We start from the raw sequence: 56,303 nt of genomic DNA, 5'->3' as shown, positions 1-56,303 counted from the left end.
GGGCAGCGGAGGAAGTGGGCCTATTGCGGACGAAACTTCATAGCCCGCTGGCCATTCACTCCATGACGCCCAAGAATACGGGGGAAGAGTGGATCGATCGATTCCATCGCGGGGTTTCGCTAGGATTGGCTGGGAGGGCTGATGATGCTGCGTTCGTCTTGGGCTCGGCACACGAGGAGTCAGCCCAATTGCTCCCGCTTCTTTCAGACGCTGCCGCGTTCGAAAAGAAAATCATTGAACAGATCGAGGTTCGACGCAATGCACTCAAGTTTCCTGCGTTAGGTATTGAGGATAGATGGGTTGGTGGATTGAAAAAACAATGACATCGTTGAAGACAGAAACATTTCCTATTAGGCTGCCTGGGCGTCTGCTCGAAGAGGGGCTGGTAGTTGAACGAGCGAGGATTTCCGGTTCGATATGCGCAAATTATTTGGAACACTAAGGCATCACAGTACGAGTCCTGCTCGTGGCTACGGCGAAACGGAACTGGCCCAGATTTCACGTCTCTATGACGTCGAGATCACCGGAGATTTCCGGCTATTTCTAATGGAAGCCGGGCGGACATCGGGGTGTGCACTGGGCGAAGGTGCATTTGGGCTGGAACTGCTCTTTTTCCCCTACTGCTCATCCGACGTGCGGTTCCAGGTTCTTGGACAATACCATTTACGGGAAGACTTATTGAACCTCGCTTTCGCTGAGATGAAGGCTCAAGAGCAGTACGATATCAGCAAGACGAAAATGAACGAGTTCGTTGAAAGTAAGCCGTTCTTTCTCTCGTGTGAAAATCAGACGCAGTACTTCTTTGTGCCGACCGCCGATGGCGGCGATGTAGTTCATCGTTTCGACGAGAACAGCGGGAACGTGATCCGCTCTGAGTTCAGGCTCCAAGACTACCTGGAGAGGATTCTGGTGCCGACCGAACCTTTGGGGCGAATCTGGTGCGGCGAATTACTTGTCCCATAGGACGGCAAGAACGCTAACTTCAGGCTAGCCGCATCAGGACTGCGCCGGCGGCGATTGCCGCGATGGCGAGGGCGCGCTTGCTGCCTATGCGTTCGGACAGGAAGAACTTGGCGATCAGCGCCGCGAATAGGATCGACGTCTCGCGCAGGGCTGCGACGGCGGCCAGCGGGGCGACGGTCATGGCCCACAAGGCGAGGCCATATGCGCCGAGAGTCCCGGCACCGCCGAGGATGGCGACTTTCCAGAATTGTTTGACGTAGGCGTGCAGCTCGCGTGGGCAGCGCAGGAGGCACCAGGCCAGCAGGCCGATGGCGCTGAGAATGTGCAGCCACATGACGTAAGCGGCTGGAGCGGTGGAGGCGCGCGCCCCCAGGCCGTCGATCAGCGTGTAGGTGGCGATTACCAAGGCGTTCAGCAAGGCATAGACCGTGGCACGACGGCGGGAATGGGCGCTCGCATCGTCGGGCGCGGCGGGCCGGGTCGCGAACCAGAGGCCGAAGATGCCGCCACTGATGCAGGCGACTGCGGCGTATTGCGTGACGCTGAGGTGCTCGCCCAGCATGGGTACGCTGGAGAGGGCGACCAGCAGCGGGGCGCTGCCGCGCATCAGCGGATAGGCGTGGCTCATATCGCCGTGGCGGTAGGCTGCCGCCAGCAGTCCGTAATAAGCGTAATGGATGACGGTGGACGCCAACGCATATGGCCAGCTTGCCGCTGCCGGTTGCGCGAGGAAAGGAAGCAGAGGTAGCGAGATCAGGCCGGCGCCGCTAGCCACCAGTACGCTGCTCAGGAACGGATCGCGGCCCTTCTTGACCAGCGCATTCCAGCCGGCGTGAAACAGCGCGCCGCATAGTACGATGGCGACGACCGAGGGCGCCATCAGCGGCCGCGCACGCTTTCAGCCAGTATTTCCGGACGATGGTAGCGCTGGAAACCTTCCATTACGACATTCGACTTGGCGGCGCGTTCCAGCATTTCGAGCAGTACGGCGCGATCATCCGGGTTCAATGAAGCACGCGAGACGTAGACGCCGGTTTGCTGCCAGGGCAGCTCGGGAATCGGCTCCATGCGCAGCCGGTCCAGCATGCCATTCACGCGAGTGTCGCGGTTGATGGAGCCGGCCAGGATGGTCGGTCCCATGATCGTGATGTCCACCGCGCCAGCGTACAGCAGGCGCGCGATTGCGCTCGGCTCCACCTCCGTGAACAGGCGCCCCTGGCGAGCCAGTTCACGTACGATGGCCTGGTAGGCATCGCCATAATCGTAGCCGCGGACAATCGCTACGCGCAGGTCGCGCCGGTCCAGCAAATCCTGGGCATTGGCGATCTGCGGACGTGGGCTTTGCAGCGAAATCAGCACGGCGCGGTGGCCCACCATCGGCACGAAGATGCCGTTGACATCGCGCGCCGCGGTGCGGGTGGCTGGCACCAGCAGGTCGGCCTTGCCGGATTCGAACAGCAATTCCTGGCGGGCGCGCGGGACCGAGGTGAAGGTGAAATGGCAGCCGGCGCGCGGACCGAGGCTGCGGAATATCTCCGGATAGATGCCGCTGAAAGTCCCATTGCCGACGATGACGCTGACGCCGGTGGTCGACACCGGCACCACGATGTCGCGCGAGCAGCCGGCATGCGACGGCAGCGCCGCTACCGCCAGGGGCAGGGCGGCGAGCAACTGGCGGAAGAAGCTGTGCACGCGTGCGGACATAGCTCGATTATGCGCCTGTTTCCGTGGTTGCCGTGGCGGCCATATGGTGTTGGCGGAAGTAGCGGCGGGCGACGTAAATGCCGACCGCCTGCATTGCTGCGCAGAGGAAGAATGTGCTGCCGATGCGCCAGTCGCTTGGAGGCAGGTGGCTGACCGTGCCCAGGATGGCGCCGCCCAGCAAGGGCATGATCACCGTGCCAAGGCTGCTGATTGACTGCAGGGACCCCATCAACTCGCCCTGCTCGTTCGCCGGCGTGGCTTTGGATACGATGCCTTGCAATGCAGGGCCTGCGGCGAAGGCCAGCAGGTTACACAGGATGAAGACGTACATCATCCAGCCTTGCGTAGCCAGGCCATACAGCATATAGGTGATGGCACCCGAGGTCAGTCCAAGCAGCGACAGGCGTACTTCGCCGAACTTCCGGATCAGGACACCGAGCAGGCCGGCCTGCACCACGGCGGCGGTGAGGCCGACGCAGAACAGGGCTGCGCCGTTTTCCGCAGGACTCCAGCCGAAGCGGAAGTGGGTGTACAGCACCCAGGTCGATTGCAGCATCATCTGCGCGCCGGTCACCAGGGCGAAGGTGATGACCAGGCCGCGGATATCCTGGCGCTTGGCCAGCTTGGCCAGCGAGTTGAACGGGTTGACCGACACCAGCTTGAATTTGCTGCGCTGCGCTTCCGGCAGCGATTCCGGTACGAAGAAGTAGCCGTAAATGAAGTTGGCGAAGGACAGCGCCGCCGCAACGTAGAACGGGAGGTGCAGGTTGATGTCGCCCAGCAGGCCGCCCAGCATCGGGCCGCAGATGAAGCCCAGGCCGAAGGTGGCGCCGATCTTGCCGAAGCTCTTGGCGCGGTCTTCGTGGGTGGAGATATCGGAGGCGTAGGCCGAGGCCACCGACATGCTGGCCGACGACATGCCGCCGATTACGCGGCCGATGAACAGGCAGGCCAGGTTGGGCGCCCAGGCCGTAGTCAGGAAGTTGATGCCCATGCCGGCCATGGAGTACAGCAGTACGGGGCGGCGGCCGACACGGTCGCTGATTGCGCCCAGCATCGGCATGAAGATGAACTGCAGCAGGCCGAAGGTGGCGCCGAGGATGCCGTACCACAGGGCATGCAGCTCGCGGTCCTGCACGTACTGGCCGACCAGGATCGGCAGCACCGGCACGATTATGCCGATGCCAAGCATGTCGATGAAGATGCTGACCAAAACGAAATTCAGGTTGCCCTTGGATTTGATGTCTGGCGCGATTTCGCTCATGCCGCCACCGCCCATTCTGCGACAAAGCTGTCGCGGAAGGCCAGCAGTTCCTGCAGGCGTTGTTCGCCTAGCGCCCGGCCGGCGTCGGTCTGCATGGTGCCGGGCAGGGTGGCCAGCTTTACTTCAATGTGATCCAGCGAATAGATCTTGTCGTTGCGTTCGCGGTTCGCAGCCAGTGGATCATCCGGGTGTGCCAATGCGGTGCCCATGCGGCCGGCAATATAGAACATGCGCGCCAGACCGACGGCGCCGAGTGCGTCGAGACGGTCGGCGTCCTGCACGATGCGCGCTTCCAGCGTGGCCGGTTGCAGCGCGGCGGAAAAACTATGGGTTTCAATAGCATGGGCCACGGCTTCCAGGCGGTCGGCCGGGAAGCCGACTTCGGTCAGTTGGGAGCGCGCCAGGACAGCGGCCTGGCGCGATGCCAGGTGGCGCTCCGGGTGGTTTTTCGGCAGGTTGACCAGGTCGTGCAGGTAGCAGGCGGCCATCACGACCAGTCGGTCGGCGTCGGGATGCTGTTCCAGCAACAGCTTGGCGTTGCGCCATACCCGGTGCAGGTGATTGGTGTCATGGGCGCCATCGTCGCCCGCTGCTGCGCTGGCCAGCGCGACCAGGCGCGGCTGCCAACTGCTCAGATTGATTTCCATAAAGCCTTGATTCCTTTTTTTAGCTGCGCAATTGTGCCATGTATTTATCGCAAGCTTGTATGTTTCTCTAGAGCAAAATTGTTGGTGATTATTTTATTGGTCTACGGTAACATTACGGTGTCATCGTTCATAAGTGAAAAATTATCATGACTACAACGTCCAACCAAGCTGCCGAGTTCCTGGCCTTTACCCTGGGGCAGGAAGAATACGGCATCGATATCCAGAAGGTCAGCGAGATTCGCAGCTACGAAAGCCCGACTCGCATTGCCAGCGCGCCGGACTACGTCAAAGGCGTGATCAACCTGCGCGGCCTGATCGTGCCGATCATCGACATGCGCGTACGCTTCCAGCTTGGCGAGCCGACCTACGGCCCGTTCACTGTGGTCATCATCCTGCATATCGGTACCCGCACCGTAGGTGTCGTGGTGGATGCCGTGTCCGATGTAACGACCCTGCAACCGGAACAGATCAAGGCTGCGCCGGATATCGGCGGTTCGATGGATACTGAATACATCACCGGCCTGGGTACCATCGATGACCGCATGTTGATCCTGGTCGATATTGAACGCTTGATGTCTTCTGCTGACATGGGCCTGATCGAGAAGATGGCGGCATGAAATTCCTGAACAACCTGAGTATCGGCAAACGCCTGGCCTTCGGCTTTGCCGTTACGCTTGCACTGTCCATCGTAATTGCTGCCATCGGCGTCTGGCGCCTGCAGCAAGTTGCCGGCGCTACGCGCCATATGATGGAGACGCCGCTGGCGAAAGAACGCATGATCTCCGACTGGTATTCGAAGATCGACAGCGCGATCCGTCGTACTACCGCGATTGCCCGCAGCAGCGATGCGACGCTGGGCGCCTTCTTCTCCGAGGAATCGAAAGCTTCCACCGCCGCCTCGGCAGAGTTGCAGAAGAATATTGAACCGCTGATCAGCGACGCCGACGAGAAAGCCATGTGGGATCGCGTGATGGAGCAGCGCAAGGCCTATATCGCATCGCGCGACAAAGTCGCCAAGTTGAAGACCGACGGTGAGCTGGAACAGGCGAACGAAACCTTTGAAAAGACTTACCGCCCGGCCGCCGCGCAATACCAGGCACTGGTGCAGGATCTGCTGTCGATGCAGCGCGGGAAGATCGATGCCATCGGTAAGGAGATTGACAGTATTTCGGCCAACAGCCGCAGCCTGCTGACGGTACTGGCGGTGCTGGCCGTAGCTTTCGGCGCGGTATGCGCGTATGTGCTCACCAAAGGTATCACCATGCCGCTGTCGCGCGCGGTCGATGCGGCGCGCCGTGTGGCCGCCGGCGACCTGACCGCCGATATCCGCGTGCACGGCAGCGACGAAACCGGCCAATTGCTGGGTGCATTGCGTGACATGAACCTGTCCTTGCTGAATATCGTCAGCGAAGTGCGCAACGGCACCCATTCGATCACGATCGCTTCCAGCGAGATCGCAGCAGGTAACCAGGACCTGTCGGCGCGTACCGAGCAGCAGGCCGCGTCGCTGGAGGAAACTGCATCGTCAATGGAAGAACTCACTTCGACCGTCAAGCAGAATGCCGATAACGCACGCCAGGCCAACCAGCTGGCTGGCGCAGCCGCTTCGGTGGCGCGCAAGGGCGGCAGCGTGGTGTCGGAGGTGGTGGGCACCATGGAGTCGATCGATGCTTCTTCGCGCAAAATCGTGGACATCATTACCGTGATCGACGGGATTGCGTTCCAGACCAATATCCTGGCACTGAATGCCGCGGTGGAAGCGGCACGTGCCGGCGAGCAGGGTCGCGGCTTTGCGGTGGTGGCGTCGGAAGTGCGCAACCTGGCGCAGCGTTCGGCTGCGGCGGCGAAGGAGATCAAGGAATTGATCGGCGACTCGGTCGAGAAGGTCAATGCCGGTACGCGGCTGGTGTCGGATGCGGGCAATACGATGGAAGAAATCGTCTCCAGCGTGCAGCGCGTGTCGGACATCATCAGCGAAATCACGGCTGCCAGCGCCGAGCAGAGCTCCGGCATCGATGAAGTCTATAAGGCTGTTGGCCAGATGGACCAGGTCACGCAGCAGAATGCCGCATTGGTGGAAGAGGCGGCGGCCGCCGCCGAATCCATGCAGAACCAGGCCAGCAACCTGGCCGACGTGGTCAGCGTGTTCAAGGTTCGCTAAGCAGCACTTTCGCGGATCGCCTGTTGCGACAGGCGGTCCGCGTCCCCATTCCTGTGACGCGGCACCCAGCGCACATTCACTTGCGCTAGTGCCGCCATCAACTGCCCGACACGGGCGCGATGTTCTTCCAGCGCTTTGGCCCCTGCCTGGGGCGATACCAGCACATCCTGCACTACCACCTGGCTGTCGCCGTACACCAGCAGCTCCGCCACGCCCAATTCCACAGCTTTTTCCAGCGCCGCGATCAGGGCCAGGTATTCGGCATCGCCGCTGCTGCCTTGGCCCGCTCGGCGGCTGATTTCCACACGTTCTCCGCCAGGCCCGGACAACAGTACGCCGATGCCGATGCGGCCGGGGTTGGGATGGGCAGAACCGTCAAACCATGCGTGCCATGCGGCGGGAGAGGCGGGGACGGGCTGGCGCGCGAGTTTTTCGGCGCGCGCACGTTCTTGTTTCGTTGACATAGCTGATTATATTTGCAACACTTGCGGCTCGTTTTTCCCTCCACTTTAACAGGTGATTGTGAGCCTCACTGCCGAACAAATCCTGGCGCTTGCGCCGGACCCCGCATCCGCCAAAGCTGGCACTGGGCAGGCCAGCCTTTCCAAATGGTCTGGCCTTGGTGGGCATGCACAAGCTCTATGGGGCCTGTGCCAGGGCAGTGGCAAAGAGCCCTACCGTGCCCAGATCGACCTGGCCGGCCCGGCGTTCAAATGCAATTGCCCAAGCCGCAAATTCCCCTGCAAGCATGGCATCGGCCTTTACCTGCTGTATGCGCGCGATAGTGCCGCCTTCAAGGAGATTGAGGCACCGCAGTGGGTGAACGACTGGCTGCAAAGCCGCGAAGAGCGCAGCGAGAAGAAGGCTGTGAAAGAAGCGGAAGCGGCGACGCCGGAGGCGATTGCAGCGCGCGAAGCCAGCCAGCAAAAGCGCCAGGAAAAACGGCAGGGTAACGTGGAGGCCGGCCTGGCCGTGCTTGACGCATGGCTGGAAGACCTGGCGCGTGAAGGCTTGGCTACCCTGCGCAGCAAACCTTCCAAGGACTGGGAGGCCATGGCTTCCCGCCTGGTCGATACGCAGGCGCCGGGACTGGCGTCGCGCGTGCGCCGGCTCGGGCTTTCGATATATGGCGGCGGCAACGATGGCTGGGAACTGGCCGCCGCGCGCGAACTGGCGCAACTGGCGCTGTTGCGGCAGGCCTATGCGCGCCTGGCGTCGTTGCCGGAGGGCCTGCAGCATGAGGTGCGCTCCGCCATTGGCTGGGCGGCCAGCCAGGACGACGTGCTGGCGCAGCCGGGCGTCCATGATCGCTGGCTGGTGATGGGTGCACGCACGCTGGAGGACGGGCGCGTGGGTAGTTGCGCGACCTTCCTGCGCAGTGAAAGCAGTGGGCGCTGGGCGATGCTGCTGCAGTTTTCCGCCGGCAGCATGGCGCTGCCACCTGCGCCGCCGACCGGTGCGATTTACCAGGGCACAGTGCATTACTATCCGGCAGCCGTGCCGATGCGCGTCGTGTTTGCCGATGATATGAAGCTGCTCGATGCTGCGCCTGGTGCGCAGCCGGTGGCTGCAGCAACGGAGCTGGCGGCGGAGTTTGAGCGCTACGCGCAGGCCTTGGCGACCAATCCTTTCCTCGAGTCCTGGCCGATGGCGTTGGAGCAGGTCACCCCCGTCCATGCAGCGGGGCAGGCGATGCCGTGGTCGCTGCGCGCTGCCAATGGCGAAGCGCTGGCGGTTGACGCGGCGTTCCGCCAGGGCTGGCAGCTTCACGCGCTCGCGGGCGGCTATCCACTGCGGGTATTCGGGCTGTGGCAGGGGTATTCCTTCCTGCCGCTGTCGGCCCATGTCGCCGGCCGTACTTTCAATCTTGACGGGGGGAAGGGCTAATGCAACTGCCTGTTAATTTGCATAAAGCCGTGTTGGCGGGCACCAGCCGCGTGCCATTCGATCCCGCAAGCGGCGTGGCGCCCGCGTTGCAGCCCGTGGCCGGGCAAGGCTTGTGGCATGCATTGGCCGCGCAGGACCTGTGGCAACGCGCCGGATTCCAGCCCGCCACTGGAATCGATGCACCGACGGCTGCAGGAGCCGACGGAGCCGCCTGTCCGCGCACCGCCGAGGATATCTTGCTGCTGCTGATGCGCGGCATGCATGCGAACCTGCTGCCGACCTGGCTGACACTGGCGCAGGCAAAAGGCGTGAGCGTGCCGCACGCCTGCCTGGTGCCTTTGCTGGAACAGGGCATGGGCAAACCTGGATTGCGCGAAACCTTGATGCCGGTACTCGGGGAGCGTGGCCGCTGGCTGGTGGCGCAGAACCCGCAGTGGAGCGCGAAATACGTTGCCGGCACCGACGATGCGGCCGCCGTGGACCAGGCGTGGAATACCGGTGCTCCGGCGCAGCGAGCCGCGGCATTGCGCGCGATGCGTGCTGCCGATCCTGCGGCGGCCCTGGCCAGCCTGCAAGGCGGCTGGGCACAGGAGCCTGCCGATTTGCGCGCGGCACTGCTGCCGTGCCTGGAAGTGGGGCTGTCGCCGGCCGACGAGCCTTTCCTGGAAGCTGCGCTGGACGACAAGCGCAAGGAAGTGCGAGGCGCCGCGCGGGAGCTGCTGGCCATTCTGCCCGGCAGCCAGCTTGGTGCACGCTGCGCGGCGCGCATGGAGGCGCTGTTCACGCTGCAGCCCCAGGGCGCGGGCCAATTGCCGGTGCTCGAAGTGGCGCTGCCGGAGGCTTGCGACAAGGCCATGAAACGCGACGGCGTCGGCGTCGAGAACCCTTACCGCATGGGCGAAAAGCAATCCTGGATCTTCAATATGATGCAGTGTGTGCCGCCGGACCATTGGGCGGAGCGCTGGCGTGTGACTCCGGCCGGCGTCCTGCAAGTGATGCAGGCCAATGAATTCGGGCGTGTGCTGCAGGAAGGCCTGGTACACGCCATCGGCCTGTCCGCCCGCGCCGGATTGGAGCAAGCGGCCGACTGGTTCATCGCAATCCATGCATCGAAAGTGCCCAATGCCCGCGCGCTGTCCGCCAGGTTTTCCGATATGGCGATGGCCTTGCCGCCATCCGCACGCGAACGCGTACTGCACGCCTGGCTGGAATGTGGCAACGGCAGCGGTGTGCCGGATGCATTGTCGCTGGCACGGCAGATGGCGGGCGAAGGCGGTGCCCAGGTATCGCAGGCGGTCTCACGCCTGTTACTGGACCGGCTGCAGCAGATGATGCGCGAGAAGGATGCGCCTGGCTACGGCATGAAGTACGAGTTCGAAACGATGGCCAGCCTGCTGGACGTCAGCGACATGGAATACCTGGAACAGGGATGGCCAGGGCCGGAATGGGCGCATTGGGACAACTGGCGCCAACTGGTCGACGAATTGAAGGAAGCCTTGCGCTTCAAGAACACGCTGCATCGCAGCTTTACGGATAATAAGGAGTAAGCATGGCTAACGAGATCAAAGTACTGCGCCAAAGCGCCGAACAGCAGTTTGCACATGAACTGGCGGCGTTGAAGGAGGCCGACCAGCGTCAGCGCCCGCCGAACTGGGAATTGTCGCCATGGGCGGTCGCCACCTACCTGCTGGGCGGCACGCTGGACAACGGTTTCGAGATCACGCCGAAATACATCGGCAAGCGCCGCATCATCGAGATCGCCGTAGCCACGCTGGCAACCGACCGCGCCTTGCTGCTGCTGGGCGTGCCTGGAACGGCGAAGTCCTGGGTCTCCGAGCACCTGGCGGCTGCGATCAGCGGCAATTCGAACCTGGTGGTGCAGGGTACGGCCGGTACCGCCGAAGAAACCATCCGCTACGGCTGGAATTACGCGCAGTTGCTGGCCAAGGGCCCGAGCCAGGACGCCGTCGTGCCAAGCCCGGTGATGCGCGCCATGCGCACCGGCAAGCTGGCACGTATCGAGGAGTTGACCCGCATTCCATCCGAAGTGCAGGACAGCTTCATCAGCCTGTTGTCCGAGAAGATCCTGCCGATTCCCGAACTGGACGAATACGTGCAGGCGGCCAAGGGCTTCAATGTGATCGCCACCGCGAATGACCGCGACCGCGGCGTGAACGACTTGTCCAGCGCCTTGAAGCGCCGCTTCAACACCGTGGTGCTGCCGCTGCCGGACAGCGCCGACGAGGAAGTGAGCATCGTCGAGAGCCGCGTCGCCAGCCTGGGGCGCGCGCTTGAACTGCCGATCGAGAAGCCGGCGCTGGAAGAAATCCGCCGCGTCGTCACGATTTTCCGCGAACTGCGCTCCGGCCAGACCGACGACGGCAAGATCAAGCTCAAATCGCCGAGTGCCAGCATGAGCACCGCCGAAGCGATTTCGGTCGTCACCAACGGCATGTCGCTGGCGGCGCACTTCGGCGACGGCATGCTGCGTGGGGCCGATATGGCCTCGTCGATGGTGGGCGCCATCGTCAAGGACCCGGTGCAGGACCGTGTGGTCATGCTTGAATACCTGGAAACCGTGGTCAAGGAACGCGAAGGCTGGAAAGACCTGTACCGTGCCTGCCACGCAGTGCTCTGATGGCCCTGCATTTTTTCGGCATCCGCCACCACGGCCCGGGCTGCGCGCGCAGCCTGGCGCAGGCTTTGCAGCAACTGCAGCCGGACGCAATCCTGATCGAAGGCCCGCCGGAGGCGGACGAACTGCTGCCGCTGGCCGCACATGCCGATATGCGCCCGCCGGTGGCACTGCTGGTGTACGCGCCGGCCATGCCGCAGCATGCCTCGCATTTCCCGTTTGCGGAGTTTTCGCCGGAATGGCAGGCCATCCAGCATGGCCAGGCGCATGGCGTGCCGACCCGCTTCATCGACCTGCCGATGGCGCACACGCTGGCCGCGAATATGTCGGTGGCTGCAGAAGAGGAGGGCGAAGAGACGCCCCAGCCCGTCATGCGCAGCGGCGACGCAATGGCCCAACTCGCGCAAGCTGCGGGATTCTCCGACTTTGAAACCTGGTGGGACCACCTGGTAGAACAGCGCCACGACAGCCTGGAGCTGTTCGCCGCCATCGAAGAAATGATGTCGGTGGCCCGCAAGTCGCTGGGCGAGCCGCTGTCGCCGCGCGAAGCCCAGCGCGAAGCGCATATGCGCCAGATGATCCGCGCCGCGCAGAAGCAGGGCTACCAGCGCATCGCCGTGGTGTGCGGCGCCTGGCACGTGCCGGCCCTGCGCGACATGCCGGCCGCGAAGCATGACAAGGACTTGCTGAGCGACCTGCCGAAAGCGAAAGTTGCCGCCACCTGGACGCCATGGAGCTACGGCCGGCTGAGTTTCAACAGCGGCTATGGCGCCGGCGTGCAAGCCCCCGGCTGGTATCACCACCTGTGGCATACACCGCAGCGCGCGCCGACTTACTGGCTGACCGATGCCGTGCGCCTGTTGCGCAGGAACGGCCTGGATGCCTCTTCTGCGCACGTGATCGAAGCGCTCCGCCTGGCCGAAAGCCTGGCCGCCTTGCGCGACAGTTCCCGGGCCGGCCTCGGCGAGCTGCTCGATGCGCTGCAAAGCGTGCTGTTTGGCGAAAGCGATGCGCCGCTGCGCCTGATCGAGCGCGAGCTGCTGGTCAACGACCGTCTTGGCGCCGTGCCGGCCGAGACCCCGACCTTGCCCTTGCCGGCGGACGTGCGCCAGCTTCAAAAGAGCTACCGCATGGCACTGCGCGCGGACCAGCAAGATCTCGAACTTGACCTGCGCCAGCCCAAGCACATGGAAAAGAGCGTGTTCCTGCACCGCTTGTCGCTGCTCGGCATTGACTGGGGCCGTACCCGGGCGGTCAGCGGCAAGAGCGGCAGCTTCCATGAAAAATGGGTGCTGGCATGGGAGCCCGATTTCGAAGTTCGCCTGATTGAAGCCAACGTCTGGGGCGCGACGGTGGAAACGGCCTGCAATGCACGCCTGGTCCACCTGGCCCGCAGCGCCACCCGCCTGGCGGACGTGACCGGACTGGCCGAACAGATGTTGCTGGCCGACGCGCGTCACGCTGTGCCGGAAGTCATGGCGCGCATGCAGGCGCTGGCCGCCACCACCCACGAGGCGGGCGCCTTGCTGGAAGCGCTGGCGCCGCTGGCCAATGTGCTGCGCTACGGCAGCACGCGCAATACCGATACCGCCAGCGTCGCGCAGGTCATGGATGGCCTGGTGCAGCGCGCCTGCATCGCCTTGCCGCTGGCGGCGCGCGGTATCAATGAAGAGGCGGCGCAGCTGCTGCTGCGGCAACTGCTGCAGGCCAACGATGCAATCAGCTTGCTGCAGAAGCCTGAGCATCGGGCAGCCTGGCTGGAAGCGCTCGGGCAATGCACGCGCGGCCAGGCGCATCCGCTGATCGCCGGACGTGCCGTGCGCATCCTGCTGGAACAGCAGCATTGGCAGGTGGAGCAGGTGGCGCAGGCGCTGTCGCTGGCTTGCACCAATCCGATCCAGCCTTTGTCCAGCGCCGAATGGCTGGAAGGCTTCCTGCAGGGCAGCGGCTTGCTGCTGGTGATGAACGAGCAGCTGTGGCAGATCCTGCAATCCTGGGTGGCCAGCCTGCCCGGAGAAACGTTCATGGAGCTGCTGCCGCTGCTGCGCCGCACTTTCGCCACGTTCGAGGCGGCGGAACGGCGCCAGTTGGGGCAGCGCGTGGCCACCGGCACGGTGGCATTGGCGCAGCCAGCGAGCAGCTCCGGTACCGATCAAGCGCGGGCCAGCCTGGTGCTGCCGGTCCTGGCGGCCTTGCTCGGTCCTATCGAAACAAGCGAGGTGACAGCATGAGCGTGAAGCAGTGCTCACAAGAAGAACTGGAACGGCGCTGGCGCCTGATGCTGGGCAGCGAGGCGGATAACCTGCCGCTGCAACAGCAGGACGCTGCGCTGGACCGCACCCTGGCCGCGCTGTACGACCCCGGCGAGCGGCGCGGCGGCCTGCAAGGCTCGGCGCCGAACGTGGCGCGCTGGCTGGGCGATATCCGCGAATACTTCCCGAGCAGCGTGGTGCAGTTGATGCAGAAAGACGCCATGGACCGCCTCGGCCTGCACCAGATGCTGCTGGAGCCGGAAATGCTGCGCAGCGTGCAGCCGGACGTGCACCTGGTCGCCACCATGCTGTCGCTGAACCGCCTGATGCCGAGCAAGACCAAGGAAACCGCGCGCCAGGTGGTGCGGCAAGTGGTGCAGGAACTTGAGCGCAAGCTCGCCAACCCGATGCGCCAGGCGGTCAGCGGCAGCCTGAATCGCGCCGCCCGCAATAACCGGCCGCGCCACAACGAAATCGACTGGCTGCGCACCATCAAGGCCAACCTGCGCCATTACCAGGCCGATTACCAGACCATCGTGCCCGAGCAGCGGGTCGGTTTCGCCCGCAAGACGCAGGCCTTGCGCGACATCGTGCTATGCGTCGACCAGAGCGGGTCGATGGCGCCGTCGGTGGTCTACGCAAGCATCTTTGCGGCAGTGCTGGCGACCATCAAGGCGGTCAGTACTCAGGTAGTGGTATTCGATACCGCGATCGTGGACTTGACCGACCTGCTCAGCGATCCGGTCGAAGTGCTGTTCGGTACCCAGCTGGGCGGCGGTACGGACATCAACCGCGCATTGGCGTACTGCGAGACCCTGGTGCACCGCCCGCAGGAGACGATTTTCGTCCTGATCAGCGATTTGTACGAAGGCGGGAATGCGGCGCAGATGCTGGCCCGTGCGCGCGCCATGGCAGCCAGCGGCATGCAGATGATCTGCCTGTTGGCACTGGACGACAATGGTGCGCCAAGCTTCGACCGCCATCATGCGGCGCAATTTGCTGCGATGGGGGTTCCTTGCTTTGCCTGCACGCCGGACAAGTTTCCAGACCTGATGGCTGCTGCCATCCGCAAGCAGGATATGGCCGCCTGGGCCGCGCAACAGGATATTGCTGTTGCGGGCTAGGCGGCCGTCGTGCCGTTAGCGGCGGCGCGGGTTGTCGGGGCGGTTGTCGTAGCGGTTAGGCACGCCGTCGCCGTCACGGTCGCGGTCATAACGGTTCGGCACACCGTCGTTGTCGCGATCGCGGTCGTAGCGGTCAGGAATGCCGTCGTGATCGCGGTCGCGCCGGCGGTCGCGATGTTGATCGCGGTAGTAGTAATTGTCGCGGTGGTATTCGCGATACCCGTAGCCTGGACCCTGGACGTAGCTCGGGCGGCTGTCGTAGACGGCCCAGCCGCCTTCACGCCAGCCCCAGCCGTTATCGACCCGCACCCATTGCGAGGGGGCGTAGCGGTAGCCCGGGCGTTCCTGCAGCCAGTGGCCTGCCATCCAGACGTGGCGCTGACCGTCCCAGCGCCATACGCCAGGCGCCCAGACGTAGCCGTAACGCGCCGGCGGCACGCTTTCAAAACGCAGTGGTGGAGGAGCGTTGCCGATTACAACGCTGAAATCAACCTGCGCCAGCGCGGCGGTCGGTGCTAATGCAACCGTGCCAAGTGCCAGGGCGGCTGCAGCGATGAGTTTGGATTTGAACATGGCTTTTCTCCTGTTTGGTGATGCGCTGAGTTCAATATACCAAGCGCACCGCCAAGGGGAAAAGCCTGATTCAGTTTATTACAAATCCAGCAGGCAAGTAACAATTGCTCAGATTTTGCTGCCCTGGACCGCTTTGCGTTCTTCCGCCAGCGAGGCCTGTTTTTCCGCTTCGCTCATGCGCTTGGCGGCCACCACCACCACCGGCACCGCAGGCGCTGCCTGGGCTGCGCTGGCGTAGCTGGCCGGCGCCTTGGCATCGACCGCACGGTTTTCGTACATGAAGTTGGCGGCGCAGGTCAGGCCGATAATGGCGATGAACAGGGCTTCGAAATTACGCAGGGCTTTCATGATGTTCTCCGGTTGAGGACTATCCATGTGCACACTGTATCCGCGCTGCCTGGCGGCGGCCATCGTCGTGCGACAAGCTGTAAAAAACGTGGTGCGAAATGCAAAAAAACGGGGCCTTTTAGCCTGAAGCGCAAACAGAAGGGAAATCCTCCTTCATACGGAACGAATGGATGGGCTGCCCCTGTGCCAAGATAAGGAGGTGTGTATTGGGCGCATGATGCCCCTGTTACAATCGACAGGCGCGGGGTCAGACAAGGAGTGGTAAATGTTCAAGATGTTTGGTTTTGGCGGCGTGAAGTGCCCGCGATGCGAGCACCGTAACGGCGACACCTCCGACTATTGCAGCCATTGCGGCCTATCGCTGGGCGCGCCGCGCAATGCGCCGGTGTTGCGCGATAACCGCTGGATCCCGGATAACGATGAGCTGGCGGTGTTCTTTGGCGTGCGCCAGCTCTCCGGCATCTTTAGCAAGACCCTGCACGTGCCTGCGGCGACCCGCGCTTTCATCCTGCAGGGCGAACAGGTTTCCGAGGTGCCGCAGGGCGAGTATGAACTGGACGGCTTTTTCGCCCGCATGGGCAAGCTGCTGCGCGACGAGCAGGGTGAAATCCTGATCACCCGCACTGCGCCGCTTCCGGTCGAATTCAATTTCAGCGACTTGCACAGCGCAGAATTCCTGAAGCTGGCGGCCCACTTCACGGTCGGCCTGCTGGTGAATAATGTGCCGGCCTTTGCGCGGCATTTCATGACCGCGCCGGGCACGGTTACCAAGCTCCAGTTGCATGATTTGCTGGCGCCGTCCATGCGCCAGCTGGCGGCGGAGTTCCTGGGCAGCCGCTCGGTGCGCGACATGGCCGGCGCCAACGTGCTGCGCGAACAGCTCAACGAACGCTTGCATAGTGCACTGGGCCAGCGCCTGGCCGAATTCGGCCTGGCCGCGGTGCAAGTGGAAACCTTGTCACTTCGTCACGATAAGTACGACGACAACCGCGAGCGCGAGGGCAGCCTGTTCCTGGTGGCCGATGAACGCCAGCGCCAACTGGAGCACGTGAAGCAGCTCGACCAGCTTTACAACGAGGAAGAGTGGCAGGCGATCAGCCGCCAGGAGCAGAAGATGCGCAGCGATTTCCGCCGGGCCGAGTTGAAAGCCGACGCCGAACAGCAGCTGCAAGCCATCCGCGCTCGCGAGATCGACCTGTACGGCCGCATTGTCGAAGCCAAGACCCGTAAGCAAGCCTTCGAACACGGCGCCGGCGTGGCGTTGGCTGACCTGGAACATGAACTGGCGCGCCACAAATCCCTGCATGCCGGCGAGGCGGCCCAGTGGGACCAGGTGCGCCGCCTGGCGCAAATCAAGATGCGCACCGAGATGGAATTGGCGCAGCAGGCCGGCCTGGAGGAAAGGGCGTTGGCCAAGCAGCGCTTCTCGCACCAGTTGTACCAGCAACAGCTCCAGCACCGCATCCAGCAGGCGCTCGCCATCGAGGACGAGGAACACCGCCGCAACCAGCTCCAGCTCCTGCGCAAGGCAGAAATCGACGCCCAGCAGCGCGAGCAGGAAATCGAGGCCGAACATCACCGGGCGAAGTTCCAGGGCCTGGCACTGGCCAATGCGGCCCGCCATCGCGAGACGGAGCGCATCGCCGAGTGGGAAGAAGGACTGCACCTGGCACGCAAGCGGGAGCTGGCGCGCGGTGAGGAAGCCAAGGACGCCGGCTCGCAAGTGCAGGTGGCCGAAATCAGCGCCAAGCTGGAGGAATTGAAACGCAGCGGCGCCGCCGCCGAATCGGTCGCCCAGTACGAGAAGCTGCTGCGCACAATCGAGGCCGACGGCGTTCAGCAGCGCCAGGGGCAAAACCTGGCGCGCCAGACGTTGCTCGACCAGGTGGCCGTGGAAGAACAGCGCCTGGAACTGAAACTGCGCGACCAGGAAGCGCAGTGGCAGCAGTCGCTGAAAAAGATGGAAGTGGAGCGTGAAGAGCGCTTCAACCGCTGGAAGGTGGAGTACGACAGCATGGTGGCGCAGCAGCAGCACGCCGCCGACCTGGCCCGCATCGACATCGACCGGCTGGAAGCCATCGGCCGCATGAGCGATACTGCCAAGATTGCGCTGGCGGCGACGCCGAATGCCGACGCGTTGTCGCGCCTGATGCGCCAGCAGGCGCAGGCCGCGATGTCGCCCGAGCAGCTGCAGGCGCTGGCCGGCGTGGTGGCGGCCGAGAACAGCATTACCCCGGCCGAAGCGCTGCGGCTGGCGCGCGAGGAAATCCGGGATGAGCGTTCGTATCGCGACACGGCCGGCGACAAGGAACGCCAGCACCAGCTGGACCTGCTGCGCGCGCAAGCCAGCGTGGGTGCGACGGCCGCGCGCCGTTGCCGCAATGGCCATATGGTGCCGACCGATTGCGGAGAGGCGAAATTCTGTCCAGAATGCGGGGCGCCGCTAGCGAGGTAAAGCACGAGAGAGATGCAGACAGCCCGAGACAAGATTCGCGAACTGCGTGCCCTGCACGAAGATGGCCTGTTAAGCCTGCAAGAGTTCGACCGCCGCAAGAATGCCATCCTGGACGCTGAATACGCGCCGCCGGGAGGGGCAGCAGCGCCCATCACCATCCTGCGCCAGGGCACCGAGCTTGGCCTGATGGTGGGCCAGGAGATCGGCCCGCACAACCGGCGCTACCGGCTGGAGCGACTGATCGGCATGGGCGGCATGGGCCAGGTGTGGCAAGCCACCGACCTGGCGACCCACGCGGAGCTGGGCCACAGCGCCGTGGTCGCGCTGAAGATCCTGCCGCCGCAGCTGACGCAAAGCCCGGTTCACGCCAAGCTGCTGATCGAGGAAGCCACCCAGGCGCGCCGCCTGGCGCATGACAATATCGTGCGGGTCTACGAATGGGCGCAGGACCCGGCCACCTCCAGCTATTTCATCATCATGGAATGCCTGGAAGGCCAGGACCTGGAGGCCTGGCTGGCGCAGCATGGCAAGGCCACGCCGGCCCAGGTCGAGCAGATGCTGCGGCCGGTGGCCGATGCGCTGCAATATGCCTGGGACAAGCATCGCCTGGTGCACCGCGACCTCAAGCCGGGCAATGTGTTCCTGACCAAGGCCGGCGAAATCAAGCTGCTCGACTTCGGCATCGCTTCGCGCGCGCGTTCGACCGGCACCGACCTTGGCCTGGCGACTCCGAATGCCGGTACTGCCGGCTACCGCGCACCGGAGGCCGGCACCAGCCAGGGCGCGCCGCGTCCGCAGCTGGATGTCTATGCGGTAGCGGTGATGATCTACCAGCTGCTGGAGGGGCGCCTGCCGTTCGACCAGCATACCGCTTTGCTCGAACCGGCCAAACCCGCCGCGCTCAACGCGCAGCAATGGGAGGTGCTGAAGCGCGGCTTCGCCAACCGTGCCGGTGAGCGGCCGCAATCGGTGGCCGAATTGCTGGACGCCCTGAAGCAGGCCGCCGAGCCGAGTGCCGAAGAAGCCGCCCAGCGTGAAGCGGCACGCAAGGCCGAACGGGCCGAGGCGGAGCAGCAGGAACGCGAGGCGCGTGCCGCGCGCGAACAACGGGCCCGTGCCGACGCCATCGCCCGCGCCGAGGAGGAAGAAGTCCGGCGCCAGAAGGAAGTGGAACTGGCCACGCGGCGCAAGGCCGAAGCCCTGGCCGCGTCGCAGGAAAAGGCCCGCCAGGAGCAACTGCGCCGCGATCAGGAAAAGCAGCGCAAGGCGCAGGCCGAGCAGGAAGCGAAGGAGCGCAAGGAAAGCCTGCGCCAGCAACTGTTGGCCCGCCGCGATGCTGATGCGTTGAAAGCGCGCCAGGCCGAGGAAGAATACCAGCGCAAGATGGCGCAACTGAAGGCGGAAGCGGCCTATCGCGCCGAGCAGGAGCGCCACCGTAAGGAGCAGGCCGCACGCAAGGCGGCCGAGCTGGCGGCGCTACTGCCTACCGCCAGCAGCCCGGTGGCCGATGCGGAAGGAGTGCTGCGCGACCGCTTCACCGACGGCAGCGGCGTGGGGCCGGACCTGGTGCTGATCCCGACCGGCCGTTTCCAGATGGGCTCTTCCGAGCATGAGCACAAGATCGCGGTCAAGGCAGGCGCCCAGAAAACCTGGCTGGACAAGGAACTGCCGGCGCACTGGGTCGGCATCGAGCAGTCCTTCGCGCTGGGCCGCTACCCGGTGACCGTGGGTGAGTGGCGTGCTTTCGTGAGCGCGACAGGCTGGCAATCGAAGCTGGATGTGGACTGGCAGCAGCCGGGCTTTGCGCAGGACGACCGGCATCCCGCGGTGTGCGTCAGCTGGCATGACGCCCACCTTTACCTGCAATGGCTTAGCGAGAAAACCGGCCAGGATTACTGCTTGCCGAGCGAAGCGGAATGGGAATATGCCTGCCGCGCCGGCAGCCACACGGCATTCAGCTTCGGCGACGAAATCACACCGGAGCATGCTAACTACGACGGCCATTTCACCTACAACGATGGTCCCAAAGGCATCTGCCATGGCGGCACCACGCGTGTCGGCAGCTACCAGCCCAACCCTTGGGGCCTGTTCGACATGCATGGCAATGTCTGGGAATGGACGCAGGATACGGTGCACGACAATTACCTCGGCGCGCCGATCGATGGCAGTGCGTGGGAGCAGGGCGGCGACAAGGCCCGCCGCATCCTGCGTGGCGGCGCCTGGCTGTACCAGCCGCGCTATCTCCGTTCGGCGCTGCGCAATGGCTATTCGGCACTGCTGGCGAATGACGTCGTGGGCTTCCGCGTAGCACGCAAGTTGGTGTAAATTGCCGGATAAGCCAACAAGCCAACCAGCAGGAAATCAATATGACCGTTAAAGTAGCCCGCGACCAGTCGCTTCCAATGCGCAGCATCCTGCACGTGCGCAACCACATCGTCTCCGTCGACGGCACGCTCGAAGAAGGCGGCAACGACGCCGGCCCTTCGCCGCACGACCTGTACGACGCCGCCGTCAGCGCCTGCAAGGCCCTGACCGTGATCTGGTACGCCCGCCGCAAAGGCATTCCAGTCGAAGATGTGCAGGTCACCACCGAACGCGATGCGAGCGAAGAGCGCAAGGGCGTGTACCGTCTCGCAGCGACGCTGCACCTGAGCGGCGAGCTGACCGAAGAACAGCGGGAGGAGTTGCTGGCCATCTCGCAGAAGTGCCCGGTGCACAAGCTGATGACGGCCGTGACCACTGAAATCTCCACCAGACTGGGATAAAGCCATGAGCATCGCGCAACTTCTGAAGGGCCACGAGAAGGACCTGGGCGGCGGCTTCGTCGTACGCCGTTATTTGCCGGCGGCAGTCAAGCAGGCGGTAGGCCCATTCATTTTCTTCGACCATTTCGGTCCGGTCGATGTACCGGCCGATGCCGACCATGACGTGCGGCCGCACCCGCATATCGGCCTGGCTACAGTCACCTACCTGTTCGAAGGGGCAATGGAGCACCGCGACAGCCTGGGCACGCTGCAGCGCATCGAACCGGGCGCCATCAACTGGATGACGGCCGGCCGCGGTATCGTGCATTCCGAGCGCACCCCGAAAGACCTGGTGGGCGTACCGCACCGCACCCACGGCCTGCAGCTGTGGGCTGCGCTGCCCAAGGCGCATGAGGAGGACGAGCCTTCGTTCGCCCACACGCCGGCGGCGGCGATTCCGGAGGTGGTCGTCGACGGCGCCAAAATACGCGTACTGATTGGTTCCGCTTTTGGCCACAGTTCGCCGGTCAAGACCTTCAGCCAGACGCTGTACCTGGACGTGAGCCTGAAAGCGGGACAGCAACTGGCCCTGGACGGTTTGCCGCCGGAAGCCGCCATCTATCCGGTCAGCGGTTCGGTCGAGGTAGACGGCGCTGCCGTGCCACACAACACCATGGCCTTGCTCAGTAGCTCGGCTTCGCAGCGCGTAACGGCAAGCACCGATGCGCAGTTCATCATCATCGGCGGCGAGCCGCTGGATGGCCAGCGCTTCCTGTTCTGGAATTTTGTTTCGTCGAGCAAGGAGCGCCTGATCAAGGCGGCCGACGATTGGGAAGCGCAGCGCTTCGACAAGGTTCCCGGCGAGACGGAATTCATTCCGCTGCCGAAAAGGCCTTCCGCCGCGACTTAAGCGGTGGCTTCGGCCGGCGGCAAGTGCGCGGCGCCGCTGCGCACGATCCAGTGTTCCGGGTAAGGATCGCTGGCGAATCGGGTATGGGCCGGCACGCGGCTCAGTTTTTCCTGCTTCGGCGTTGGCGCTAGCGCGGTTTCCTTGCCGCTGAGCTGGTCGATGTGCCAGAAACCGCCCTGGTGGTGCATCAGCAGCGGCAGGCTGGATGCTTTCGGCAGCGCGTGGTGGCGCGGCAGCGGGTAGCCGGGATGGGTATCCGACGCCAGCAGCACGAAGCACTCGGCGCGCGCACCTTCGTCGATTCGATGCAGGATCACGCCGTGCGGCATGACGGCGCTGACTTCCAGCAGCGCGATACCCTTGATGCTGGCGCTCATTTCAATCTTCATTCCGGTGCGCAGCGGCACAGGTTTATTCTTGCCCGGCCAGACGCCGTCCAGCAGTACGCCGTAACGCGATACGTCCTCGATTTCGAAACCGTTGCGGGTGCGGCGGATCACCGCGTGGCGGCCGGACAGGCGGCGCGTCAGGCCGGCAGAATCGGGACCTTCGGCGCTGAAGTGATGCAGCAGCACGTCCGCTTCAGGATCGGCCAGTTCGAAGCGGCCGAACGATACTTCTTCCATCGCGAACAGGCGGATGTGGCGGCAGGCGCCGTTTTCCGGGGCGGCGTTGATGAAGCTTGCAGCCAGGGTAGGGTGGGGGTGCGAAGGTCCGCTGCGCGGCTGCTCGATCTCGATCAGGTCTTCATCCCAGGCGATGGTCGAATAGCCAACATCCACCTTGCCCGCCGGCGCGCCAAGGTCGAGCTGGGCGATGCCGGCGTTGCGGGCGGTGACGTCGATGTCCATGGTATTGCCGCCCTGGGCCGACACGCGGGCAATCGCGGCATCGTCGGCCATCACGCGCACGTTCTTGTGGGTGCTGAGGAAGGTACGGTGGATTTCACTCAGGCTGGCATCGACGCGCGGCACAAGGATGACAAAAGTGCATTCCCACTGGCGTTGCGCGGTGTCGTCCTTGCTGACGATCTCGGCGTGGATCTGGTACTGGCCATGCTCCTTGCCGCGCGAGGAGAATTCCACGAACACCGGGCGCCAGTCGCCGTGCACGGAGCGGATGAATTGCTGCTGCAAGGAGCCGTGCGGGATCAGTTCCGAGCGCAGGCGGATCGACAAATGCGGTGCGCAATCCTGCGGCATGCCGCGCAATTCCATCTTGAGTGACTGGCGACCGCCTGCCGCGCGCGGATCAAAGCCGCTGATATGCAGTTGCGGGTAGACGCGTGCCGGCGCCGAATAGCCAGCCAGCGGGATGGTCTGCGGGCCGCTGCGGGCGTTGCGCATCGAGTGCAGCAGCTCGAAGCTGCCGCCTTCCGCCTCTGCTGCCGGCTGGGCATGGCCGCCGGCGCAAGTGCTTTCCCCTGGCATGACCCAGTAGGTGCAATGCGGATGGTCTGGGTTACAGCACTTGTTCATGGAAAGACGTTTTGAGGGATACCGCAACTTTACGCGTTTACCCCGTTGCTTGGCAACACGCCTTTCCTTGGATAAAGGGCCTTTTTACCCCTGTATTCGCCGTGCGCCAAAAGCGCAACATTTTGTTGCCTTAATGTTATGCCTCTGGGCGAAAAAAATGGGGACGTGCCCCATTTTTTTAGTGTTTGATTACCAACGGCCGTGACCGTGGCCATGTCCGTGGCCGCGGTAGTGGCGGTCACCGTAGTAGTACACCGGGCGCGGTTCGACGTAGACCGGTGCTGGCTGGTAGTACACACGTGGCGCTGGTTCGTAGTACACGCGTGGCGGCGGGTTGTAGTAGACCGGGGCCGGCTCGTAGTAGACCGGCGCCGGCTGCGAGTACACGCGGGTCTCGACGTAGCCGCGGTTGTGGCGGCCGCCGCCGGACAGGGAATTACCAACCGCAGCGCCTACCAGGCCGCCGACCACCGCACCGCCGGTACCACCGTTGTGGTTGCCGATCGCGGCGCCAATCACGGCACCCGCAGCGGTGTTGAAGTCACGGTCGCCCGCAGCAAAAGCGGCGGAGGAGACGGTCAGGGCTGCGCCCATCAGCATCAGCCCGGCAAATCGTTTGTTGAACATGGTAATTCCCCTTTCAATCTTTATTGGAGTGTAGATTAGCGACCGGCGAAAAATTGCGCCAGTGCATATACACATTCTTACAAACTCCACGGTGGAGAGAGATTTGTATCCTTAAGTTGAACTCCCTGCACAATCTTGGCAAATACGCTATTGTGTCAAGTTCCGAGCGAAACTTAACCTTCTCACAGGAAACGCATGAACCTCCGCAAGCCCGCACTTTCCGCCCTGTTTGTCTGCCTGCTGGGCGCAGGTTTCTCCGGCATCGCGAGTGCCGCCAACCCGAACGACGCAGCCACCCTCGGCAAGATCCGCGATGCCGCGATGCAGAGCGATTACTCCTATCAGCGCCTGGAAGACCTGACCGACCTGGTGGGCCCGCGACTGTCCGGTTCCGTGGGCGGTGCAGCTGCGGTAGAGCAGGTGGCAGCGGCGATGCGCGCCCTGGGTGCCAAAGTTACCTTGCAACCGGTCAAGGTGCCGCATTGGGTGCGCGGTGAAGAGAAGGCCGAACTGGTGGATTACAAGGGCCGCCCGGCCAACATCACCCAGCGCGTGGTGCTGACGGCGCTCGGCGGCTCCGGCGCCACGCCGGCCGCTGGCCTGACCGCGCCGATCGTACTGGTGCGCGATTTCGATGAACTGAAAGCCCGCGCGGCGGAAGTGAAGGGTGCCATCGTGCTGTTCGACGTGGCGTTCGACCAGGGCATGGCGGACCGCGGCCTGGCTGGCAACGCTTACGGCCAGGGTTCTCGCTATCGCAGCAACGGTCCGCGCATGGCGGCCGAACTGGGTGCTGTGGCTGCGCTGGTGCGCTCGGTCGGCGGCGCCGATTACCGCCTGCCGCATACCGGCGCCACGATTCTGAAAGACGACCAGCGCATTCCCGCCGCCGCCGTGACGGCGGAAGATGCGATGCTGATCGGCCGCCTGATGAAGCGCGGTGCAGTCAGGATGAAGCTGACCTTGACCCCGCAAATCCTGCCGGATGCCGACACCTTCAACGTGATTGCCGACCTGCCGGGCACGGACAAATCCGACGAGGTCGTCATCGTATCCGGTCACCTGGATTCGTGGGACCTGGCAACTGGGGCGCATGACGACGGCACCGGCGTCACCACTTCGATGGGCGTGATCGAGACCATCAAGAAGCTGGGCCTGCAACCGCGCCGCACCATCCGTATGGTGGCCTGGGCGAACGAAGAGAATGGCCTGAAGGGCGGCAATACCTACTACGAAGCGCACAAGGACAAGCTGGAAAAGCAGTTCGCTGCAATCGAGACCGATGGCGGCGTGGGCCGCACCTTTGGCATCATGGGCAGCGTGCGGCGCGAAGCGGAGAAGTATTTCGCACCGGTGAGCAATGCGCTGCTGCCGATCGGCGCCGGCGTGTTCAACCGCCGCGACTCGGCATCGGGTTCGGACGTGCACCAGCTGGAGGCGGGCGGTGTGCCATCCTTCATGCCGTACGTCGACACCAGTGCCTACTTCGACTACCACCACACGCCGGCCGATACCTTCGACAAGGTGGATCCGGTGAATATGAAGAAGCACGTGGCCGTGATGTCGGCGCTGGCCTGGTACCTGGCCAACACCGACGATCCGATCGGCCGCTCGCCTGAGCCGTTGAAGTAATTACAGTGCGTTGAGGGGGATCTTGAGGTAACGCACGCCGTTATCCTCGGCCTCCGGCAGGTGGCCGGCGCTGAGATTGACCTGGATCGCAGGCAGGATCAGCACCGGCATCTGCAGCGTGGCATCGCGCTTGGTGCGCATGGCCACGAATTCTTCTTCGCTGACACCGTCGCGGATGTGGATGTTCGCGGCGCGCTGCTCGGCCACCGTGACTTCCCAGCGCGGCTCGCGGCCGGCAGGCGGGTAGTCGTGGCACATGAACAGGCGGGTTTCCGGCGGCAGCGACAGCAGGCGGTGCACCGATTTGTACAGGTCGCCTGCGCAGCCACCCGGGAAGTCGCAGCGCGCGCTGCCCACGTCCGGCATGAACATCGTATCGCCGACAAACACCGCATCGCCTACCTGGTAAGCCATGTCGGCCGGCGTATGGCCCGGCACGTGCATTGCGCGCGCCTTCAGGTTTCCGATCATGAATTCTTCATCGGCCTCGAACAGATGGCCGAACTGCGAACCGTCTTCCTTCTCGCCCTTGCGGTTGAAGATCGCCGAGAAGGCATGCTGCACCTTGCAGATGCCGGCACCAATGCCGATGCGTCCCCCCAGCTTCTCTTGCAGGTAGGGCGCGGCCGACAGGTGGTCGGCGTGGGCGTGGGTTTCCAGCAGCCAGCTCACGTTCAGGCCATGTTCGCGCACGAAGGCGATGACCTTGTCGGCGGCGGTAGTCGCGGTGCGGCCGGCCTTCGGATCGTAATCAAGGACTGAATCGACGATGGCGCACTGGCCGCCGTCCGCCTCGTAAATGACATAGCTGACAGTGGATGTAACGGGGTCGAAGAACCCCTGAATCTCAGGCTTCATTTCGCAGACTTCGTATCAGGATAGTAGGATGATTCAAGCCCAACTATTATAAAGAATCCTGATATAGCGGGCGAGGCTTATTCGTTTTACGATGCAAGCCATTGGTGTGGCGGGGAAAACTGTCGCCGTGATAAGATTTTCGACAGTGCTTCCTGAAAGAGAGGCCGCCATGCCCAAAGCAGGCTATTCACTGAAGTGGGGACTGGTCACTGGCTGTATCTGCAGCCAGTCGCTAGCGGCAGTTGCGGCTGCCGGCGGCGCAGCCACGCCGGAAAACTTTGCCAACCTGTCGCTCGAAGAATTGAGCGACGTGCGCGTGGTGTCCGTTTCAAAACGCGAAGAGCGGCTGGGCGATGCCCCGGCTTCGATATTCGTGATCTCCGCCGACGACATCCGGCGCAGCGGCGCGCGCAGCCTGGCCGAAGCGCTGCGCATGGCGCCCAACCTGCATGTGGCACAGACACCAGCCGGCAATTACACCATCACCGCGCGCGGCTTCGCAGGCAACAGCGCCAACAAGCAGTTGGTGATGATCGACGGCCGCTCGGTATATACCCCGCTACTTTCAGGGGTGTCGTGGGACGTGCAGCAGGTCCCGATGGACGCCATCGAGCGCATCGAAGTGGTCAGCGGGCCGGGCGGCACACTGTGGGGCACCAATGCCGTCAATGGCGTGATCAACGTGATTACCAAACCTGCGGCCTCCACGCTTGGCGCGATGGCCGACCTGCGCTGGGGGCAGGAGCAGTCCGGCGCTGCCTTCCGCTATGGCGCAGCAATGGAGGACGGCGCGTGGCGGGCTTATGGCATGGACTACGCCTTGCCGCATGGCGAAACGCTGGCCGGCAAGGCACTGGGCGACGCCTGGCACAATGCACAGGCGGGATTCCGTGCCGATTGGCTGCGCGGCAGCGACGCGCTCACAGTGCAGGGCGATGCCTACCGCATCGGCGCCGGGCAGGTCGTGACAGCGCCTGCCGTCCCTTTGCCCGCGGCATCCATGCGCGGCGCCAACCTGATGGGGCATTGGACCCGCCAGCTCTATGGCGGCGCCAGTGTGTCCCTGCTGGCTTATTACGACCGAACGGAGCGCGACCAGACAGGCTCCTATAAAGAGAACCTGGACGTCGCCGACCTGCAAGCGCTCTACAACTTCGCAGCGCTCGGCCGGCACACGCTGGCGGCGGGCGCCGAGTACCGCTTCGCACGCGATCGGGTACGGGTCACCAGCGGCACCGCATTCCGTCCTGAGCGCGCCACCATGCATTGGACCAGCCTGTTCGGGCAGGATACCATCGCCCTCGGCGAGCAGTTGAACCTGACGGCCGGCCTGCGTATCGAGCGCAATATGTACACCGGTACGGAATTCCTCCCCAACCTGCGGCTGGCGTGGAAAGCGACGCCTTCGACTTCGTGGTGGGCCGCTTTGTCGCGCACGGTGCGCGCGCCCTCGCGCGTCGACCGCGAAATATATCTCGATGCCGGTCCGCGCGGCAGGCTGACCGGGGGCCCGACTTTCCAGTCCGAGACGGCCCGGGTGCTGGAAATCGGATTGCGCCAGCAATTCGGTAACCGCGCCAGCTATTCGCTCACCGCTTATCGTGCCCTGTACGACAAACTGCGCACCATCAAGCCGGTTGCCCCGCTGGTTTTTGAGATCGGCAATGGCATGGAGGGCGAAACGCGCGGCTTGGAAGCATGGGGCAGCTACCAGGCCACGCCGGACTGGCGGCTCAGCGCGGGCCTGACGCTGACGCATGAAGAGTTTTCGCTCAAACCGGGAGAAGCCGATTTCGGCAACCTCTCGGTAAGGGGGAATTGGGATCCGCGCCGTGTGGCGAAATTGCGTTCCTCGTACACGCTGGGCGAAGGGCGAGACCTGGACCTGACCTTGCGCTACGTCGGCCCGCTGCGCTTCACCGCGGTGGCCGGCTACACGGCGCTGGATATCAACTTCAACTGGCAGCTGAAGCCGGGCCTGGAACTGGCGCTGGGCGCCAGCAACGCGTTGGACCGGGATCACGAGGAATTCAGTGGCGCCACCCGGCTGGCGTTGGGGCGCGGCGCCTACGTCAGGGTGATAAGCCGCTTCTAAGGCGGTCATGGTAATATCGCTGCCCATGAAATCCATGATCCGTGTCATTGCGCTTTGGCTGATGCTGGTGGCTTTGCCCTTCCAGGGCTTCGCCTCGGCCAGCATGCTGCTGTGCGCTACGGGCAGTCCTGCCAAGCCGGCCGCCCAGGCGGTGCCGGGCGGCGAGCACGATCATGCGGCGATGCTGGCCTCTGCCCAGCAGGCCGGTGACAGCGGCACCCATTGCGCCGGCAGTGCGCATGGCAGCGCAATGGGCGATTGCTGCGTCGGCGCGGCACTGGCCTACAGCTTGCTGCAACCCGTCTCTCATCCCCAGCTTGCCGAGCGCCTGCTGTTGCCCGAACCGGTGCCACCGCTGCCGGTCCACCTTGCTCTTCCCAAACGCCCGCCGCGGGCGATCCTCGCCTGATCCATGCCAGCCGTGGCGGCTGGCCCTATCCTGCGCCCCCGCTCAGGACGACCAAGCATTGGAAAGACAAACATGAACCAAGCATTCAAGCTGGCGGCGATGGCCGCCGCGGCAGCGCTGCTCTCCGGTTGCGCCACGTTCTCGGATGATGGCGGCTTCGGCGCAGTGGCACAAGCCACCAAGAGCCGCAGCGGCGCCGAGACCCGCCTGCTGCGCAACGAGGACGACCGGCGCGCGCTGGAAGAACAATTGAAAAAGCTGCTGGCCGAGCCGCTTAGCGCCGACGCGGCAGTCCAGATCGCACTATTGAATAACCGCGGCCTGCAAGCGCGCTACTGGGACCTCGGCATCGCCGAAGCGGAACTGGTGCAGGCCGGCCGCCTGGCCAACCCCGGCTTCAGCTTCAAGCGCACGCATGGCGCTGGCGAAGTTGGCATCGAGCGCACCTTGAGCATGAACTTCATCCAGTTGCTCACGCTGCCGCTGGCCAGCCGCATCGAGTCCCAGCGTTTCGAGCAGGTGAAGCTGGAACTGGCCGGCCAAGCTGTCGCGCTGGTGCACCAGGCGCGCCTGGCCTGGATCGAAGCTGTGGCCGCGCAGCAGGGCGTCGAGTATGCCCAGCAGATCAGCGATGCGGCAGATGCCAGCGGTGAGCTGGCGCGCCGCATGCAGGCCGCCGGCAACTGGAGCAAATACGATGCCGCCAAGGAGCAAGCCTTTCACGCCGATGCCATGGCCGACGTGGCGCGTGCCCGCAAGGCTGCCACCGCCAGCCGCGAAAAACTCACCCGCATCCTCGGCCTGTCCGGTGCCGAAGCCATGGCTTACCGCTTACCGGGGCGCTTGCCCGAGCTCCCGGCAAGTCCGCGCAAGGTGGACGATGCCGAAGCTGTCGCCATGCGCGACCGCCTGGACCTGCAGGCGGCCCGCCTGTCCTCGGAACGCACGGCCAAGTCCCTGGGCCTGACCAGGACCACGCGCTTCATCAACGTGCTGGAATTGAGCGGTATCAGCGAGCGCGATGGCGAGCGCCGTTCGCACGGTTATGAGATTTCAGTGGAGGTGCCGCTGTTCGACTGGGGCGGCGCCCGCGTGGCCCATGCCGAGGCGACCTATATGCAGTCGCTTAACCTGTTGGCCGCGGCGGCAGCCAATGCCCGCAGCGAGGCGCGCGAAAGCTATCAGGACTACCAGGCTTCCTACGAGCTGGCCAGGCATTACCGCGACGTGGTGATCCCGCTGCGGCAGAAGATCTCCGAAGAGACCCTGTTGCGCTACAACGGCATGCTGCTGTCGGTGTTCGAGCTGCTGGCCGATGCCCGCGAACAGGCAGCCGCCGTCAATAACACCATCACCGCGCTGAAGGAATACTGGATCGCGGACGCCAATCTGGATGCCGCGATTGGCGGTAAAGGAGTACAGCAATGAATAGTCCTGTCAACAAGCGCCGATCTTTCCTGGCCAATGGCGCCGCCGCCCTGATTGGAGCGGGCCTGGTGAGCCGTGCCGGTGCTGCCGGCTTGCCGGAGGCGCCGCTTCAATCGAACGCTTCGACCGCCCCGCCCCTGATGCCGCCTAACGGCCGTCCCTACAATCCGGTGGTGACCCTGAATGGCTGGAGCCTGCCGTGGCGCATGAAGGACGGCGTCAAGGAATTCCACCTGGTTGCCGAGCCGGTGGTGCGCGAAATTGCGCCCGGCATGTACGCCAAGATGTGGGGCTATAACGGCCAGAGCCCTGGGCCGACCATCGAGGTGGTGGAGGGCGACCGTGTGCGCATCTTCGTCACCAACAAGCTGCCGGAGCATACCAGCGTGCACTGGCATGGCCAGATCCTGCCGAGCGGGATGGATGGCGTGTCCGGCGTGAGCCAGCCTGCAATCCAGCCGGGCAAGACCTTCGTCTACGAGTTTGTCGCAAGACATGCCGGTACTTTCATGTACCATCCCCATGCTGACGAGATGGTGCAGATGGCGATGGGCATGATGGGTTTCTGGGTGACCCACCCGAAAGATCCGCGCCAGCATGCGGTGGACCGCGATTTCGTGTTCCTCCTCAGCGCTTATGATATCGAACCGGGGAGCATGGTCCCCAAGGTCAACACGATGACTGACTTTAATATCTGGACATTCAATAGCCGCGTCTTCCCCGCTATCGACCCGCTGGTGGTGCGGCAGGGCGACCGCGTGCGCATCCGCGCCGGCAACCTGACCATGACCAACCACCCGGTCCACATCCACGGCCACCGCTTCGAAGTGACCGGCACCGACGGCGGCTGGGTGCCGCCGGCCGCGCGCTGGCCCGAGGTCACTACCGATGTCGCGGTAGGCCAGATGCGCGCCATCGAATTCATTGCCGACAATCCGGGCGACTGGGCCTTCCACTGCCACAAATCGCACCACACCATGAACGCCATGGGCCACAACGTGCCAACGCTGATCGGAGTGGACCACAAAGGCGTGGCCGAGAAGATCAACAAGCTGGTGCCGGGCTATATGGTAATGGGCGACAAGGGCGGTTCGATGGGCGGCATGGAGATGGAAATCCCCGAGAATACGCTGCCGATGATGACCGGAACCGGACCGCATGGCGAGATCGAGATGGGCGGCATGTTTACGCTGATGAAGGTCCGTGCGGACCAGAAGAAGGGCGATTACACCGATCCGGGCTGGTACAAGGCGCCGCCAGGCACCACGGCTTACGAGTGGACCGGCGAATTGCCGCCGCCCGTTTCCGCGCCCAACGCGGCGCCGCCTGCCGGTGTCAAACCGGTGGAAGTAACCCGCGACAAGAAGGGGCACGACCATCATTAAGCAATTGCGCTACCTGGGGAAGTGGAGCCTGCTGGCCGGCATCGTCGCGGTGCTGGCGGGAAGCGCTTCCGCTTTCTTCCTGGTGGCGCTGGACGTAGCCACCGCGTGGCGTGAAGCCTATCGTTGGGTGGTGTGGCTGCTGCCGCTGGCCGGTTTTGCCGTCGGCTGGATCTACCTTCAGGTGGGCAGCCGCGTCGAGGCGGGCAATAACCTGCTGATCGACGAGATCCACGATCCCAAGAACGTAGTGCCGCTGCGGCTTGCGCCGCTGATCCTGTGCAGCACCGTGGTGTCGCATCTGTTCGGCGCCTCGGTCGGACGCGAAGGCACGGCGGTGCAGATGGGCGGCGCGCTGGCCGACCAGTTGACCCACGTATTCCGCCTGCCGCGCGAGGACCGCAGCACGCTGCTGATGGCTGGCATCAGCGCCGGTTTCGCTTCCGTGTTCGGTACGCCGCTGGCGGGCGCGATCTTCGGGCTGGAAGTATTGGTGGTAGGGCGCATGCGCTTTACCGCGATTTATCCCTGCATGCTGGCGGCGGTGCTGGCCGACCAGGTCACACGTGCCTGGGGCGTGGGGCATACGCATTACCCTGCCGGTACGCTCGGTGCGCCCGACGGCCCGCTGCTGTTGGCGCTGGCCGGCATCGTCGCCGCGGGCGTCGTGTTCGGCCTGGTGGGGCGTGCATTTGCCCTCGCTGCACATGGCTTGTCGGCATGGTTCAAGGCCCGCTTTGCCTATGCGCCGCTGCGGCCCCTGGTCGGCGGCGCGATCATCGCGCTGGTGGTGGGAGCCGGCGGCGCGGCCGGCATCGACTTCCACCGTTATCTTGGCCTGGGCATCGGACCCATGGTGGAAGCTTTCCGCGTGCCGCTCGACTGGTGGGACTGGATTGGGAAACTCGTGTTCACCGTCGGTTCGCTGGGCTCGGGGTTCAAAGGCGGAGAAGTGACGCCGCTGTTCAATATCGGCGCCACACTGGGCAACGTTCTTGCCCCGATCCTGCACCTGCCATTCCCGCTGCTGGCGGCAGTCGGGTTCGTTGCAGTGTTTGCCGGTGCGGCCAAGACGCCGCTGGCCTGCACCGTAATGGCGATGGAATTGTTCGGGCCCGCCATCGGCCCTTACGCTGCGCTGGCGTGCGCGGTTGCCTTCATGTTCTCAGGCCAGGCGGGAATTTACCGCGCGCAGCGACGAGAATTGCCAGACCGGCCATCAGCATAGCGTATTGCCCAGGCTCCGGAACGGGCAAGGGCTCGCCGCCAACCGTGATGGCATCGAAGGCCAGGCCGGAATCGAAGTCCTGGTCGTCCCAGTTGGTCACGCCGAATTCGAGCCGGTATTTGCCTGCCTTGGCAATGGCGTATTGCGCCCTGACCCAGCCCGTGGCGCCGCATCCGATGTCATAGCATTCATCCGAATCCGGCCCCAGCGGTGCCCACTTGGTCTGGCCGGGAGCGACGGCGACTGGGAAGGGGGTAAGCGTTGCTGCGGGCGCCGGCATCTCGAAGCCGGGGATGGCATTGCCATTGTCGTTGGTGCGGGCGGTGAACAATAGCGCCACCTGCTTGTCGTCGGCATCGAGCAGGCGCGCCCACGCGTAGTCGGCATAACCCGCGCCGTCGGTTGTCACGTAGTCGAAGCGGAAATCGAGCGCTGCGTTGGCGTCGGCCATGAAAGAGACCGAACGCAGGATCGAGCCGTTCGTTGCATTGCCCAGGCCACCGACGCCAGGCAGTGCCACCTCGCTGGTGGAGTTGTAGCTGGAGATCCAGCCATAGGCGCTGCCGCCGCCTGGCGCGAGGCCGACGACGCCGTCGGCACCCAAGGTGCCGCATTTGCCGGTGCAGCGCCATGGTGCTGGGAGGCCATTGTCAAAGGTGCCGGAAAAAGCAGGCGCGGCCAGTGCCGAGAATGCCGCGCAAGTGGCGAGCATCAGAAAGTTTCTTATCTTCATTTCGCAGCCCCGTCGAAGAGAACGCCATCATTCTCCACGCACAGGGCGCATCTGCCGAAAGACTGTCGCTATCGTGCGGATCAAGCCAATAGCCAGTTTCGCTCAGGCACGTCCAAGCTGGCCTACCTGAATGGAGCGGCTGGGCCTGGCCAGACAGTGTCGGCCAATGGGCGGCCCTGGCATTGCGATGGATCGACCAGGGTGCCGGTCTGGACGCCGCGGCAGACCCAGATCTGGCTGCCGTTTTCGCCCGTGTAGCGGTCCCATGCCCATTCACGGTCGGTATGCGGGGCGTAGCTCGGTTCGGAATACCAGTCGTCGCCGTACAGGCCGATCGTGCCGCCGACCCCGATGCTGACATCGTTATGCTTGCTGGCCGCTACGGCTAACGCGACCACGCCGGCCGCGACGCCAACCGATACCCAGGTTTCGCGCTCTTTGATGACTTCTGGGCAAGATGCTTCCGCCACGCCGCGACGGCCCAGTTCCATGCGCAGGGCATTGGAAAAGTTCATGTCGGGCGAGCCGGTGGCAAGCGTCTTGCACATTTCGAACGCGCTGGCTGCCGATGGATTGGCGTAAAAGCTCTGCGCGCCGATGCCGGCGCAGCCAGTGAGGAGCGCAGCCAGTGCTGCGGCGGGAAGCAGGGTTTTCATCCTCTTAGTATAGCAAGCCCGGTAGCGCCCAAGTCAGGCCAATAGCCAGTTGCTGCGGGGCGCCGGACGTTTTTGCAACGCTGGCATCAAGGTCCAGGCGTCCTTCGATCAGGGCATAACGCAAGCCTGCTTGCCTGGCTGGCGGGAGGTGATGGCTGCCGTAGCTTTCCAGGGAGGCGCTCCAGCGCGGGGCGAATGCATATTCGCCACCGGTGCTCCAGGTAACGCGGCCTGGCATGCCATGCTGGTGCACCCACCCCGCGTTCAAGTGCAGCAGCAGGGCGTCTCCTGCGAGCGATATTGTCAGCGGCACGTTGACGGTGTGCTGGCGGAGCATGCCATGCTGGGTGGCGAAGGCCAAGCCCAGTCCCCAACCATCCGTTTCCAGCTTGCGCAGCACGGTCTTGGCCTGCAAGGCGGCATTGCGCGCCTGGCCCTTGCCGGCAGCAAGTTCCCAGCTGCCGACCCGGCACGCCGGCATGGCCCACCATTCGCGCACGCTTCCGGTATGCTGGTGCCAGGCCTCCACCTGGCAATCGTTTGGTTCAAGGATGGCCGCGTCATCGGTGGCCAACGGGCGACCGGCCCAAGCGGTCGTCGACAGCAGGGCCCCGGCTAGCAGGATGACGCAGCGCTCATCAGGCCAGGCGCAGGCGGCGCGTGTGGAAATCGAATTCATAGATCTCTCCGTAACGTCCCCATTCAATGGCGGTACGCATGATGCGGCGCGCCTCTTCGGGGTCGTTGGACTTCAGTAGCTGCGACAGCACTTGTTCTTCCGGCAGCGCGCCGTCTGTCGAGGCACGCAGCCTACTGTAAATGTGTTGCGGCAGCGTGACGTGGGCCAGCAACTGCCGTCCAAAGATGGCCTGGCGGCCCGCGTGGTCGGCTGCTTCATAGCGCCGTCCGAGCGCAGTCATGGTGATGTCGCCGCCATCGACCGTCGCCAGGCCCAGCTGCGACAGTGCTTCGCAGGCGGGGAACAAGGTTTCGTCCGGCAGTTCGCTTTCGTCGGACAGGCGCGGCAGGTCGGCGCGGCCGTCGAAGGGTTCGGATGCCAGCAGGGACAGCACTGCTTCGATCAGCTCAATGTCGGCATCGGGCAGGCGGTAATCGGGGCCGGCTTCGCGTGCCGGTCCGGCGGCCGGTGCGCGCATCGTCATCAGGCCATACACTTCGTCCACCAGCTGGCGCACGGCCGGGCTGTCCGGATTGCGCGGGCGCGGCAGGTCGATGCGGATTTCCGTGCGAATGCGGCCCGGATCGCTGGACAGCATGATGATCCGGTCCGACATCATCACCGCTTCCTCGATATTGTGCGAAACGATCAGGATGCCGCGCGTTGGGATGCGGCCGTGGTCCCACAGCTCGAGGATGTCGTTACGCAGGGTTTCGCCGGTCAGCACGTCGAGCGCGGAAAACGCCTCGTCCATCAGCAGCACGTCCGGATTCGTCACCAGGGCGCGCGCGATGCCCACGCGCTGGCGCATGCCACCGGACAGCTCGCGCGGCAGGGCGCCCTCAAAGCCGGAAAGACCCATCAAGTCCAGCATGGCTTCGCTGCGGGCTGCCCGCTCGGCAGGCGCAACACCTTGCGCCTCCAGGCCCAGTTCCACATTCTGCTGTACGGTCAGCCAGGGGAAAAGGGCGAACGATTGGAACACCATCGCGATGCCCGGCACCGGCTCGGCCAGCGGCGCGCCGCGATACCTGGCAGCGCCGGCATCGGCCGGCACCAGGCCGGCGATAATACGCAGCAGGGTCGATTTGCCGGAGCCCGATTTGCCTAGCAGCGCGACGATCTCGCCCGACTCCAGTGCGAAGTCGACGCCATCGAGCACGGTGCGGCTGGCGCCATCGCCAGTGCGGAAGGATTTGCCGACACCTTGCAGGTCGACCAGGATTTCTTTGTTCATCAGCTTTGCTCCCGATACAAACGGCTCCAGACGAAGCGGTTGATTGCCATTACAAATACACACATCACGCCGATGCCGAGAGCGATGCGGGGAAAGTCGCCGGCATCGGTCATCTGCTTCACATAGCTGCCCAGGCCGTGGGCCACCAGCGTGGTTTTGCCCCAGGTGACATATTCGGCCACAATGCTGGCGTTCCATGAGCCGCCACAAGCGGTGACAGCGCCGGTCACATAGCTTGGGAATACAGCCGGCAAGTAGACGCGCCGCCATTTGAGCCAGCCTTTCAGGCCCAGGTTCGCTGTCGCCAGCCGCAGGTCGGTGGACAGGGTGGACGCGCCCGCCACCACATTGAATAGGATGTACCACTGGGTGCCGAACACCATCAGTGGGCTGAGCCAGATGTCCGGATTGAGGCCCAGGTGCAGCACCGAGTAGACCACCACAGGGAACAGCAGGTTGACCGGGAACGCTGCCAGGAACTGCGCCACCGCCTGGATCTTCTGCGCATAACGCGGACGCAAGCCGATCCACACCGCCACAGGCACCCAGAGCAGGGATGCCAGCGTGATCAGCACAGCCACGCGGGCCAGTGTCGTCAGGCCGAGTGCGAACACACTGGCCGCTTCGCGCCATCCAACTTCGGTATGAATGAAGGCAGCCACGCGGTAGCTGGCCCACACTGCGAGCACCAGCAACAGCGTATCGGCAACGCGTGCCGGCAGGCGCCAGCGGCGTGCGGCTTTGCCGGCGCCGCCGGTGTCGACCGGACGCGCAGGAAACCAGCCCAGGGCGGCGCGCATCAGCTTCCAGGTCTTGTCGGTCAGGCGGCTGGCGATGCGGCTGCGGCGCACCCAGTCCAGCAGCCAGGAACGGCGGCCCACTTCGCCATCCAGCTCTTCGAAGCGGAACTTGTCCGCCCATACCAGCAAGGGACGGAAGAAAAGCTGGTCGTACATGACGATGCCGACAAACATGGCGCCGATGGCCCAGGCGATGGCGCGGCCGTTCTCAGCCTCGATCGCCACCGCGATGTAGGCGCCGATGCCCGGCAGCTTGACGTCTTGCCCGGCGACGGAAATGGCCTCCGCCGCCACCAGGAAGAACCAGCCGCCCGACATCGACATCATCATGTTCCACAACAGGCCCGGCATGGCGAACGGCAGCTCGAGGCGCCAGAAGCGCTGCCATGCCGAGAGACGGAACATGCGGCTCGCCTCGTGCAGTTCGGCCGGCACGGCGCGCATCGACTGGTACAGGCTGAACGCCATATTCCAGGCTTGCGAGGTAAAGATCGCAAAAATGGCCGCGCATTCGACGCCCAACTGGCTACCCGGGAACAGGGCGATGAACGGTGCAATGGCAATCGCCTGGAACCCCAGCACCGGCACCGACTGCAGCACGTCCAGCAGCGGCACCAGGACTTTTTCAGCCAGGCGGTACTTAGCCGCCACTGCCGCGAACACGAAGGCGAATACCAGCGAGACTCCCAGCGCGGCGAACATGCGCAGGATGGTGCGCAACAGGTAATAGGGCAGCGCGGGCCGGATCGAGGCTGACCGGCATCGGCTGGCCAAGCACGAAGGGGCGTGCCATCTGCATGGCGCCATAGGCGACGGCGATCAATACCGCCAGCACGAGCGGCAGCAATGCCCAGTCCCAGCGATTGGGACGCGTTGTGATAGTTGCGAACATCAGGCTCTCCGCGAGGATGCGGGCCCACGATCGTGCGCGCTTGAATCATCATCCGCTCATGGCAGATGACGGTAGGACAGGAGCCCCGGACGTGATCGTGCCGTTATGCGATGCCGAAGTGAATTCGGTGCCAACTATGACTCGAACAAGTGCCCATGAAAGGGGGGCTCCAAAATATGATAACGGGGCGGAGTGTAGGCGGATGAGATACCCAGAGTCAACTTAGGGAATCACCTAATTTAAGCGGACGTTAAGCATGTTGCCTGTTAAAATTTCAATATTTCCCAGGCGAAAGGCGCCAGGGTCTTTTTCAGGAAGCGCACTGTGACCATCTCCGAAAGCACTGAAACCTTCTTCAATAAAACCGTCACCGCTTATGACCCGGCTTTGCCGGTCGACCTGTCCGGCGACAAAGTCTACCGGCTGGCGCTCGAATACGACGATGAACGCAAGATGCCGGACCTGTTCGACCAATTCCTGCAAAGCGCCGACAAGTCGAAGCTTGACGCACTGGTGATCGGCATGTGGGGCGAACCGTACGAAGAAAGCGCCGATGACATCATCGCGGCCTTGGTTGCCCGCGCGCCGGAACTGCCGGCACTGCGCGCCTTGTTCATCGGCGACATGACGTTTGAAGAATGCGAGATTTCGTGGATCGTGCAGGGCGACTACACGCCATTGCTGAACTCGTATCCAAAGCTGGAAGAACTGCGCATCCGCGGTGCACAGGACCTGTCGCTGGAACCTGTAACGCATACAGCGCTGCGCAAGCTGACCATCGAATCGGGCGGCCTGCCGTCTGAAGTGGTGGAGTCGCTGATCGGCTCTTCGCTGCCAGCCCTGGAGCATCTCGAAGTGTGGCTGGGCTCCGACGGTTATGGCTTTGACGGCGACGTTGAGCTGTACCGCCGCCTGCTTGGCGCACTGGCTGGCCCGTCGCTGCGCTACCTGGGCCTGCGCGACTCGGAAATCACCGACGAGCTGGCCCAATGGCTTGCGGGCGAAGAAATTGTCGGCCGACTGCACACGCTGGACCTGTCGCTCGGCACCCTGGGCGATGATGGCGCGCGCGCCTTGCTGGACAGCCCACACGTGCGTTCGCTGCGCCGCCTGGACCTCTCCCATCACTATATCTCGGCGCAGGTGCAGGAGAGCTTGAAGGCCTTGCCGCTGGAAGTGGTGCTGGATGACGCACAGGAAGACGACGATGGCGAACGCTACGTCGCGGTTGGAGAATAAGGCATTGCCAAGCCGCCTGGTTGTATTGGGTGTCGCCAGCGGCAAGCGCATCCGCTTGACGCAGCAGGCCCGCAGCCAGGCCGGCCTGCCGCCGGCCGAAGTGCTCGAATGGCGCGATTGGCTCGCGGCTCCAGGAAGGCTGAGCGGCCTGCTGGAGCGGCCGTGCGTATTCAAAATGGAGCCTCCGGGCGATGATCCGGCCGTCCAGGCACAGTTGCTGGCCGACGGCTGCGTTGTCGAAGGCATCGCCGTGCCTGGCCCGCTCGAACACGGCGAGATCGCAGTCTCGGGCGCCTGGTTCAAAGGGCTGGTGCAAGCCTTGAAGCACCTGGAGCGGCAGCTAGCAGGCATGCCACATGTACGGGTCATGAATGCCCCAAGCGAAGCCATGCTGATGACGGACAAGCTGGCTTGCCAGCAGCATCTGGCCCGGCATAAGGTGCCCGTGCCACCGGTGCTGGGCATGGTGGAAGGGTATGATCATTTCCGGGCATTGCTCGACCAGCATAGCCTGGACCGGGCCTTCATCAAGACCCGCTATGGCTCCAGCGCGTCCGGTGTGGTTGCCTACCGCCGCAACCGGCGCGGCGGAGAGCAGGCCACCACGTCGGCCCAACTGGTGGAAGGCAAGGGCGGCGCGCGGCTGTACAACTCGAAGCGCATGAGCCGCTATCACCTTGCCGCCGACATTCGAACCCTGGTCGACCTGCTGGCCGAGCAGCAGGCATACGCGGAAGGGTGGCTACCCAAGCCGCGCGCAGGCAATGGCCACTACGACATTCGCGTACTTACGCTGGCCGGCCAGCCGGCGCACCGCGTGGCCCGTGTCGGCACGCGCATGATGACCAACCTGCACCTGGATAATCGCCGTGCCGCGACGGAAAGCCTGCTCGACCCCGCGTCGCTGGATGCGCTGGAGAGCGTCGCGCGGCAGGCAGCGCAGGCTTTCCCGGCCAGCCACGTCATCGGCCTGGACCTGGTCGCCCAGCGCGGCGAAGCCCATGTGCTGGAAGCGAATGCGTTCGGCGACCTCCTTCCCGGCTTGCTCTGGCAGGAGCAGGATACCTACACGGCCCAATGGAAAAGCTTCATGCCATGACACTGCCGGCACACAGCATTCCCGACATGAACCAGGTGGTCGGCAGCCACGACATCCTGTTCATCACGCTCGATACCTTGCGCTACGACGTTGCGCAGCAACTGTTCGAAGCAGGCGAACTGCCCGTGCTCGGCCGTTATCTGCCACCCGGGGGCTGGGAGCGGCGGCATACGCCGGCCAGCTTCACCTATGCCGCGCACCACGCCTTCTTTGCCGGATTCCTGCCGACGCCGGACAGTCCCGGCCCGCATCCGCGCCTGTTTGCTACGGCCTTCCGCGGTAGCGAGACGACTTCGGCGCATACCTGTGTGTTCGAACAGGAGAGTATTCCCTCCGGACTGGCGGCTGCCGGCTACCATACCGTCTGCATCGGCGGCGTTGGCTTCTTCAACAAGCAGACCGCCTTGGGATGCGTGCTGCCGTCGATGTTCGCTGAAAGCCATTGGTCGCACTCGATGGGTGTGGACGCACCTGCTTCCACCGCCAATCAGGCGGCGTTGGCGCAGCAATGCCTGCAGGCTGCGGGTCAGCAGCGCGTGCTGCTGTTCTTGAATGTGGCAGCGATCCACAAGCCGAACCGCGTCTACCTGCGTGGCTGCAAAGCCGACAACCTGGACAGCCACGCAGCCGCACTGCGCTATGTCGACCGCGCACTGGAACCGCTGCTGGCTGCCTGTGCGGCGCGTGCACCGACCTTCGTCATCATCTGTTCCGACCACGGCAGCGCTTATGGGGAAGCTGGCTTCCAGGGCCACCGCCTGGCGCATGAAACCGTGTGGAACGTCCCTTACGCGCATTTTTTCCTTAACTCGCCCGGAGCGACGCGATCTTGAACCACCCCGTCCCCGCCAGCACACTGGCGCAACGCATGCGGCAAACCCCGTACCAGGCGTATTCCTATTCCTATCCGCATAAGTCCGCGTACCGGACCCTGGAGCAGCCCATGCCGCTGCAGGCATTGTGGGCGGGGGAAGACCGCTCGGCCTTGTTCGGCTATATCCACGTCCCTTTCTGCGAAATGCGCTGCGGCTTTTGCAACCTGTTTGCGATGGCCAATCCCGGTGACGAGCTGGTCGAGCGCTATGTGTCCCAGGTGGTGCGCCAGATGTGGGTGCTGAACGATGTGCTGGGCGAGCGGCGCTTCGCCCGATTCGCATTGGGCGGCGGGACGCCGACCTTCCTGCAGCCACGCCAGCTTGAGACCTTGCTGCGGGCCGCCGAGGATATTCTTGGTATTCGATTGCAGGACACTCCCTCCGGCATCGAGGCGTCACCGGAAACTGCGACTGCGGACAAACTGGCGGTATGCCGTGCGATGGGCATCGACCGGGTCAGCCTCGGTATCCAGAGCTTTTCGGCCCCCGAGATGCGTGCATTGGCAAGACCGCAGCAAAACGACGCGGTGCGCAGCGCCATTGCGCGCATTCGCGATGCCGGTTTCCCGACCCTTAACCTGGACTTGATCTACGGGATCGCCGGGCAAACGACCGCCAGCCTGCTGGCGTCGATCGACAGTGCGCTGGAATTCATGCCGGAAGAACTGTACCTGTATCCGCTCTATGTGCGCCAGCACACCGGGTTGGGCAAACTGGCGCAGCGGCGGGCGGCAGGGAGCTTCGACACGATCCCGCTTGCGCCGGCTGGCGACAGCCGCCTGCAACTCTATATCGCGGCGCGCGACCACCTGCGCGCAAGGGGTTACGTGCAGGTGTCTATGCGCATGTTCCGCGCGCCCCACGCCCCCGACCAGGCGGGCCCTTCCTACTGCTGCCAGAACGACGGCATGGTGGGCTTCGGCACGGGTGCCCGTTCCTACACGCGGGGGCTGCATTATTCAACCGATTACGCGGTGGGACGCGCCGGCACGATGGACATCATCAAGGGCTATCTCGCTTACCAAGACGAAGACTTCCTGGAGGCCCGCCATGGCTTCCAGCTTGGGCCGGAGGAACAGCGGCGCCGCTATGTGATCCAGTCCCTGTTGACGGACCCTGGCCTCGACTTGCTGGCCTATGCGGCACGCTTCGGCAGCACATGCCTGGACGATCTGCCCGATTTGAGGGAATTGGCTGCCCTGGGCCTGGCGGAGCAATCCGGTTCCCTTCTTCGGCTCAACGACCTTGGCTACGCCTACGCCGATACCATCGGCCCATGGCTGGCATCCGGGCGCGTGCAGGAGCTGATGTCCAGCGGTGGCGCGTCGTGCTGAACGCCGCAGGCGAAACGCCGCTCTCGCTGCTGTATCGGGGCACGCTTGAGAGCTGCAATTACGATTGCGGCTATTGCCCCTTCGCCAAACGCAAGGATAGCCGTGCCAGGCTGGCAAAGGACGCCGCCGAAGTTGCGCGCTTTGTGGCATGGGCGGGGGAGCAAAAGCGTCCCTTGCGCATCCTGTTTACTCCCTGGGGCGAAGCGCTGGTGCGGCGCCATTACCGCGCGGCGGTGCAGGCGCTGGCGGCGATGCCGCATGTCCAGCAAGTCTCGGTGCAGACCAACCTGGCAACACCGCTGTCGTGGCTGGAGCAGGTCGAGCCGAACAAAGTGACGCTATGGTGCACTTATCACCCTGGGCAGACTGCGCAGCAGCGATTCATCGAGCGTTGTGCGCGTCTGGATAAGATGGGGATAGGCTTTTCCGTTGGCATGGTGGCAATGCGCGAGCATTTTGGCGCTATCCGCGAACTGCGGGCGGCGCTGCCACCGCGCCAGTATCTCTGGCTGAACGCCTACGACAGGCGTGGTCCGGGCTATTACACGGGGCAGGACCTGGCCTGGCTCGAAGCCATCGATCCATGGTTCATCCACAACCGGCGCCCGGCACCGTCGCGCGGCAGTCCCTGCGCCGCCGGCGAGGACGTGCTCTCGGTGGCTGGCGACGGCGAGGTGCAGCGCTGCCATTTCATCCCCCAGCGGCTGGGAAATCTGTATCAGGATTCGCTGGAGTCGATGCTGGGTGAGCGGTCGTGCAGCCGCCTCAAATGCGATTGCTATATTGGGTATGCACACCGGCGGGATTTGCCGTTCGGGCAGGATTTCGGCGCCGGGACGCTGGCGCGGATTCCCTTGCGGTATGTGGCGGTTGAAGCCTGACTGGAGAGTGCCCCGGGCCGGAATCGAACCGGCACGGCCTTGCGGCCAACGGATTTTAAGTCCGGTGTGTCTACCAATTTCACCACCGGGGCATGCTTGAAGCCCGCTATTATGACATGTCTGTTGCTTAACTTCCAGTAGTGGCAAAATCGACAACGCTTGAAATCGGCGCGGAATGTTGTAGCATGCTGGTCGCAGAATCCCCTGGAAAGACCCCATGCAAATCAAGATTAACGACGTCCTGCGGGACTATATCGAACCGTTGACCGAGGCTGAGCGCACCGCGCTGGAACGCAGCCTGCTGGCCGAAGGTTGCCGCGATGCGCTGGTGCTGTGGAACGATATCCTGGTCGATGGCCATAATCGCTACTCGATCTGCCAACAGCACGGCATTCCCTTCAAAGTCACCCAGAACACGAGCTTCAAGGATATTGAAGACGTGATGCTGTGGATGATCGACAACCACCTGGGCCGCCGCAGCGTGTCGGATTTCCAGCGTGGCGTGCTGGCCCTGCGCCAGCAGGAAATCATCGCCAAGCGCGACCAGGCCGTGAAGGAGCTGGCCAAGGCGGAAGATGCCGCCATTGCGCCGCCCGACCCGGAAGCCGAAGAAGCGGCGCCACCGCCGAAGCCGAAAGCCAAGCGCGAAGACATCGCCCGTGCCGCACGCTTGAGCGCCAATACCCTGGGCCAGATCGAAAAGATCACCCGCAGCGCCACGCCGGAGTTGGTGGAGGCTGTGCGTTCCGGTACGATCTCGATCAATGCCGCCGCTACGGTGGCCTCGCTGCCGGAGGATGACCAGAAGTCGGCTGTCGCCGGTGGCCGGAAGTTCCTGCAGCAGGCTGCCCGCGAGATCCGCGAACAGCGCGCCGCCAACCGCCCGCCGAAGGCGCCGAAAGAGGATGCGGCTGAGGGGCATTACGATGCGGCCGAACGCCCGGCGCCGCTGACCGAGGTGGAGGTGCTGCGCCTCGAGGTCTCGCAACTGAAGGAAAAGAATGCCGCGCTGCGTGCTGAAAACGCCGACCTGCGCGAACGCATTGCACAACTGGTGGAGCAATAAAGCATGCTTAAGCTGAATGCCGCGCTCGTCGCGTTCTGTGCCATTCCTGCGATTGCCGCGCCGGCCGCCCCTCAGGCGCCGGGTGCATTGAGTCCTGCGGAAACGCTGCGCCTGCAAGCGATTGCCAAGCGCGTCACGATCCTGCGCGACAAATGGGGCATTCCGCACGTGTATGGCAAGAGCGACGCCGACGCGGTATTCGGCATGATGTATGCGCAGTCGGAAGATGATTTCAAGCGTATCGAACTGAATTTCATCAACGCCATGGGCCGGCTGGCGGAAGTGGAGGGCGAGAAGGCCCTGTACCAGGACCTGCGCATGAAACTCTTCATCACGCCCGGGCAATTGAAGGCGCAGTACAAGGTGAGCCCGGAGTGGCTGAAGAAACTGATGGTGGCCTGGGCCGATGGCCTGAATTTCTACCTGCACACCCACCCGAAGGTGCAACCGCGCCTGCTGGCCCGTTTCGAGCCGTGGATGGCGCTCAGTTTCAGTGAAGGCAGCATCGGCGGCGACATTGAAACCGTTAACATCGAGCAGCTGAAGGCGTTCTACAGCAAGCATCCGGCGCCGGCGCTGGCGGCGGGGGGCAGCGACCGCGATAACGAACCGCGCGGCTCGAACGGCTTTGCCATCGCACCGGCCCTGAGCAAATCGGGGCATGCGCTGCTGATGATCAACCCGCATACCTCGTTCTATTTCCGGCCCGAGATTCACGTGAACAGCCAGGAAGGACTGAATGCCTATGGCGCGGTGACCTGGGGCCAGTTCTTCGTCTACCAGGGCTTCAACGACCGCATCGGCTGGATGCACACCTCCGGCGGTGGCGACGTGATCGACGAATACCTGGAAACGGTGGTCGAGAAGAGCGGAAAATTTTTCTACCAGTACGGCAAGGAGCTGCGCCCATTCCGCACCGAACAGTTGCACCTGCCGTACAAGGCTGCCGACGGCAGCATGGCGGAGAAAACCGTGACGGCCTATTTCACGCATCGCGGCCCGGTTGTGCGGGAGCAGAACGGCAAATGGGTGTCCGTGGCCATGATGAACGAGCCGCTGAAGGCGCTGACGCAATCCTACATCCGCACCAAGGCGCGCAACTATCCAGCCTTCTACAAATCGATGGAGCTGCGCACCAACTCCTCCAACAACACCGTATATGCGGACGCGGACGGCAATATCGCCTACTTCCACGGCAATTTCATGCCGGTACGCGACCAGCGTTTCGACTACACCAAGCCGGTCAACGGCGCCGAACCGGCGACTGACTGGAAAGGCTTGCACCAGGTGCGCGAAACCATCCAGCTTTTCAACCCGAAGAGCGGCTGGATCCAGAACACCAACAACTGGCCATTCTCGGCGGCCGGAACGTCCAGCCCGCGCCCTGAAAACTACCCGGCCTATATGTCGGTCAACCCTGAGAATGCGCGCGGCATCCATGCAGTGCGCGTGCTGCAAGGGAAGACGGACTTCACCATCGACAGCCTGATCGCGGCCGCTTACGACAGCCAGTTGACGGCCTTCGAACCGTTGCTGCCGTTACTGGTGCGCGCTTACGATGAAGCGCCGGCCAGCGACCTGTCCAAGGCCGCCGTGATCGAACAGATTACGCTGCTGCGCGACTGGGATATGCGCTACTCGCTGACATCGGTGCCCACTTCGGTGGCGATCTACTGGCTGCAAGACCAGGTCAAACAATACGGCCAGGCCGCGAAAGACAAGGGCATTCCGATGCTCGACTACCTGGCAACCCAGCTTACTTCGAAGCAGCGCCTGGATGCGCTGGTGCGGGCATCGAACAAGCTGGCCGCCGACTTTGGCAGCTGGAAAACGCCATGGGGCGAGATCAACCGCTTCCAGCGCCTGAGCGGCGATATCGTGCAGCCGTTTGACGACAACAAGCCAAGCATTCCCGTGCCTTACGCGTCCGGTAATTACGGCGCGCTGGCCGCTTATGGCATGACGTCGCAACAGCGCACCAAGCGCATGTATGGCGAGCGCGGCAATAGCTTTGTCGCGGCTGTCGAGTTCGGGCCCAGGGTAAAGGCGAAGAGCATCCTGGCGGGCGGCCAGAGCGGCGACCCGGCATCGCCGCACTTCATCGACCAGGCCGAGATGTATGCGCGTGGCGAATTCAAGGACGTGCTGTTCTACAAGGAAGACATTGAAAAGAACCTGGAACGTAAATACCGTCCGGGCGAATAAGGTTCACGTTTGAGATAGCGCAAAGTCCTCCCCGCATTGGCAGGCGCACAATGAAGTGACAAACTGCCAATGGGGAGGCGCCCATGTCTTCCAATCCCGACGAGAAGGGCAGCACCGCCTGCCAACGGATCGAGGAATTCATCTTCATCCGCGAACTGAATGAAGTGTTCCTGCTGCTTGACCATATTTCCGGGCGCTGGGACAAGAGCCTCTACAATTTTCATAACCACGACGACGGCGAGCCGCATATCGATGAACTGTGCGCGATCGGCCTGACGCCGCCCGAAAGCGACCAGCAGCGCGTGGCGCAGGCGGTCAAGGTGCTGTGCGCCAAAGACAAGCTGAATGCCGCCGCCCGTCCTGCAACCGGCCTGACGATTGCCTTTACCTTGCTGGTGGTGGGCGAAGACAACCGGCGCGACTGGCGCAACTGGTTGCGCGACAAGATATTCGGCAACGGCGCCATCGAAAACGGTTCGGGAATCAGCCCGCACTGGGACAAGCCGACCCGCCTGACGCTGGCCCGCAATGCTTTTCCCGGCCTGGTCAGGGTGGCCTCAAGTTTCAACCTGCGCATGAAGCTGGTGGTCTACCTGCTGCTGGTGGGACTGGTGCTGACCTGCCTCATGTCCTGGCACGTCGCTGGCGGCAGTGCTATCCTGCAGCACCTGGACGCGGTGCAGCTGGCACAAGCCGCATTGTCCAAGGAGATTGCGGAGGCGGAGTTCAAGCATGCCACCAGCGCCACCGCGCCGCCTCTGCAGTTCTGTACCGAATCCGATAAGGCCGGTGTGCCGCACTACCGCAGCACGGACGAGTACCAGCTTTGCTCGCGGCGCAGCCATCTGACGGCGCAGTCGGCCGCAATCAGCATGAACCTGCGCGATTGGCTGGTGCCCTGGCAGGCCTGTTATGGCCTGCTGGCGCGCCCGTTTGACCGCTTGCCGGAGGGCGGCGTGGTGCAGGCGCGTGCCACGCCCGTGGAGCAAGAGAACCGCTTGCAGCGCGCGCTGGAAGAACAGGCACGGGTGGTCACGCTGGTGGTGGGAACGGCCGTCCTGCCCTTGTGTTACGGCGTGCTGGGCGCCGGCGCAGCCGTGGTGCGCGGGCTGTGGGCGAAGATGCGCGAAAGCCTGTTGTCGCCGCGCGATTTCACGCTGGCCTTGCTGCAGCTGGCGCTAGGCGCCACGATCGGCGCCTGCATCGCCTTGTTCGTCAATCCTTCCGGCCGCACGCCGGGCAGCGAGATCGGCTTGTTGGGAAACTGGGCGCTGAGCACGTCGGCGCTGTCCTTCATCGCCGGCTTCGGCGTGGAGGGAGTGTTCGTGGCGCTGGAAAGCCTGGTGCGGCGGGTGTTCAACATCAGCGACCCGGTGCGGCGGCCAAGCGACTAGCGCACTTCCAGCACTTCAATGATGTGGAAGCCATCTTCCGCCAGGATTGGCGGACTGATTTCACGGAGCGGCAGGCAGAACGCCACGCGCTCCACTGCAGCCAGCGCTTCGCCGCGGCGGAAGAAGCCCTGCGGCATGCTGTGCGGCGTCGCATACGGATTGCTGAACTGGGGCTCCAGCAGTTCAAAGTCGATGCCGCTTTTCCAGTCGTTGCGCAAGGTGATGGCACGCTGGTAGGCCATGCGCGTGGCGCCATAGGTCGCGCTGGCCTGGCCGGGGCCGGGCGTGCCAGGCATGACGATCAACTGGCGCACCCGCACTTCACGACGCACTGCGGAATGCAGGTCGCACTCCATTCGATCTTCCTTGAAACGCGGGCTGTAGGAGATGAGGGGAGCGGATCGCGCAACTTCGCTGACGGGTTGCTCCATGTGCCAGTTCCAGGCGATGATTCCAAACGCGATCGCCGCCGCCAGCATGCCGACCGAAATGCGGAAAGCACGGTTGACACGCCGCTGTGTTGAGCGCTCTTCGCTGAAGTCGACCATCGCCAGCTGCGCTGCCGACAATGCTGCACGGCCGGCCGCCGCTTGATGGCGTTCATCGGCAGTCGGCACCAAGGGCACGTCGGTCTTGGCGGCATCGGCTGTTTCAGGGACTTCATGGCTTCGCACCGGCGCGTGGCAGTGCGGACATTGGATGTCGTGGGTCGGGTCGATGGCAGCGCCACAGGCATGGCATTTGTGCTGATTGACCTCCGTCGCGACATTCCTGGCGATCGCTCCGCCGTCTGCCGCATGGGTCGCGATAGCCAGCCGCGCCGGATCGATCACGCCCACCGCCGATTGGCAGGCAGGGCACGCGTCAACCGGACGGCCGGGCAGGGGGAAGCCGCAATCCGCGCAAAACAGCTCCTTGCCGGCGGCAAGCAGCGCGCGGATGTCGGCCCAGGCCAAAGGGCGCACGAAGCCCTTCTCGGCGAGGTACAGGATATAGGTCTGGTAATAGCCATGCCCGTATGGACAATCAAGCTGGCTGGTACGCCCGAAGCGCGTCCTGTTGAAGACCGGCTTCAGCGCGGCGCGGCAAACGGGACAGGACTGCACCCTTGCCAGCGATACTGCGTGGGCATGATCGCCATCCGCTTGCATCGCCCCGTGAATTTCGCGCAAGAATTCGGCGATGCCGGCACCTGCCAGGCGCACCGATTCCGTATCGTCGAACCACACCAGGCAGCAGTGTGGACAGGTGTCGATCTCCACACGCCGCTGGTAGTGGCCGGACAAGTCAAGCGCCCGCATCGGGCGCTTGCAGTTGCTGCAGTGGCGTTCAGATGGCGTCGAGTGCATTGCGCAGGTCTTGGCGCAAGTCCTCGATATCTTCAATGCCGACGGAGAGCCGGATCAGGCCATCGCCGATGCCCAGTGCGGCGCGCTGCGGCGCCGGTATCGATGCATGGGTCATCAGGGCAGGGTGCTCGATCAGCGACTCCACGCCGCCCAGGCTTTCCGCCAGCGCGAACACTTCACAGCGTTCGAGGAAGCGGCGGGCGCCGGCCAGGTCGGTATCGAGATCGATCGAGATGATGCCGCCGAAACCGTCCATCTGCGCCTTGGCCAGGGTGTGCTGGGGATGCGACTCCAGGCCTGGGTAGAACACCTTTTTGACCTTGGGCTCGCGTTCCAGCCAGCGCGCCAGTTCGAGCGCGCTCTTGCAGTGGCGCTCCATGCGGATCGCCAGCGTTTTCACGCCGCGCAGCGCCAGGAAGGCGTCGAACGGACCGGCAATGGCGCCCACGGAATTCTGCAGGAAAGCCAGCTGCTCGCGCCAGGCCGACTGGCGTTCTTCCGCGCCGACCACCGCGATGCCGCCGATGATGTCCGAGTGGCCGTTCAGGTACTTGGTTGCGGAGTGCACCACGATGTCGAAGCCCAGTTCCAAAGGGCGCTGCACGATCGGGCTGGCAAAGGTGTTGTCGGCCACCGCCAGGATGCCGCGCTCGCGGCAGATGCGGGCGATGGCTGCCAGGTCGGCCAGCTTGAGCATCGGGTTGGTCGGGGTCTCGACCCAGACCATTTTGGTTTCCGGGCGCAGGGCGGCCAGCAGGTTTTCCGGATTGGTCAGGTCGGCGTAGGTGAATTCATGCCCGGCGCTGCGGCGGCGCACGCGCTCGAACAGGCGGAAAGTGCCGCCATACATATCGTCGCCGGCCACGATGTGCGAACCCGCATCGAGCAACTCCAGCACCGTCGAAATGGCGGCCAGGCCGGACGCGAAAGCGAAAGCTTGCGCTCCGCCTTCCAGGTCGGCCACGCAGCGCTCCAGCGCCCAGCGCGTAGGGTTGTGCGAACGGCCGTAGTCGAGGCCTTTGTGCACGCCCGGGCTTTGCTGGACGAAGGTGGACGTGGCATAGATCGGCGGCATGATGGCGCCGGTCGTAGGATCCGGATGCTGGCCGGCGTGGATGACGCGCGTGGCCAGGTGGGCTTTGGTTTTTTTTATCTGTCAAGATAAGGTCCTGCGCAAATGGTTAAGTAAGTCGTAGCGGGTGATCAGGCCATAGAATTTGCCGCCTTCGGCGATCACGGCGGTCAGGCCACGGTCTAGGGTATCACGGAGCGCGGGCGTGCCTGCTGATGGCGCTAGGGTCTCGACGCGGCTGGTCATGGTGGCGCCCACTTCGCCTTTGAACTGGGCTGCGTCACTTTCTACCTTGAGCAGGATGTCCGACTCGTCGATGATGCCGGCCAGCTTGCCGTTGTCGATTACCGGCAACTGCGCCAGGTCGGCTGCGCGCATGCGGTTGAAGGCGATCAGCAGGGTGTCGCTTGGCGCCACGCTGACCACGTCGCCGTTCTCGAACAGGCGGCCAATCAGGTCGCGCAGGTCGCCCAGCTTCTGGCGTTGCAGCAGGCCCTGGTCGAACATCCAGCTGTCGTTGTAGACCTTGGACAGGTAGCGGGTGCCGGTGTCGCAGACAAAGGTCACCACGCGTTGCGGCTTGTCCTGTTCGCGGCAGTATTTCAGGGCGGCGGCCAGCAGGGTCCCGGTCGAGGAGCCTGCCAGGATGCCTTCGGCCCGCAGCAGGGCGCGCGCGCTGTCGAAGCTCTCCTGGTCGGTGATGGTGTAGGCCTGCGAAATCGCATCCATGTTCGCAATGGCGGGAATGAAGTCTTCGCCGATGCCCTCCACGGCCCAGGAGCCGCTGGTATCGGCCACTTTTCCGGTGTCCACGTATTCCTTCAGGATCGAACCCTTGGGGTCGGCCAGGATGAATTTGACGTGCGGCGCCACCTTGCGGAAGTAGCGTGCCAGCCCGGTCAGCGTGCCGGAGGAGCCGACGCCTACCACGATGGCGTCGATTTCGCGCGCCATCTGCTCCCAGATTTCGGGGCCGGTGGTGGTTTCGTGGGCCAGCGGGTTGGCCTGGTTGTTGAACTGGTCGGCGAAGAATGCGCCGGGGATTTCGCTGGCCAGGCGGGCCGCGTAATCCTGGTAGTACTCGGGGTGGCCCTTGCCGACGTCCGAGCGGGTGATGCGCACGTCGGCGCCGAGCGCCTTCAAGTGCAGGATCTTCTCGGTAGCCATCTTGTCCGGCACCACCAGCAGCACCTTATAGCCCTTGATGGCGCCCACCAGGGCCAGCCCCAGGCCGGTATTGCCGGCCGTGGCCTCGACGATGGTGCCGCCGGGCTTGAGCTGGCCGGCGCGCTCGGCCGCTTCGATAATGGACAGGCCGATACGGTCCTTGATGGAGCCGCCGGGGTTCTGGGATTCGAGCTTGAGGAACAACCGGCATGGGCCGGTGTCGAGACGAGTGACTTCGGCAAGCGGGGTATTGCCGATCAGGCTGAACAAAGCTGCAGGACGGGTATTCTGCATTTTCTCTCCTTGCGAAAAACGCGCATTGTGTGGCGATCCGATTGAACCAAGAAGGAATATCTTTGCGCTAGCTTATACCTTTTTTGATGGTTAGCGGCTCGCGTATAATCCCGCAGCGACTTTTAAAATAATTTCCACCGTGGCAAAACTCTACTTCCGCTATTCTGCGATGAACGCAGGCAAATCGACCTCCATGCTGCAGGTCGCCCATAACTATGAAGAGCAGGGCCTGATCGTGCGCCTGTTCACCGCGGCCATCGACAACCGCTACGGGGTGGGCAAAGTGACGTCCCGCCTCGGTCCGCAGCGTGAAGTCGAGCTGTTCTCGCCGGATACCAGCTTCCTGCAAGACATGCAGAAAGTGGCCTGCGTGCTGGTCGACGAGGCGCAGTTCCTGTCGCCGGAGCAGGTTAAACAGCTGCACCAGCTGGCCCAGGCCAAGGGCGTGCCGGTGATTTGCTACGGCTTGCGCAGCGACTTCCGCGGCGAACCGTTCCCGGGGTCGTCCTACCTGCTTGCGCTGGCGGACGATATCGAGGAAATCAAGAATATCTGCACCTGCGGCAAAAAAGCCACGATGAATATCCGCGTCGACGAGAAGGGCGAGCGCATTCGCGAAGGCGAGCAGATCAGCATCGGCGGCAATGAGGCCTACCGCCAGGCTTGCGGGCGCTGCTTCTACACGGGTTAATTGGATAAGCTGTTTTACCTGACGCCGTCGCTATGCCTGGCGGTGGCAATCTGGGTGCTGTCGCGGCGCTATGTGGTGTTCACGCTGCTGCAGCTTCCCGGCACCTTGTGCCATGAGCTGGCGCATTTCCTGGCCGGGCTGCTCACGTTTGCGCGGCCGGTTTCACTGTCGATCATCCCGCGCCGCGAGGGAAGCGGCTACCGCCTGGGCGAAGTCAAGCTCGCCAACGCAAGCTGGTACAACGCCGCGCTGACTGCGTTGGCGCCGCTGCTGCTGGTGCTGATTCCCTGGTGGATTGCCGTGCTGCGCACGCGCGGCGCCTGGCATTTTGCGCCGCTGGACGCCGGCCTGGCTTTCCTGATCGCGCCGCAGTTCCTGGCCTGCTGGCCCTCCGCGGCGGACTGGAAACTGGCCATGCGTTCATGGCCATTGCTGATTATTGCAGGCGCAGGGTGCTACGCCTGGAGGCATTACCCTTGGCTGCATGCATGGCCTTGGCCGGCAGCTTGAAGGCGCGTACCTCGCGTGCCAGCGCTTCGGCCTGATCCTGCATCGCCGTAGCCGCAGCGGCAGCTTCCTCGACCAGGGCGGCATTCTGCTGCGTGACCTGGTCCATCTGGCCGATAGCCTGGTTGACCTGGTCGATGCCGGCGCGCTGCTCTTCGCTGGCGGCGCTGATTTCGCCCATGATGTCGGTCACGCGGCTGACGCTGTTGACCACTTCTTCCATCGTCGCGCCGGCCAGTTCGACCAGCTTGGCGCCGGCTTCGACTTCGCCGGTGGAGTTGGCGATCAGGCCCTTGATCTCCTGCGCCGCGGCGGCGCTGCGCTGGGCCAGGTTGCGCACTTCGGTGGCCACCACGGCAAAACCGCGGCCCTGTTCACCTGCGCGTGCCGCTTCCACCGCCGCATTCAGGGCCAGGATATTGGTCTGGAAGGCGATACTGTCGATCACCGAGATGATGTCTTCAATCTTGCGCGAAGCGTCGTTGATGGCGCCCATCTTCTGCACCACCAGCGCAACCTGTTGGCCGCCACGCGAGGCCACGTCCGACGCCTCTCGGGCCAGCGCATTGGCCTGGCGCGCGTTGTCGGCGTTCTGGCGCACAGTCGAGGTCAGTTCTTCCATCGAGGCGGCGGTTTCCTCCAGGCTGGAGGCCTGCTGCTCGGTGCGGGCGGACAGGTCCTGGTTGCCGGCCGCGATCTGCGACGACGCCGTGGCGATCTGGTCGGCGCCTTCGCGCACGCCGCCAACGACGTTGGCCAGGCGCTCGCTGATGCCGTTCATGGCACCCAGCACTTTGCCGATTTCGTCTCCAGTGGTGACGTCCAGGGCGCACGGTCAGGTCGCCGCCGGCGATCCGGCCGGCCGCATCCTGCACCTGTACCAGCGGACGGCTCACGATGGCGCGCACCAGCAGCAACAGGCTGGCGGCAAAGGCGAGCAGGGGCGACGACGCCGCATACGGCGTAGCGGTTGCGGGCAGTGACCGCATCCCTGGTGATCTCATGGACGTAGGTGCCGCCAGCGACGACCCATTTCCAGTCATCGAAGTAGCGGTAGACCAGCAGCTTTTCCTGCGGTGAGGCTTGGCTGCCGGTGTCGGCCCACATGTAGTGGATCTCGCCGGTCTTCTTTTCCAGCATCTCCTGGATGAAGGATTTGCCGTTGCTGTCCTTGGTGTCGAGCATCGGCGCACCTTCCTTGGAAGGGTGGACCAGCAGCGTGCCGTAGTCCCTTGCCGGCAGCAGCGTTCAGCACGTAGACATAGCCGGTTTCGCCGATGCGGATGCCCTTGATCTTGTCCTTCAGGGCCGCAATGTTCTTGCTGATATCCAGGCCGATGAACAGCACGCCAACCACTTTGCCGGAAGCGTCCTTGACCGGGTCGTACTGGGTGATGTACGGCTTGCCGAACAATTGCGCCAGGCCGGTGTAGGAGCGCCCTTCGCGCAGCATGGCGTAGCTTGGATTGTTGTGGTCAAGCTTGGTGCCTACAGCGCGCTGGCCGTCTTCCTTCTTGACCGAGGTGGTCACCCGTACGAAATCAGCGCCGTCGGCGGCGAAGATGGTGGCGATGGCACCGGTTTGCGCGGTGAAGTTGTCGGGAATACTGAAGTCGTTGTTGACGGCCTTGCCATTGGCGGACAACTGGCCGCCATCCAGCTCGAATGGACCCGGCGCGTAAGTGGCAAATTGACGGGCATAGCTGGCCGCATCGTTGACCATGGCCGCATTGAACACGTCCAGCATGTTTGCCACGCCGTTCAGGTCGGACGCGACCTGGTCGCGCGCACGCTGCTCCAGCATGGCGCTACTGGTCCAGCTGATGAAGGTGATAAGTAGCGCTAACAGTGCGCTGACAAGGACGAAGGTGAAGGCGGCAATCTTGGTGCCGACGCTCCAGCTACGCGCGGGGGGGCGTAAGAGTGGACATGGATTCTTGTTTATTTTCGGGGAAGGGCCGATATGATATCGCGTTGCCGCCTGGAAAAATCACTTGTTACAAAATGTTTCTCAGGAAATTCAATGACTTAGCGTAAATCTTTCCAAGGAGCTCAGCCTTCAGGCTGGCTTAAGTGAAGCCCAGCACACTGCCCATCATCCCCCCTCTCACCGAGAGTGTCCTATCCTGTAAAATGGGATTAGTACTATTCTTATAGAGTCACCTACGTTCGGAGCAAGCCGATGAAGAAGCACACCCTGTTGGCCACCATGTCCCTGGCACTGATCACCGCTTATGCAAGCGCAGCCCAGGCAGACAAGGCGACAGATGTACCCGTCAAGCCTGCAGCACAGCAAACCCAGGCCGCCTTGTGGGCGTCCCGCGTGCTGTCGCGCTACCATTACAAGGCTATGCCGCTGGACGACGCGATGTCGGAGAAGATCTTCGACCGCTACTTCAAATCGCTCGATGGCGAAAAGCTGTTCTTTACCCAGGCCGATATCGATTCCTTCAACAAGGAAAAGTCCCGCCTGGACGACGCGATCACCAGTGAAAACCTGCAAACGCCGTTCACCATTTACAACCTGTACCAGCAGCGCTTCTCGGACCGCATGGCGTATGCCCGCGAACTGCTGAAGACCAAGTTCGATTTCTCGCAGGACGAGAGCTACCAGTTCGACCGCGAAAAGGCCGATTGGCCGAAGACGGACGCCGAGGTGAAAGACCTGTGGCGCAAGCGTGTCAAGAACGACTGGCTGCGCCTGAAGCTGGCCGGCAAGGACGACAAATCGATCCGCGAAACGCTGGACAAGCGCTACGAGAACTACGTGAGCCGGTCGCGCAAGCTGAATAGCGAAGACGTGTTCCAGATCTTCATGAACGCATATGCCATGTCGATCGAGCCGCATACCAACTACCTGGGACCGCGCGCTTCCGAGAACTTCGACATTTCCATGCGCCTGTCGCTGGAAGGCATTGGCGCCGTGCTGCAGAACCGCGACGAATACACCGTGATCCGCGAAATCGTGCCTGGCAGCCCGGCCGGCCTGTCCAACAAGCTGAAAGTGGGCGACCGCATCGTTGGCGTGGCACAGGGCGAAACCGACAAGTACACCGACGTGCTGGGCTGGCGCATCGACGACGTGGTGCAGTTGATCCGCGGCCCGAAAGATTCGACCGTCAAGCTGCAGGTGCTGGGCGCCGATGCCGGCCCGGACGGCAAGCCGTACGTGCTGTCCCTGGTGCGCAAGAAAATCAGCATGGAAGAGCAGTCGGCCAAGCGCTCGATCCTGGAAGTCAAGGATGGCGCCGTGAAGCGCCGCATCGGCGTGATCTCGCTGCCGACCTTCTACCAGGACTGGGATGCGCGCCGCAAGGGCGACAAGGACT

General features: G+C 63.6%; 49 protein-coding genes, 1 tRNA gene and 1 pseudogene (1 of these 51 running past the window's edge). 30 read left to right on the top strand and 21 right to left on the bottom strand.

Annotated elements, in window-relative coordinates; all coding sequences use genetic code 11:
• Positions 1-323, top strand: the 3' portion of a protein-coding gene (locus ACQ4MM_RS09745; protein ID WP_431477184.1) for a hypothetical protein. It extends 292 nt beyond the left edge of the window; only the last 323 of its 615 coding nucleotides appear in the window; the start codon falls outside the window, past its left edge; the stop codon is at positions 321-323.
• A 94-nt stretch (positions 324-417) separates the two neighbouring features.
• Positions 418-963, top strand: coding sequence for a hypothetical protein (locus ACQ4MM_RS09740; RefSeq protein WP_431477183.1), 546 nt, complete (start codon positions 418-420; stop codon positions 961-963).
• A 19-nt stretch (positions 964-982) separates the two neighbouring features.
• On the opposite strand, the gene ACQ4MM_RS09735 is transcribed toward ACQ4MM_RS09740, so the two are convergent.
• Genes ACQ4MM_RS09735 through ACQ4MM_RS09720 form a run of 4 tightly spaced genes read right to left on the bottom strand, consistent with a single transcriptional unit; the run spans position 983 to position 4,578 of the window.
• Complete coding sequence (locus ACQ4MM_RS09735; protein ID WP_431477182.1) at positions 983-1,843, bottom strand: EamA family transporter; 861 nt, start codon at positions 1,841-1,843, stop codon at positions 983-985.
• Positions 1,843-2,667: a substrate-binding periplasmic protein gene (locus ACQ4MM_RS09730; RefSeq protein ID WP_431477181.1), complete on the bottom strand. Its 825-nt coding sequence runs from the start codon at positions 2,665-2,667 to the stop codon at positions 1,843-1,845. Before ACQ4MM_RS09730 ends, ACQ4MM_RS09735 begins: the two co-directional genes overlap by 1 nt.
• 7 nt (positions 2,668-2,674) lie before the next feature.
• The gene (locus ACQ4MM_RS09725; RefSeq protein ID WP_431477180.1) at positions 2,675-3,931 is read right to left on the bottom strand and encodes a TCR/Tet family MFS transporter; all 1,257 of its coding nucleotides are present in this window, start codon (positions 3,929-3,931) and stop codon (positions 2,675-2,677) included.
• A complete protein-coding gene (locus ACQ4MM_RS09720; RefSeq protein WP_431477179.1) occupies positions 3,928-4,578 on the bottom strand; it encodes an HD domain-containing protein in 651 nt (216 codons plus the stop codon). The genes ACQ4MM_RS09725 and ACQ4MM_RS09720 overlap by 4 nt, the downstream gene beginning before the upstream one ends.
• Before the next feature lie 146 nt (positions 4,579-4,724).
• Between ACQ4MM_RS09720 and ACQ4MM_RS09715 the strand changes: the two genes are divergently transcribed.
• Both ACQ4MM_RS09715 and ACQ4MM_RS09710 read left to right on the top strand, forming a co-directional pair.
• Entirely contained in the window at positions 4,725-5,195 is a 471-nt protein-coding gene (locus ACQ4MM_RS09715; protein ID WP_431477178.1) for a chemotaxis protein CheW, read from the top strand.
• Positions 5,192-6,739: a methyl-accepting chemotaxis protein gene (locus ACQ4MM_RS09710; RefSeq protein WP_431477177.1), complete on the top strand. Its 1,548-nt coding sequence runs from the start codon at positions 5,192-5,194 to the stop codon at positions 6,737-6,739. The genes ACQ4MM_RS09715 and ACQ4MM_RS09710 overlap by 4 nt, the downstream gene beginning before the upstream one ends.
• Here the strand turns inward: ACQ4MM_RS09710 and ACQ4MM_RS09705 are convergent.
• Positions 6,736-7,203, bottom strand: coding sequence for a ribonuclease HI family protein (locus ACQ4MM_RS09705; protein ID WP_431477176.1), 468 nt, complete (start codon positions 7,201-7,203; stop codon positions 6,736-6,738). The two genes, ACQ4MM_RS09710 and ACQ4MM_RS09705, sit on opposite strands and share 4 nt — an antisense overlap.
• Positions 7,204-7,261: 58 nt before the next feature.
• Between ACQ4MM_RS09705 and ACQ4MM_RS09700 the strand changes: the two genes are divergently transcribed.
• Genes ACQ4MM_RS09700 through ACQ4MM_RS09680 form a run of 5 tightly spaced genes read left to right on the top strand, consistent with a single transcriptional unit; the run spans position 7,262 to position 14,637 of the window.
• Positions 7,262-8,626 (top strand): SWIM zinc finger family protein, encoded by a 1,365-nt coding sequence (locus ACQ4MM_RS09700; protein WP_431477175.1) that lies wholly within the window; start codon positions 7,262-7,264, stop codon positions 8,624-8,626.
• Positions 8,626-10,173 (top strand): DUF5691 domain-containing protein, encoded by a 1,548-nt coding sequence (locus tag ACQ4MM_RS09695; RefSeq protein WP_431477174.1) that lies wholly within the window; start codon positions 8,626-8,628, stop codon positions 10,171-10,173. Before ACQ4MM_RS09700 ends, ACQ4MM_RS09695 begins: the two co-directional genes overlap by 1 nt.
• A 2-nt stretch (positions 10,174-10,175) precedes the next feature.
• Entirely contained in the window at positions 10,176-11,264 is a 1,089-nt protein-coding gene (locus tag ACQ4MM_RS09690; protein ID WP_431477173.1) for an ATP-binding protein, read from the top strand.
• A complete protein-coding gene (locus ACQ4MM_RS09685) occupies positions 11,264-13,492 on the top strand; it encodes a DUF5682 family protein (protein ID WP_431477172.1) in 2,229 nt (742 codons plus the stop codon). The genes ACQ4MM_RS09690 and ACQ4MM_RS09685 overlap by 1 nt, the downstream gene beginning before the upstream one ends.
• Positions 13,489-14,637: a VWA domain-containing protein gene (locus ACQ4MM_RS09680; RefSeq protein ID WP_431477171.1), complete on the top strand. Its 1,149-nt coding sequence runs from the start codon at positions 13,489-13,491 to the stop codon at positions 14,635-14,637. The genes ACQ4MM_RS09685 and ACQ4MM_RS09680 overlap by 4 nt, the downstream gene beginning before the upstream one ends.
• 15 nt (positions 14,638-14,652) lie before the next feature.
• Here the strand turns inward: ACQ4MM_RS09680 and ACQ4MM_RS09675 are convergent, their stop codons facing one another.
• Positions 14,653-15,210, bottom strand: a complete 558-nt coding sequence (locus ACQ4MM_RS09675; protein ID WP_431477170.1) for a thrombospondin type 3 repeat-containing protein — start codon at positions 15,208-15,210, stop codon at positions 14,653-14,655.
• A gap of 108 nt (positions 15,211-15,318) precedes the next feature.
• Positions 15,319-15,558 carry a hypothetical protein gene (locus ACQ4MM_RS09670; RefSeq protein ID WP_431477169.1) on the bottom strand — a complete coding sequence of 80 codons (240 nt, stop codon included), beginning with the start codon at positions 15,556-15,558 and terminating at the stop codon, positions 15,319-15,321.
• Positions 15,559-15,823: 265 nt separating this feature from the next.
• Between ACQ4MM_RS09670 and ACQ4MM_RS09665 the strand changes: the two genes are divergently transcribed.
• The 4 genes from ACQ4MM_RS09665 to ACQ4MM_RS09650 are packed head-to-tail and all read left to right on the top strand — an operon-like array spanning position 15,824 to position 21,667.
• On the top strand, positions 15,824-18,013 hold the full coding sequence (locus ACQ4MM_RS09665) for a hypothetical protein (RefSeq protein ID WP_431477168.1): 2,190 nt from the start codon (positions 15,824-15,826) through the stop codon (positions 18,011-18,013).
• A 12-nt stretch (positions 18,014-18,025) separates the two neighbouring features.
• Entirely contained in the window at positions 18,026-20,338 is a 2,313-nt protein-coding gene (locus ACQ4MM_RS09660; RefSeq protein ID WP_431477167.1) for an SUMF1/EgtB/PvdO family nonheme iron enzyme, read from the top strand.
• 41 nt (positions 20,339-20,379) lie between these two features.
• On the top strand, positions 20,380-20,778 hold the full coding sequence (locus ACQ4MM_RS09655) for an OsmC family protein (protein ID WP_431477166.1): 399 nt from the start codon (positions 20,380-20,382) through the stop codon (positions 20,776-20,778).
• 4 nt (positions 20,779-20,782) lie between these two features.
• Entirely contained in the window at positions 20,783-21,667 is an 885-nt protein-coding gene (locus ACQ4MM_RS09650; protein ID WP_431477165.1) for a pirin family protein, read from the top strand.
• On the opposite strand, the gene ACQ4MM_RS09645 is transcribed toward ACQ4MM_RS09650, so the two are convergent.
• On the bottom strand, positions 21,664-23,097 hold the full coding sequence (locus ACQ4MM_RS09645) for an FHA domain-containing protein (RefSeq protein WP_431477164.1): 1,434 nt from the start codon (positions 23,095-23,097) through the stop codon (positions 21,664-21,666). The genes ACQ4MM_RS09650 and ACQ4MM_RS09645 overlap by 4 nt on opposite strands.
• 237 nt (positions 23,098-23,334) lie before the next feature.
• Positions 23,335-23,772 (bottom strand): glycine zipper 2TM domain-containing protein, encoded by a 438-nt coding sequence (locus tag ACQ4MM_RS09640; RefSeq protein ID WP_431477163.1) that lies wholly within the window; start codon positions 23,770-23,772, stop codon positions 23,335-23,337.
• A 195-nt stretch (positions 23,773-23,967) separates the two neighbouring features.
• Between ACQ4MM_RS09640 and ACQ4MM_RS09635 the strand changes: the two genes are divergently transcribed.
• On the top strand, positions 23,968-25,404 hold the full coding sequence (locus ACQ4MM_RS09635) for a M20/M25/M40 family metallo-hydrolase (protein WP_431477162.1): 1,437 nt from the start codon (positions 23,968-23,970) through the stop codon (positions 25,402-25,404).
• Here ACQ4MM_RS09635 and ACQ4MM_RS09630 read toward each other — a convergent pair whose 3' ends face one another.
• Complete coding sequence (locus ACQ4MM_RS09630) at positions 25,405-26,262, bottom strand: MBL fold metallo-hydrolase (protein ID WP_431477161.1); 858 nt, start codon at positions 26,260-26,262, stop codon at positions 25,405-25,407. It abuts the gene before it with no gap.
• Positions 26,263-26,431: 169 nt separating this feature from the next.
• On the opposite strand from ACQ4MM_RS09630, the gene ACQ4MM_RS09625 reads away from it, so the two are divergent.
• The 5 genes from ACQ4MM_RS09625 (at position 26,432) to ACQ4MM_RS09605 (ending at position 32,804) form a co-directional block, all read left to right on the top strand.
• Positions 26,432-28,357 carry a TonB-dependent receptor plug domain-containing protein gene (locus ACQ4MM_RS09625; protein ID WP_431477160.1) on the top strand — a complete coding sequence of 642 codons (1,926 nt, stop codon included), beginning with the start codon at positions 26,432-26,434 and terminating at the stop codon, positions 28,355-28,357.
• Between the two features lie 25 nt (positions 28,358-28,382).
• Positions 28,383-28,766, top strand: coding sequence for a hypothetical protein (locus tag ACQ4MM_RS09620; protein WP_431477159.1), 384 nt, complete (start codon positions 28,383-28,385; stop codon positions 28,764-28,766).
• A gap of 72 nt (positions 28,767-28,838) precedes the next feature.
• Positions 28,839-30,194, top strand: a complete 1,356-nt coding sequence (locus tag ACQ4MM_RS09615) for a TolC family protein (RefSeq protein ID WP_431477158.1) — start codon at positions 28,839-28,841, stop codon at positions 30,192-30,194.
• Complete coding sequence (locus ACQ4MM_RS09610) at positions 30,191-31,579, top strand: multicopper oxidase family protein (protein ID WP_431477157.1); 1,389 nt, start codon at positions 30,191-30,193, stop codon at positions 31,577-31,579. The genes ACQ4MM_RS09615 and ACQ4MM_RS09610 overlap by 4 nt, the downstream gene beginning before the upstream one ends.
• On the top strand, positions 31,575-32,804 hold the full coding sequence (locus tag ACQ4MM_RS09605) for a voltage-gated chloride channel family protein (RefSeq protein WP_431477227.1): 1,230 nt from the start codon (positions 31,575-31,577) through the stop codon (positions 32,802-32,804). The genes ACQ4MM_RS09610 and ACQ4MM_RS09605 overlap by 5 nt, the downstream gene beginning before the upstream one ends.
• Here ACQ4MM_RS09605 and ACQ4MM_RS09600 read toward each other — a convergent pair.
• The 6 genes from ACQ4MM_RS09600 to ACQ4MM_RS09575 all read right to left on the bottom strand — a co-directional run bounded on the left by ACQ4MM_RS09600 (position 32,734) and on the right by ACQ4MM_RS09575 (position 37,801).
• Positions 32,734-33,516: an NF038132 family protein gene (locus ACQ4MM_RS09600; protein WP_431477156.1), complete on the bottom strand. Its 783-nt coding sequence runs from the start codon at positions 33,514-33,516 to the stop codon at positions 32,734-32,736. The two genes, ACQ4MM_RS09605 and ACQ4MM_RS09600, sit on opposite strands and share 71 nt — an antisense overlap.
• Before the next feature lie 143 nt (positions 33,517-33,659).
• Positions 33,660-34,193, bottom strand: coding sequence for a hypothetical protein (locus tag ACQ4MM_RS09595; RefSeq protein WP_431477155.1), 534 nt, complete (start codon positions 34,191-34,193; stop codon positions 33,660-33,662).
• A gap of 4 nt (positions 34,194-34,197) precedes the next feature.
• Positions 34,198-34,872 (bottom strand): hypothetical protein, encoded by a 675-nt coding sequence (locus ACQ4MM_RS09590; RefSeq protein WP_431477154.1) that lies wholly within the window; start codon positions 34,870-34,872, stop codon positions 34,198-34,200.
• Entirely contained in the window at positions 34,832-36,109 is a 1,278-nt protein-coding gene (locus tag ACQ4MM_RS09585) for an ABC transporter ATP-binding protein (protein ID WP_431477153.1), read from the bottom strand. Before ACQ4MM_RS09585 ends, ACQ4MM_RS09590 begins: the two co-directional genes overlap by 41 nt.
• Positions 36,109-37,611 (bottom strand): ABC transporter permease, encoded by a 1,503-nt coding sequence (locus tag ACQ4MM_RS09580; RefSeq protein WP_431477152.1) that lies wholly within the window; start codon positions 37,609-37,611, stop codon positions 36,109-36,111. The genes ACQ4MM_RS09585 and ACQ4MM_RS09580 overlap by 1 nt, the downstream gene beginning before the upstream one ends.
• Positions 37,550-37,801 carry a hypothetical protein gene (locus tag ACQ4MM_RS09575; RefSeq protein ID WP_431477151.1) on the bottom strand — a complete coding sequence of 84 codons (252 nt, stop codon included), beginning with the start codon at positions 37,799-37,801 and terminating at the stop codon, positions 37,550-37,552. Before ACQ4MM_RS09575 ends, ACQ4MM_RS09580 begins: the two co-directional genes overlap by 62 nt.
• Before the next feature lie 324 nt (positions 37,802-38,125).
• Here ACQ4MM_RS09575 and ACQ4MM_RS09570 point away from each other — a divergent pair, with 324 nt between their 5' ends.
• The 5 genes from ACQ4MM_RS09570 to ACQ4MM_RS09550 are packed head-to-tail and all read left to right on the top strand — an operon-like array spanning position 38,126 to position 43,229.
• Positions 38,126-39,040 (top strand): STM4015 family protein, encoded by a 915-nt coding sequence (locus ACQ4MM_RS09570; protein WP_431477150.1) that lies wholly within the window; start codon positions 38,126-38,128, stop codon positions 39,038-39,040.
• Positions 39,009-40,139, top strand: a complete 1,131-nt coding sequence (locus ACQ4MM_RS09565) for an STM4014 family protein (protein ID WP_431477149.1) — start codon at positions 39,009-39,011, stop codon at positions 40,137-40,139. Before ACQ4MM_RS09570 ends, ACQ4MM_RS09565 begins: the two co-directional genes overlap by 32 nt.
• Positions 40,118-40,972 (top strand): STM4013/SEN3800 family hydrolase, encoded by an 855-nt coding sequence (locus ACQ4MM_RS09560; protein WP_431477148.1) that lies wholly within the window; start codon positions 40,118-40,120, stop codon positions 40,970-40,972. The genes ACQ4MM_RS09565 and ACQ4MM_RS09560 overlap by 22 nt, the downstream gene beginning before the upstream one ends.
• Positions 40,969-42,348 carry an STM4012 family radical SAM protein gene (locus ACQ4MM_RS09555; protein ID WP_431477147.1) on the top strand — a complete coding sequence of 460 codons (1,380 nt, stop codon included), beginning with the start codon at positions 40,969-40,971 and terminating at the stop codon, positions 42,346-42,348. The genes ACQ4MM_RS09560 and ACQ4MM_RS09555 overlap by 4 nt, the downstream gene beginning before the upstream one ends.
• Positions 42,342-43,229 (top strand): STM4011 family radical SAM protein, encoded by an 888-nt coding sequence (locus tag ACQ4MM_RS09550; RefSeq protein WP_431477146.1) that lies wholly within the window; start codon positions 42,342-42,344, stop codon positions 43,227-43,229. Before ACQ4MM_RS09555 ends, ACQ4MM_RS09550 begins: the two co-directional genes overlap by 7 nt.
• A gap of 8 nt (positions 43,230-43,237) precedes the next feature.
• Here ACQ4MM_RS09550 and ACQ4MM_RS09545 read toward each other — a convergent pair.
• A tRNA-Leu gene (locus ACQ4MM_RS09545) sits at positions 43,238-43,321 on the bottom strand.
• Positions 43,322-43,446: 125 nt separating this feature from the next.
• Here ACQ4MM_RS09545 and ACQ4MM_RS09540 point away from each other — a divergent pair.
• From ACQ4MM_RS09540 to ACQ4MM_RS09530, 3 genes are all read left to right on the top strand, one after another.
• On the top strand, positions 43,447-44,295 hold the full coding sequence (locus ACQ4MM_RS09540; RefSeq protein ID WP_431477145.1) for a hypothetical protein: 849 nt from the start codon (positions 43,447-43,449) through the stop codon (positions 44,293-44,295).
• 3 nt (positions 44,296-44,298) lie between these two features.
• Positions 44,299-46,500, top strand: coding sequence for a penicillin acylase family protein (locus tag ACQ4MM_RS09535; protein ID WP_431477144.1), 2,202 nt, complete (start codon positions 44,299-44,301; stop codon positions 46,498-46,500).
• A gap of 83 nt (positions 46,501-46,583) precedes the next feature.
• Entirely contained in the window at positions 46,584-47,894 is a 1,311-nt protein-coding gene (locus ACQ4MM_RS09530; protein WP_431477143.1) for a hypothetical protein, read from the top strand.
• On the opposite strand, the gene ACQ4MM_RS09525 is transcribed toward ACQ4MM_RS09530, so the two are convergent.
• The 3 genes from ACQ4MM_RS09525 to ACQ4MM_RS09515 are packed head-to-tail and all read right to left on the bottom strand — an operon-like array spanning position 47,891 to position 51,776.
• Positions 47,891-49,243, bottom strand: a complete 1,353-nt coding sequence (locus tag ACQ4MM_RS09525; RefSeq protein WP_431477142.1) for a peptidylprolyl isomerase — start codon at positions 49,241-49,243, stop codon at positions 47,891-47,893. The genes ACQ4MM_RS09530 and ACQ4MM_RS09525 overlap by 4 nt on opposite strands.
• Positions 49,224-50,396, bottom strand: a complete 1,173-nt coding sequence (locus ACQ4MM_RS09520; protein ID WP_431477226.1) for a trans-sulfuration enzyme family protein — start codon at positions 50,394-50,396, stop codon at positions 49,224-49,226. Before ACQ4MM_RS09520 ends, ACQ4MM_RS09525 begins: the two co-directional genes overlap by 20 nt.
• A gap of 3 nt (positions 50,397-50,399) precedes the next feature.
• A complete protein-coding gene (locus tag ACQ4MM_RS09515) occupies positions 50,400-51,776 on the bottom strand; it encodes a pyridoxal-phosphate dependent enzyme (protein WP_431477141.1) in 1,377 nt (458 codons plus the stop codon).
• 139 nt (positions 51,777-51,915) lie between these two features.
• Between ACQ4MM_RS09515 and ACQ4MM_RS09510 the strand changes: the two genes are divergently transcribed.
• Both ACQ4MM_RS09510 and ACQ4MM_RS09505 read left to right on the top strand, forming a co-directional pair.
• A complete protein-coding gene (locus ACQ4MM_RS09510) occupies positions 51,916-52,467 on the top strand; it encodes a thymidine kinase (RefSeq protein ID WP_431477140.1) in 552 nt (183 codons plus the stop codon).
• On the top strand, positions 52,468-52,977 hold the full coding sequence (locus ACQ4MM_RS09505; RefSeq protein WP_431477139.1) for a hypothetical protein: 510 nt from the start codon (positions 52,468-52,470) through the stop codon (positions 52,975-52,977).
• On the opposite strand, the pseudogene ACQ4MM_RS09500 reads toward ACQ4MM_RS09505, so the two are convergent.
• Positions 52,904-54,778 (bottom strand): annotated as a pseudogene (locus tag ACQ4MM_RS09500) (methyl-accepting chemotaxis protein). The gene ACQ4MM_RS09505 and the pseudogene ACQ4MM_RS09500 overlap by 74 nt on opposite strands.
• 378 nt (positions 54,779-55,156) lie before the next feature.
• On the opposite strand from ACQ4MM_RS09500, the gene ACQ4MM_RS09495 reads away from it, so the two are divergent.
• Positions 55,157-56,303: PDZ domain-containing protein (locus ACQ4MM_RS09495; RefSeq protein ID WP_431477138.1), on the top strand; the 1,147-nt coding region annotated here is incomplete at its 3' end.

Origin of the sequence: Massilia eburnea (assembly GCF_050709955.1) — a bacterium.
Taxonomy (GTDB): domain Bacteria; phylum Pseudomonadota; class Gammaproteobacteria; order Burkholderiales; family Burkholderiaceae_D; genus Rugamonas; species Rugamonas eburnea_A.
The sequence above is the reverse complement of the archived record's forward strand: the minus strand, read 5'-3'. Positions and strand labels throughout refer to the sequence as shown.

Excerpts from the sequence above, each read along its gene's own strand:
- ACQ4MM_RS09720 (WP_431477179.1), bottom strand. The coding sequence starts at position 4,578 with ATGGAAATCAATCTGAGCAGTTGGCAGCCGCGCCTGGTCGCGCTGGCC.
- ACQ4MM_RS09635 (WP_431477162.1), top strand. The coding sequence starts at position 23,968 with ATGAACCTCCGCAAGCCCGCACTTTCCGCCCTGTTTGTCTGCCTGCTG.
- ACQ4MM_RS09625 (WP_431477160.1), top strand. The coding sequence starts at position 26,432 with ATGCCCAAAGCAGGCTATTCACTGAAGTGGGGACTGGTCACTGGCTGT.
- ACQ4MM_RS09540 (WP_431477145.1), top strand. The coding sequence starts at position 43,447 with ATGCAAATCAAGATTAACGACGTCCTGCGGGACTATATCGAACCGTTG.
- ACQ4MM_RS09655 (WP_431477166.1), top strand. The coding sequence starts at position 20,380 with ATGACCGTTAAAGTAGCCCGCGACCAGTCGCTTCCAATGCGCAGCATC.
- ACQ4MM_RS09735 (WP_431477182.1), bottom strand. The coding sequence starts at position 1,843 with ATGGCGCCCTCGGTCGTCGCCATCGTACTATGCGGCGCGCTGTTTCAC.
- ACQ4MM_RS09645 (WP_431477164.1), bottom strand. The coding sequence starts at position 23,097 with ATGCCAGGGGAAAGCACTTGCGCCGGCGGCCATGCCCAGCCGGCAGCA.
- ACQ4MM_RS09685 (WP_431477172.1), top strand. The coding sequence starts at position 11,264 with ATGGCCCTGCATTTTTTCGGCATCCGCCACCACGGCCCGGGCTGCGCG.
- ACQ4MM_RS09610 (WP_431477157.1), top strand. The coding sequence starts at position 30,191 with ATGAATAGTCCTGTCAACAAGCGCCGATCTTTCCTGGCCAATGGCGCC.
- ACQ4MM_RS09525 (WP_431477142.1), bottom strand. The coding sequence starts at position 49,243 with ATGCACTCGACGCCATCTGAACGCCACTGCAGCAACTGCAAGCGCCCG.
- ACQ4MM_RS09515 (WP_431477141.1), bottom strand. The coding sequence starts at position 51,776 with ATGCAGAATACCCGTCCTGCAGCTTTGTTCAGCCTGATCGGCAATACC.
- ACQ4MM_RS09595 (WP_431477155.1), bottom strand. The coding sequence starts at position 34,193 with ATGAAAACCCTGCTTCCCGCCGCAGCACTGGCTGCGCTCCTCACTGGC.
- ACQ4MM_RS09670 (WP_431477169.1), bottom strand. The coding sequence starts at position 15,558 with ATGAAAGCCCTGCGTAATTTCGAAGCCCTGTTCATCGCCATTATCGGC.
- ACQ4MM_RS09650 (WP_431477165.1), top strand. The coding sequence starts at position 20,783 with ATGAGCATCGCGCAACTTCTGAAGGGCCACGAGAAGGACCTGGGCGGC.
- ACQ4MM_RS09620 (WP_431477159.1), top strand. The coding sequence starts at position 28,383 with ATGAAATCCATGATCCGTGTCATTGCGCTTTGGCTGATGCTGGTGGCT.
- ACQ4MM_RS09660 (WP_431477167.1), top strand. The coding sequence starts at position 18,026 with ATGCAGACAGCCCGAGACAAGATTCGCGAACTGCGTGCCCTGCACGAA.
- ACQ4MM_RS09590 (WP_431477154.1), bottom strand. The coding sequence starts at position 34,872 with ATGAATTCGATTTCCACACGCGCCGCCTGCGCCTGGCCTGATGAGCGC.
- ACQ4MM_RS09560 (WP_431477148.1), top strand. The coding sequence starts at position 40,118 with ATGGAAAAGCTTCATGCCATGACACTGCCGGCACACAGCATTCCCGAC.
- ACQ4MM_RS09680 (WP_431477171.1), top strand. The coding sequence starts at position 13,489 with ATGAGCGTGAAGCAGTGCTCACAAGAAGAACTGGAACGGCGCTGGCGC.
- ACQ4MM_RS09575 (WP_431477151.1), bottom strand. The coding sequence starts at position 37,801 with ATGTTCGCAACTATCACAACGCGTCCCAATCGCTGGGACTGGGCATTG.
- ACQ4MM_RS09740 (WP_431477183.1), top strand. The coding sequence starts at position 418 with ATGCGCAAATTATTTGGAACACTAAGGCATCACAGTACGAGTCCTGCT.
- ACQ4MM_RS09600 (WP_431477156.1), bottom strand. The coding sequence starts at position 33,516 with ATGCTCGCCACTTGCGCGGCATTCTCGGCACTGGCCGCGCCTGCTTTT.
- ACQ4MM_RS09565 (WP_431477149.1), top strand. The coding sequence starts at position 39,009 with ATGGCGAACGCTACGTCGCGGTTGGAGAATAAGGCATTGCCAAGCCGC.
- ACQ4MM_RS09725 (WP_431477180.1), bottom strand. The coding sequence starts at position 3,931 with ATGAGCGAAATCGCGCCAGACATCAAATCCAAGGGCAACCTGAATTTC.
- ACQ4MM_RS09690 (WP_431477173.1), top strand. The coding sequence starts at position 10,176 with ATGGCTAACGAGATCAAAGTACTGCGCCAAAGCGCCGAACAGCAGTTT.
- ACQ4MM_RS09675 (WP_431477170.1), bottom strand. The coding sequence starts at position 15,210 with ATGTTCAAATCCAAACTCATCGCTGCAGCCGCCCTGGCACTTGGCACG.
- ACQ4MM_RS09730 (WP_431477181.1), bottom strand. The coding sequence starts at position 2,667 with ATGTCCGCACGCGTGCACAGCTTCTTCCGCCAGTTGCTCGCCGCCCTG.
- ACQ4MM_RS09530 (WP_431477143.1), top strand. The coding sequence starts at position 46,584 with ATGTCTTCCAATCCCGACGAGAAGGGCAGCACCGCCTGCCAACGGATC.
- ACQ4MM_RS09665 (WP_431477168.1), top strand. The coding sequence starts at position 15,824 with ATGTTCAAGATGTTTGGTTTTGGCGGCGTGAAGTGCCCGCGATGCGAG.
- ACQ4MM_RS09615 (WP_431477158.1), top strand. The coding sequence starts at position 28,839 with ATGAACCAAGCATTCAAGCTGGCGGCGATGGCCGCCGCGGCAGCGCTG.
- ACQ4MM_RS09640 (WP_431477163.1), bottom strand. The coding sequence starts at position 23,772 with ATGTTCAACAAACGATTTGCCGGGCTGATGCTGATGGGCGCAGCCCTG.
- ACQ4MM_RS09630 (WP_431477161.1), bottom strand. The coding sequence starts at position 26,262 with ATGAAGCCTGAGATTCAGGGGTTCTTCGACCCCGTTACATCCACTGTC.
- ACQ4MM_RS09580 (WP_431477152.1), bottom strand. The coding sequence starts at position 37,611 with ATGTTCGCCGCGCTGGGAGTCTCGCTGGTATTCGCCTTCGTGTTCGCG.
- ACQ4MM_RS09585 (WP_431477153.1), bottom strand. The coding sequence starts at position 36,109 with ATGAACAAAGAAATCCTGGTCGACCTGCAAGGTGTCGGCAAATCCTTC.
- ACQ4MM_RS09695 (WP_431477174.1), top strand. The coding sequence starts at position 8,626 with ATGCAACTGCCTGTTAATTTGCATAAAGCCGTGTTGGCGGGCACCAGC.
- ACQ4MM_RS09710 (WP_431477177.1), top strand. The coding sequence starts at position 5,192 with ATGAAATTCCTGAACAACCTGAGTATCGGCAAACGCCTGGCCTTCGGC.
- ACQ4MM_RS09535 (WP_431477144.1), top strand. The coding sequence starts at position 44,299 with ATGCTTAAGCTGAATGCCGCGCTCGTCGCGTTCTGTGCCATTCCTGCG.
- ACQ4MM_RS09705 (WP_431477176.1), bottom strand. The coding sequence starts at position 7,203 with ATGTCAACGAAACAAGAACGTGCGCGCGCCGAAAAACTCGCGCGCCAG.
- ACQ4MM_RS09715 (WP_431477178.1), top strand. The coding sequence starts at position 4,725 with ATGACTACAACGTCCAACCAAGCTGCCGAGTTCCTGGCCTTTACCCTG.